We start from the raw sequence: 51,497 nt of genomic DNA on the forward strand, positions 1-51,497 counted from the left end.
TTCTCTCAATAACAGAGGGACAGAGGTGGTTAGCTGAACGTTGGGAAAAACTGATAGTTTTATCGACGTAAGAAGCAGAAAAATTAGCTAAATTAACAGGATGTACTCTCAGACAATTTCAAGAGAGATAGGCTTTTAGTGGCTTGGGAACAGGCTTTATCAATCTATTCATAATAAATATTGGCAGAAGATTAAAGATTAGTTATTGTCACTAACTCTTTTGATTAGAAAAAGATAAACTTGAGAATTTTCATTCAAATTTATTGACTCAAAATCCGCTGTACTTAATTTAAATGAATCAACCCTACCCCTAACCCCCCTTCAAAAGGTTTGATCCCCCCTAACCCTAGGGCTGATTCATTCTCTAGTTTGATTCCTTGTTTGTCTGTCTTCAATCGCTTACGGGGCAAGCAAAGCAAGGCATTTTAAAAATTTTTCAGATATTTGTTCTGAGAAATTGACTGAAAACCTTGCCAGATAAGGATTTGATTGAATGACATTTGCGAGAATGAAACGACCCTAGGGTTAGGGGGGATCAAACCCTCATTAGTAACAATAAACGCCATAATACTATCCCCTGCAATATACCATTCTAAGATGGCAGTATCTTGATCAATTAAGGATTGAATCTCACTTAGAGGAATGCTTTCAAACTTTTGAGTTAAGCTAAAAGTGGGGTCTATGGGAGTTATTTCACGGTCAATGAGTTGATTTAATTCTTGTTTTAAATAATTGAGGTGAGTATAGTCATTTAAGATGGGTTGTTTTTGTTCATCTGGGGTTAAAATTTCTCCCCGATTGCGGGTTTGTTCTTGGATGGCTAACTGTTGTTCTTCCCCAATAATGGCACGACGGAGGCGATCTAATTCCGTAATAATAGTTTGGGGGATATCACCTTTAGGATAGATATCTCGTTCGGTAAACAATTGGACTAGATAGCGGGTTTTGCTACGTTCAATGTATTCTAAAGCGCGATCTTTTTGATTGAGGTTGAGATAGGATTGAACTATGCCATGATAAACATCCATTGCCTCTGAGAGGATTTCTTGTTGTCGTTGGGGGTTTAAGGCTTCGAGTCGGGTATTTTCTACGGCTTCGATGGCTAAGTTGTAGCCTTTGATGGCGGTTTCCCAGTCTTCTTTAAAGTTAGCAGCATTCCCTAAGTTTCGTCCTGTTCCTAAACAGTCTATAGGAAAAGCCGTCGGGGTATATACTTCTAGTGACAGGTTATAAGCTGTGATCGCTTTCTCTAGATTATCTGGCTTTTCCCCTCTGATGCGAATTGAATAAGCAGCACCTAGATTATTTTGTGTCGTTGCCCATTTTTCAGGAAAGGCTTCACGGGTATATACTTCTAATGACTGCTTATAAGCTGCAATAGCTAACTCCAGATTATCTGCCCTTTCCCCTCTGATGCGATTTCTATAAGCATTCCCCAGATTATTTTGTATCATTGCCCATTTTTCAGGAAAGGCTTTACGGGTATATACTTCTAATGACTGCTTATAAGCCTCAATAGCAAACTCCAGATTATCTGCCCTTTCCCCTCTGATTCTCTCACTATAAGCAGTTCCCAGATTATTTTGTGACCTTGCCCAATCTTCAGGAAAATCTTCACGGGTATATACTTCTAATAACTGCTTATAAGCCTTAATAGCTAACTCTAGATTATCAGCCCTTTCTCCTCTGATGCGATTTCTATAAACAGCCCCCAGATTATTTTGTGACCCTGCCCAATCTTCAGGAAACGCTTCACGGGTATATACTTCTAAAGACTGGTTATAAGCTTTGATCGCTAACTCTAGATTATCAGCCCTGTCCCCTCTGATGCGAATTGAATAAACAGCACCCAGATTATTTTGTGTGTTTGCCCATTCATAAGAAAAGTCACGGGTTCTTACTTCTAAAGACTGGTTATAAGCTTTGATCGCCGACTCTAGATTATCAGCCCTTTTCTCTCTGATTCTCTCACTATAAGCTATCCCCAGATTATTTTGTGTCCTTGCCCAATCTTCAGGAAAAGCTTCACGGGTTCTTACTTCTAAAGACTGGTTATAGGCCGTGATAGCTAACTCTAGATTATCTGCCCTTTTCCCAAGAATGCGACTTTGATAAGCACCCCCCAAATTATTTTGTGTCATTGCCCATTGTTCAGGAAAAGCTTCACGGGTATGGACTTCTAAAGACTGGTTTAAAGCTGTGATCGCTAACTCTAGATTATCTGCCCTTTTCCCTCTAATGCGATCACTATAAGCATTCCCCAAATTATTTTGTGTCCTTGCCCAATCTTCAGGAAAGGCATCACGGGTATATACCTCTAAAGACAGGTTATAGGCTGCGATCGCTAACTCTAGATTATCTGCCCTTTCCCCAAGGATGCGATTATTATAAGCAGTCCCCAGATTATTTTGTGTTTGTCCCCATTCATCAGGAAAAGCTTCACGGGTATGGACTTCTAAGACAGTGTGATAGCCTGTAATAGCAATTTCTAGATTATTAGCCCGACTTCCCAAAGGAAACTGTGAAATATCAATACATAAATTTTGAATCACCCCGGCAATAACTGCCACTTCTTCTGGTTTCCCTTGAGAAAACACCTTCCTAGCCCATTGTTGCAACACTTGGGCAAAAGTATCATCTAACAGATGTTGACGGCGTTGTAGGATAGGATAAACCATCGCAGGATCATTACTCTCTGCTTCTGCTTGTAAGACTTCTAATGGGACTTAGACAAAAAACAAATCGATAAAAGCCTCAACTCCAATCCCCGCTTGGGATTTACTTCGAGAAGCCCAAAATCGCTGAAACCCAGATAGATCAAGGAAAATCATAAATTGAGGTTAACCCTTTGTCCCGTAATGGTTTGAGCCTTTTTTGCTGCCCGAAAATGCCTAAGTCCCACTAATAAAAACTCCTGATATTCCTCTATACTTCCCGCTTGAGGGTTGAGAAACTGCCCCAACCATTGCGCTATATCGCGTAACAAAGCAGCAGGATTATTATTTCCTTGTTGTTCTAACCATGTTGCATAGTTTTCCATCACCTGCAAGAATTCGGGATCAATCAATTCCTGATTTGCTTGCAGAATATTATTGATTTCCTCACCATTAGTACAAGTGAGCAACTGTTCAATTAAATTAACATAAGCTTGGGCGCGTTGTTCATTCATTGTCTGTACTGTGATTGATGTGATTATGTGATGAACTGTGATTTTTTTTGAGAGAGACCAACCTTATGATTTAACGTGATACAATAAATATTCGTGATTGTCAAGGGGGGTCGCTGCCAAATTTGTTTGATATATTCCAAGTTTCTGCCTTAGAACATATCAAACAAATTACTTTTCTGCACAAATAACTGTCATTACAGCAACTTCTTTGGCCAATTGATCTCCTATTTCATCTTCAACAACGTCCAGATCGTAATCCATTTGTAATCCCAGCCAAAATCGCGGTGACATATCAAAATAACGAGCTAACCGAAGAGCTATATCCGCCGTGATACACCGCTTTCCGTGAACGATTTCGTTAATACATTGTTCGGGAACTCCAAGAGCCAGAGCTATTTGATTCTGACTAAGGTTCATTGGCTTGATAAATTCCTCTAAAAGAACCTCTCCGGGATGAATTGGCATTAGTTTATCTTCATTCATTATTTTACCTCAATGATAATCAACGATTTCTCCGTCTAGAGCATCACCGTTTTGCCAGACAAAGCAAATTCGCCATTGATCGTTAACCCGAATGCTATATTGACCTTCCCTGTCACCAACCAGACGTTCCAATCGATTTGCTGGTGGGACACGAAGATCTTGCAGGGTTTCCGCACGATTAAGCATCCGCAATTTTCGCAATGCCACTTGTTGGATATCTAATGGCAATTTACGCGAATGTTTACGTTCAAAAACTTTTTGAGCTTCTTTATCTTTAAAGTTTTGGATCACTCTCTAAACAATTTCTTATCCTACTTTTAAGTATATGACGTAAGGATGCTCCAATGGCAGAACTGGTTGGGGAACAGGCCAGACAGTGACTTCTGCGAATGCGTCTGGGGCCAAGATGACGCGACGACAAATGATCGCGGTAGCCTTCATGTTGGACATACTAACAACACCTTAGCCTGTTGTCAATGTCCCCAACAGTTAAAAACACCTCCTATTCTTCTATATTTCTCGCTTGAGGGTTGAGATATTGCCCAAAGTTTTGTGTTAAATCAATCTGCATGGTTATTATTGTATCCTTATTATTTTCACCCCGTTGCATAGGTTTCCATCACCGGCAACAATTCGGGATCAATCAATTCCTGATTAGCTTGTAGAATATTATTGAGTTCCTCATCATTAGTACAAGCGAGCAACTGTTCAATTAAATTAACATAAGCTTGGGCGCGTTGTTCATTCATTATTTTGATTGTGATTGATGTGATTATGTGATGGATTGTGATTTTTTTTTGAGAGAGAGCGACCTTATGATATAGTGTGATACAATAAATATTCGTGATTGTCAAGGACAAAGGATAACCTAGTCATAGTCGATTATTCAATCATTCTAATCATAGTTTAGACATTATTAAGGAGAAGGACTATGGACATCACCATTCATCTTAGCCAAGAACAAAGGGAAAAACTCGCCTACATCCAACAACATAGCGATCAGGATATCACTACCCTGCTCAATCAAGTTATTGAGCAACAATATACCAAACTACACCCGCGCAACTCAGATTCCCTTAAAGTGCTGAAAGAAAGCGGTTTTATTGGGTGTGGACAAGGTTCGCCCGATCTTTCTACTAATTATAAAACCATCCTGAAGGAAGAATGGTCAGCCAAACATGATTATAGTTGATACAGGCTTCTGGTTGGCCCTCGCCAATGAGCAAGATCATCATCATCAACAAGCACAGCTTGTAATTCAAAGATTGCGAGAACCCCTAATAACAACCTGGTGTGTTGTCACCGAAACTTGTTACCTTTTGCTAACTCGTCTCGGTAATCATGCTCAACTGCTATTTATTCAAAATTTCTTAGCAGGTGGTTTTGAAGTATTTGAATTACAATCAAATCATGTTAGACGAATGGAACAACTCATGGACCGTTATGAAGATATACCAATGGATCTAGCTGATGCTTCATTAGTAGTATTAGCTGAAAACTTAGGACACGGGAGAATTTTAACGTCAGATCGCCGCGATTTTTCAATCTATCGCTGGCAGGATAACCATACTTTTCAAAATTTATTCTTAGAATATCCTTAGTACTTGGGAATCAAATGAATAGGATTTTTGTGATTGTGTGATTGTCTAAAAACAATCTAATCATAGTCCATCATTCAATCACTCTCAATCATAGTTTAGACGGTATTGTAATTAAGGATTACCGGAAATAACAAACCTACCCACTGCCACTAAAAACCCTCCTACCGCCGTAATTAAAATACCAATTAATGTCCAAATTTGAGCCTGTTGTGAACCTTTAATTGCCTTAACATCTTGCTTCAGGTTATCGATTTCCACCTTTAATACCTGTCTTTCCCCCTTAGCTTCTGTTAACTCAATTTTGATGTCTGTAACATCTTTTTGTAAATTCTCTAATTTGTGATTAATTTGAGCTAAAATTTCCCCTAGGTTTTGTTCAATTATTACTGACATTTATATTTTTCCTCATAATCAAAAAGCTCCCCCCATCATTCACCCTAAAACTCAAAATTGTTGAGCCAGTTCTTGGATAGCAAAAAATAATAAATTTTATCCTTTTCACAAAGCATTTTTGGGGCGACGGTTCCAGAATTCGGGCTAGTCAAAGACTAAACCCGAACTTGACCGAGTTTTTTAATCCTCTAAACTAATCTTGACCGGATTAACTTTCCAAATCTCTTGACAATATTCCCAGATTGTGCGATCGCTAGAGAATTTAGCCATGCGAACCGAGTTAAGAATCGACATCCGCGTCCACTTGTCCCGATCGCGATAAGCTTCACTTACCTGTTCCTGACAATCAGCGTAGGATTGATAATCAGCTAAAAGCATATACTGGTCATCGTAGAGGAGAGAATCAACGATCGGTCTGAATAATTCCGGGTCACCATGGCTAAAATAACCACTCTTAATTCGATCGATCACTCCCTTCAATTCGCGATTATTTTTGTAATAGCTCATCGGTTCATAACCGTGTGCTTTCTTAGCATAAACTTCTTCTGCTGTCAAGCCAAAAAGGAAGAAATTTTCTGCCCCTGCTTCCTCGCGAATTTCGATATTAGCACCGTCCAGAGTCCCGATGGTGAGGGAGCCATTCATGGCAAACTTCATATTACCGGTTCCGGAAGCTTCCTTACCCGCCGTAGAAATCTGTTCGGAAAGATCCGCCGAAGGATAGATGCGTTGACCCAAAGAAACGTTAAAGTTAGGCAGGAAAACCACTTTTAAACGACCTCGGACATCAGGATCCTTATTCACAATTTCAGCCACAGCATTAGTTAACTTAATAATTAACTTCGCCATAAAGTAACCGGGGGCTGCCTTACCACCAAAGATAAAAGTGCGCGGCACAATATCGATCTGGGGGTTCTGTTTAATGCGATTGTAAAGGGCGATAATGTGCAGAACTGCCAGATGTTGGCGTTTGTATTCGTGAATCCGTTTTACCTGCACATCGAAAATCGAATTAACATCCACCTCGATATTGCGGGTTTTCAGCATATAAGCCGCTAAATCGGCCTTATTCGCCTGTTTAATTTCATACCAACGCTGACGAAATTCGGGATCATCAAGGTATTGTTCCAGTTTTCGCAATTCCTTCAGGTCTTTTAACCAATTATCGCCGATTTTTTCGGTAAATAGTGCCGATAATTGGGGATTGCTCAATAAAATCCACCGGCGCGGGGTGACACCATTGGTTTTATTGTAGAATTTTTCCGGCCAGAGCATGGCAAACTCTTTCAGGGTGTCTTTTTGCAGTAACTCGGTGTGTAAGGCAGCGACTCCGTTAATCGAGTGACTACCCACACAGGCTAAATTAGCCATGCGAATTTGTTTATTACCCCAACCAGCTTCTTCAACTATCGACAATTTGCCCAATAATTCCTCGTTATCGGGAAACCAAGTCCGCACATCGTCGAGGAAAAAGTGATTGATCAGGTAGATAATTTCTAGATGTCGGGGTAGCAATTTCCCCAGCAGATCCGCCGACCAACGTTCTAGGGCTTCCGGCAATAGGGTATGATTGGTATAAGCGAAGGTTTTTTGGGTAATTGTCCAAGCTTTTGACCATTCTAAGCCGTTTTCATCCACTAACAAACGCATTAACTCAGCGATCGCAATGGCGGGGTGAGTATCGTTCAGTTGAATAGCGGCGGTTTCGTGGAAATTTTGCAGATTTTTGTGGCTTTTTAGGTGAATGCGAATTAAATCTTGCAGGGAAGCGGCCACAAAAAAGTATTGTTGGGCGAGACGTAATTCGCGACCGGCGGGGGTGTTATCGTTGGGATAAAGGACTTTAGAAATGGTTTCCGCGTCCATTTTTTCAGCCACGGATTGATCGTATAACCCGGCGTTAAAAGCCTCAAAATTAAACGATTCACTCGCTTCTGCTTTCCAGAGACGCAAAGCGTTCACCGTGTTGGTTTTATAACCCGGGACGGGGGTATCGTGGGGAATGGCTAAAACCCGACGTTCCGGCAGCCATTGTACCCGTTCCTGTCCCTTATCATCGTGATAGATTTCCGTCCGGCCCCCCAGTTTTACTTCCACACTTTCATCGGGACGGGGTAATTCCCAAGGATTGCCGAAGCGTAGCCAGTTATCGGGGATTTCCACCTGCCAACCGTTTTGGATCATTTGATGGAAAATGCCAAATTCGTAGCGGATACCGTAACCGATGGCGGGAATTTCTAGGGAAGCGAGAGAATCAAGGAAACAAGCCGCTAAACGCCCTAAACCGCCGTTGCCGAGGCCGGGATCCGGTTCCTGTTCGATAATTTCCTCAAAATCAAGACCTAATTCCTCGATCGTCTCTTTGATTAGGTCATAAATACCCAAATTGGCGAGATTATTACCTAAATACCGCCCCATGAGAAATTCGGCCGAGAAATAGCAGACGAGCTTAACTTTTTCCTGTTTGTAGGTGTCGGTGGATTTCAGAAAACGACGCAGCAGGCGATCGCGAACAGTGTAGGCAAGGGCGACATAGTAATTGTAGGGACTAGCATTAGTGCGGTTAACCCCTTGCAAATAAAACAGATTGTCCAGAAAAGCCCGTTTTAGGGTTTCGGGACTCATGCCCGTGCGATCGTCTTCAACTAAAGTGGGGCATTGAAGCACTTCACGCCCATCAGCTATATAGGTTGTCTCCATGGGTTTTTGTTGTCCATATATTCGGGAGTTGATCGCCGATCATACCTGATAACGATATCCTTTATAGTTTACTTGTTACCTTTTAGAGAGACTCAGACATTTAGATTTCTATTGGTTTTGAGCGAAACGGCGATCGTAATTGCCGACAAAAAAAGGGTGAACCCTGTCCACCCTCCCACAATTATTCACAAAAAAAGCTTAATAGCGTTTTTTTCTGTCACCACCACCACCATTGAAGGGTGCGCGCTCTTCACGCTCGCGGGCTTCGTTAACTTTAATTGATCGCCCCATCCAGTCAGCACCATCTAGTGCCTCAATTGCGGCGGTTTCCTGGGCTTTACTTTCCATTTCCACGAAGGCGAAACCGCGTTTGCGCTGTGTCTCTTTGTCCACGGGAATATGAACCCTTTTAACTTTGCCGTACTCTGCAAAGACATCGACCAGATCTTCTTGGGAAATCTCGTAAGAGAGATTACCAACAAAAATAGACATAATACTTGAATCCTCGAACAATACTCGAAACGGTGTGGAGACACAAAATTCAGGGAGAAGCCGAACAATACTAAAGTAAAAGACTTACCGAATTAATACTGAAAACGAACTTGAACACCAATCTTGACTCTCCCCCCGATCATAACACGAAAAGACTGGAGTTAATGTTAACTTTTATTCTGCGGGGCAAGAGACTGTTTTGTCCATCGGTGGCTACTCCCTCAACCGCCAGCCTTTTTTTCCCGACGAAATAACCAAATCATCAGGGCCACCACACCAGTTTGTAGGGCAAAATTGGGTAAGGCGGTGGCGACGTCCCTGGCTGCCGCTAATTGGGCCAGAAACACCACCGCACCGATGAAACCAGAAGCACCTAAACCGAGATAGAGAAACTGCCGCAGACCTCGGTAGGGATTGGCGGCTTCCTCTTGCAAGCGCGCGTATTTTTGGGGATCGAGTCGAGGGGATTTGCTCATAAAAAAATCTTTCTAGCTTTGTATCTATTGTCCGTGATATAATCGGAAATTGGCAATGTGCCGATGTAGCTCAGTGGTAGAGTAGTTGATTCGTAATCAATTGGTCGTGGGTTCAAATCCCATCATCGGCTTGGGTTTTCCTCCTAAAAGTTGACTCAGAAATACCGAAGTCCGCCTGAATAAATCTAAAAACCTTGTTGGATAACACTTTTAGACTTTTTTAGACTTTTTGACCATCCAAAAGTGTCGGACCCCGGAGTGAGCGGAATGGGTAAAACCCCACACCCCCCCCTGCCCCTAGGGTCGTTTCATTCTCGCAAATGTCATTCAATCAAATCCTTATCTGGCAAGGTTTTCAGTCAATTTCTCAGAACAAATATCTGAAAAATTTTTAAAATGCCTTGCTTTGCTTGCCCCGTAAGCGATTGAAGACAGACAAACAAGGAATCAAACTAGAGAATGAATCAGCCCTAGGGGCAGGGGGGGTGGGGGCAGGGGGGGCCACACCCTACACCCTGCTCCCACCAAGAAACTTTTTCAGCAAACCCTAGTTACTGAAGAAAAGGTTGAATGATTTCTGCGATCGCTTGACGTTGGCAATCGTCATATCCCCAGCGTTCTAGAAAGGCTTGATATTCTCCTTGTCCTGTGTTTAAACTGGTGGCTAATTGTTGTAATTTTTCCCCTAAGGACGGCGACAATAACTCCTTAATTAGTTGACTGGTTTTTTCTTGGACTTTCTCAGAACCTTGGGCGTTTTCTTCGTCCCCTTGACTGCGATGATAGATAACCATTGCCGTGGACATAGCCAGATTTTTGACTAATAATTCATTCACCAGTATTGGGGAAGTTTTTAAAGCAGTGATGACTTCTAAACTAGGATATTCCGTAGGGGATAAATCGCTAGTTAAGTAAGTAACAAAAAATCCCCTAGCTCCATTTTCTGTCGAGACTAACTCAGTAAATTTCTGAGTGATTGTCTCGGTATCTAAAAACTCAATTTGACTTAGTAAATCTTGAGTTTGTTGGATAGCATTTTCAAAAGTTATACTCATATCCATACCTAGCCTTCTGTGAAGTTTAAGAGAAAAATACTAAGCATCTAAAGTATTTAACCAATTAGTTAAATCCTCCACTGTCGAAAAATCCAATAAAGCTTCCCCCACTCGTTCCAGAGCATCAATATTCAAGGTTATAATCCGACTCTCTAGAGCCACATCAATAGCTCCTAACTTACGTTTAATCAGACGAATAATTAGATTTCTTTCTCTTGCTAAACCCTGTTCTAAACCCTGTTCTAAACCCTGTTCTAAACCGCGGCGCATCCAACTGGTGGTAATCTGCATAACTCCCTCCTGTTCGGGTTGAATAAATGTGCTAATCTCCTGTTGAAATTCTATCTCCTCGGACGAGTTGAGATTGAGATAGGTATCGACAAAGCCTGAAATCAATTGCATTCTAGCGGCATCTAATCTTAATGTTACCAATAATCTTAGACATTGTGCCTTAACTTTTGCTCTATCGCGAGGGGCAATTTTCATCTTGGCCATCAAAGCGGCTGCGACGGGATTAGATTGATTGAGAAAATCCCGCCAATTCAAGCGATTTAACTGGACAACTTGATAGTTAAATTCTAACACTTTTAAGTCAGGAAACTCAATTTTGTATTGACGAATTGCTTCTTTTTGCGGACGATCATAGGAGAATATGACAATCGGATAAACTGGTAAGGCAAATTTTTGATGCAGACGAGCAAAATAAGTAAACATTCGCCGATTAAATTCCGGTTGAGAGCTAGACTGTGCTTCTAGATGAATTAAGAAAAATGATGATTGTCCTCGAAATTGAACTTGGGCGACTAAATCACTTTCATACTTTTCTCCTTCCGTGACATCGGTAAAGACTTCTTTGTCTAAAAATGTGATCTGATTAGGCTCTAAATAATTGATAATCTCAGGAAAAAACAGCTGAATAAATTCAACAAAAAAAGTTGCAATTAATTCCTTAAATAAACGATCATGGTCAATAACATCATTCATACCTAATAATTATCAACGAGGAATCCTTCAGCTTATCTTCATAACTTTTTGTAGTAATTATCAAAGATTTTCCAATGACTAGCACTAGGAGACAAAGAAATTAAATCCTCGATATTCCCTTCCATAGTAGCACAAATTTGAGCGCGGGGTAATAGCAAATCCTCTAGTAAGACGAGTAAGGACGAGGAGATAAAATGCCCAAGAAAGCGTACTCATCCGAACATCTAAGTTCAGAGGAACCGAAAGATAAATACAGAACCAGTCAAGACTCAGTGGCAACAAGAAGATGGCACTGGTTAGGTAAAATATCTTTAGGATAGACAATCAAAAAGGCGACAGTAGCTGTCGGATTAGATTATCAATATAGTTTTAAAAATTCTCAAAATATCTAATCAATTAGGAGAAGAAGGAGTTAAAAATATCAAGAAAAAGGGTCAGGAACATCCGAGAGGAAAAGAACCTTTATTGAAGAAAGAACAATTCCAAAAATTAAAATTGAATAAATTCAGGGAAATTTACGGTAATTTTGCCGGTTAAATCAATTCCCTGCTATCTCCACCAAAGCTCTTGCTAGTACAAGGGTTCTATCTAATTCTAAATTATCGATTGAGAATAGAAATAATTCGATGATTTTGAGGAGTTTTTTCCTGAATTATAGGACGTAGTTGTTGCACCAGTTCCTTAGAGCGTCTTATTCTTGCTTCTGGTAATAAATGCTCATGGGTATCGGCAAATAAACTAGAATCTGTTTGCAGATTAAGAGTTTTTGGATTGTAGATTAAAGGTACTATATTAGACAATTCTTCAATAGTTTTTTTAACATTTTTTACAGTAGTTTCATCGGTCTTAGCATAAACCCAAGAGAGAGAAACTACTAAATCAGCACCTTTAGCTTTTAACTCCTCTTGAAATTGAGCGATGCGTTTGAGGGAGTGTTGCGAAACAGGTCGATCAAATGTTCTAGCCCACCATTTACCTGTACGATGTTTGACTACGGTAGGATCTCCTTTTTCTGTGATTGGATCTGATAAATAACCCCTAGCTTTTCCTGTTTGTATAACATCAACAGCAGTTTTTACCATAGCGCGTAAACTAGGAACTCCCATTAACCAAGTCTCGGAAACTAATTGTTCTAAGGGTATATTTCCTAAACCAGGTTTTCCAATAGCAACACCAAAGGGAACCGAACCAAATAAACCATCACCATAACCAATACCATCATCATCCAGTAACATCAAATATTCAGGACTGAGAACCACTATATCCCCCGGACGTACCTGTTCTAAAATAATTGGGCAAATAACATTTAATCCCAAATCTCCCTGTAAACCAAAGTTAAAAACTGGGATTTTTAGCTCTTGTTCTAGGAATTGAGAGTTAATACTATATTGTACTCCCGACCCCCCCGCAAAAATTATTCGTCTCGGTGCTTGTATCTGCTTGGCAAAAGAGACTTTTTGTTCGTACATTTGTAGGAGCCACTTTAATTCACCACCGTAGTGTACGTTATAAAAAAAACCCAAAGACCAGGCCACCCCAACGGTAGCTAACCAAGGCCAAAAAGTAAACATTTTCTTCATAAGTTTAGCTCCTAAAGTTGAAGAACCAGGGGATAACTAGAGAATCAGTAATTTTAGTTCAAAAAAGAGATAATTGTCTTATCTTTCTTGCCACAATTGCCAAATAGTCGCCACATATTTCCGTCCTTTTGACAAATAATCCCAGAGATTAATTCCGGTTTTACTCTCACCATAAATGCGGGGAACGCAAAGATAAGGAACTTCCACTAACTTATAACCTAAACGATTGGCACGGGTTAATAAATCAATGCAGTATTCTCCATAATCTCCCTTGAAGCGAATTTTTTCTAAAACCTGAGAACGAACGGCAATAAAACCACTGGTATAGTCGTGAACTTGATTGCCTAGCATCACGATGGCCATGCGATTAATAATCCAGCTTAACATCCGGGCCATCACTCCGTGGGCAACATCATCACCCCCCGGAATCCAACGAGAACCTACGGCCATATCAGCTTTTTTAGCTCGAATCGGTGTGATTAATTGCGGCACATCTTCTGGAGGCATAGATAAATCACAATCCATCCAAGTAATAATTTTAGCCCCATACAGGTTAATTGCGTCGTCAATACCTCTTTGTAGAGCCGAAGTTAACCCTTTCTCGTTGATTCTGCGACACAAAATTACCCCCGATTGGAATTGCGAATCTTGGGGAGGAGTGGGGTATTGTTGGGCTAAATCTTCTACTATCTGCCAAGTTTCATCGGGAGAATTATCATCCACCACTAGCACTAAATAAGGACTAGGAACACTAGCTAGTAAACGTTCAATTAATTGACTAATATTATCTCGCTCGTTATAAGTGGGTAAAATCGTACAGACTAAATCATTAGCTGCTGGGGTAATTGTGGGCTTATCCTCGGATTTTTTGGCTAGTAAACCTGTCTCAGAAGCAGATATAACTATTTCATAGAAAGGATACTTACCAATGATTCCAGAGCGATTTATGCCAATTTGAAACTTTTGTCCATCTTGGCTAAATTCCAGTTCTTCCGGTGGGGATTCTAAGAGTTGACAAGGGCGATAGGGATAGCAAACGTAGGGAAAACTAAACAATCCTTGACTGAGTAATTCTTGGCATAGTTTAACCATGGCTTGACTATTTTCCACACGGAAGAAAGTTTTTTGTTTCTCCAAACCAAAACCCAAAACTTGTGCCGCATATTGATGAGAAAAGGCAACAATAGAATTAGTATCCTCTTCTATGCTTTTGATGGCTGGCGCTATCCCCTGATGGGTTTTATAGAAAAATTCTCCACCTTGATAAATGTTTTTATAGACACCTATTGCCATTAAGATTAAAAGTAAAACCCAACTTCCCTTGGCTAGTAAAACTTCTTGGTTCGCCCCGACAATTTTTACTTGTTCCACCGTTAATAAGGTAACAAAGGGGATAAGAGGCAATAAATATCTCGGTCCCCATTGTTTACCTCCCACCATGACTTCTCCCGGGGCAATATCGACTAAACAAGATACCCCTACTGTGTAGATAAAATAGAGAGCATAGACAAAAAGCATTTGTTTATCTAGAGATATATTGGCGATGTCAAATAGATAACAACTAGCTAAAAGTATCAGAAAGTAAATGATATTGTCCTTGACTAACGCCTTGGTTTTGACCATTCCTTGCTGGCGAAGATTGACGAGAACAGCCAAGATGATAATCGCCATTATACTAATTAAAGTTACGGGAATATCCTTGGCAACATTCAATTGTTGACCGCTCCAAGTGAGCAAGTAAGCTAAGGGAATTATACAGATAGGAAAATGCAGCAAAAAAGAGCTATTTAACTGATAAAAACTGGTCAGGGCTTCTTGAATACGTTTTTTCCAAGAAAACTCCTCAAGGACTAACAGAGCGTGAACTCCTAGAAAACGATTATAAATTAACTTATTGCAAAACCACAGTACAAACACACTAACAATCATACCTAGCACAAAAACAAAAGCTATTCGATTGGTTAGCAGAAATTCAGAAAAATTAAGATTTTGCTCGGTTGAATACCAAGCAAAAATTGAGGTTTGTTCTGGAGTTAACCCCAAGAAAACTAATAAAGTTAAAGTTGCCACTAGGGCCAGACATTCGGAGCGGAACCATACCGATAAACCCACTAGAAATCCGCCTAATAAATTGGGCAGCCAGCCACTATTAGCTGTATCGGGTAGAAAAAAAGCGATAACAATTCCCAAAAATCCTAAAGTAACAGCGAGGGTATGTTCACAATATATGGCACTGTATAGAGTTAAGGGAGAAGCAAAAATCAAAATAACTAATCCCAAAAGCCCCCCCCAACTGTCTAGGGAAAAAGCGGGAATTGCTCTTGAAAAACTGAGCCACAATACCCAAATTGATAGGAGGGGAATCAAGTAAAACCCCCGATAACCCCAAAGTTTATAAAAAAGGGAAGTTAGCCAAGAGAATGGAAAAGGAAAGGAGATATAATAACGTTGATTTAAGTAGTAAACAAAAGGGGGGCGATAACTGTATAAACCCTCTTGCCAAAGACGAGTAACCCAAGCTTCTGCGCGCTCAACTAAGTCAAATCGCCATGGACCATTACTTAGCTGACGAGCTAGTAAAGCTTTCAGCGCTCCATCGCCATTAAAAAAAACATCCTTGGGAACTGAAATACATAGATATAGGGAATAAAAGCAACCGGCGGCAATTACTACCCAAGATAAAAACTCCGTGCCAATTATCATAAAAGTCGGTTTTTATTCAAAAAATTTTCATCAATTTTTCATCCCTACTCAGCCTCAGCAAAAACTTGCTGAACTGCTTGGGCCACTCGCTCAATTTGCTCGTCCGTGAGAGCTAAACCGCTAGGCAGATAAAAACCTCTGCGTGCCAGTCTTTCAGCCACGGGACAGGAAACATTTTGCAATAATCCCATTTTGTGAAATACCGGTTGTTCGTGCATACACCAGAAAAAAGGACGCGTACCAATCTGATGTTCTTTGAGGCGTTTCATCGCTTCCATAGCATCAAAGTTAACCTCATCTTTGAGAACAACACCATAAACCCAATAAATATTTTCGGCATAATCAGTTTGAGGTAGGGGCAATTCTAGACAGGGGATATTTTGCAATAATTCCCTGTAGCGTCTGCCCATTTTTCTCTTGCGCTGGACAAAAGTTTCTAGCTGTTCTAATTGTGCTAAACCCACTGCCGCTTGCAGATTAGTCATCCTCAGATTCCAGCCCAGTTCTTCGTGAATAAAACGTCGTTGGGGCTGAAAATATAAATTTCTCAGGGAACGACAACGCTCAAAAATATCCTCTTGGTTGGTGACAATCATGCCCCCTTCCCCAGTGGTAATATGTTTGTTGGAATAGAAACTAAAGATACTGATATCACCGAAACTACCACAGGGTTTACCTTGATAGGTTTGACCGTGCATTTCCGCCGCATCTTCAATAATTTTTAAACCGTATTTTTGAGCTAATTCTAAAACTGGAGTCATTGCCACTGGTAATCCGTAGATATGAACCACCATTATCGCTTTAGTGCGGGGCGTGATTTTTGCCTCTATCTGCCCGATATCCATGTTCCAAGTCTGCGCTTCGCAGTCCACGACCACGGGAATCGCCCCGGCTTTGACAATGGCGGCCCCGCAGGAAATGATGGTAAAAGTGGGGAGAATCACTTCATCCCCCGAACCAATTCCTAACGCGACGATGGCCGCTTCTAAGGCCATAGAACCATTGCACACGGAAACGGCATACTTTCGCCCAACAGTGAGGGCAAAATTTTCTTCAAATCTCTGAACAAAGGGACCTTCGGAAGAAATCCAACCGCTATCAATACATTCGTTCAGATACTGTTTTTCCTTGCCCGCAAGTAGTGGCTCGTTGACGGGAATAAAGCTACTCATGCCATCTCTGCTCCCGCCATTTTAACCACGGTTTCCTCAATTCCTGTAAAGCGAGTTTTATCCTGATTACCAACGTAAGGACCTTGTTTGACTTCAATCATTTCTACTTCTTCTAAGACTTGGAAACCATGGCCACCTTGTATCAATAAAACCACATCTCCATCTCTCAAGATATGACTTTCTAGATATTGTTGGTCGTCATCATAGAAATCTACCCGCAGTTTTCCTCTTTTGATAATTAAGACTTCCTGGGTAAAAAATACTTCCCGTTGTACTTTGTTATGAACGTGGGGCATAATACTTTTTCCCGTCGGGTGTCTCATATAGGCCAACTGTTGGGAAAAATCATCGGGAGTTAGGAAATGAATCCCCTCTTGGTTAAACTCTCGTCGGAGAATTATCGCTAAAACTTTACCCTCTTTCGTGATTTGAGAAATTGGCAAAGAGTTAAATTGACTTTCTGGCTTATTTTTCTGATTTTGTTGGCGGAGAAAATCTAAAGATAAAAAGTCTGAAGCTAGTTTAAACATGAATTTAACCCCCCTAGGGAATGGTTGTGAGAAAGGCTGAAATTAATTGACGGTATAGAAGCTGTGAACCAGTGACTAACTTTTGTCACTCCCGGTAGGCTAACTTAATTAGCTAAAGCTTAATCTAATTAACACGATGTTAATTTAGTTAACAGAAGGTTAATTGCGACTAATGCGAGACTATTATACCATACATTTGAGAAAATACAAACGTAAATTTGTTTTTTTAAAATCTTTTTATAGACGAGCTTGGCTTATCTTAAAATGTAGTACAGCTTACCTACCATGGTTATTTGACTGACGGCTAACTGCTATATTTTGTGATGACGATATAAATAGCAAAAACTATAGACGAATAGCTATGAGCTTTGGTGAAGAATTTGAATTACTGCTGCGGGCGCGCTATCCTCTCATCTATATTACCACCCTAGAAGAGGAACGTCTCGAAAAAGCGATCGCCGATATTGCCAAACAGAGCCATAACCGTGCTGTCTATGTTTGGGATTTCGTGGATGGTTATCAAGATAATCCCAATAATGAGAACTTGGCTCGGCGTAATCCCCTCCAAGCTCTTGAATTCGTCGAAAAGCTGCCGACTAACATCGCCGCGATCATAATTTTACGCGATTTCCAGCGCTTTTTAGAAGATATTGCCATCGCCAGAAAATTGCGAAATCTAGCCCGTTCTCTGAAATCTCAGCCCAAAAACCTAATTATCGTCGCTCCCGAACTGTCTATCCCCTCGGATCTAACCGAAGTAATCACCGTCGTCGATTTTCCCCTCCCCAGTGGCGAAGAAATTAAACAGGAAATCCAGCGATTAATCGCCGCCACCGGACAACCCGTCAAAGAACCCCTCCTGGATGAATTAGTGCTTTCTGCCCAAGGATTATCTCTAGAGAGAATTCGTCGGGTTTTAGCCAAATGTTTAGCCAGTCACGGCAAAATTGAGCCAGAGGACGTGGAATTAATTTTGGCAGAAAAACGCCAATCGATTCGTCAAACCCAGATATTGGACTTTTATCCCGCCACAGAGCAGATTTCTGACATCGGCGGTCTAGATAATCTCAAAGATTGGCTGATTCGTCGCGGTGGTGCCTTTAGTGAACGCGCCCGCGCCTACGGTTTACCCAATCCCCGGGGTTTACTCTTGGTGGGAATTCAAGGGACGGGTAAATCCCTGACAGCGAAAGCTATTTCCCATCATTGGCACTTACCGCTGCTGCGTCTAGACGTGGGGCGTTTATTTGGCGGATTGGTGGGAGAATCGGAATCGCGTACCCGTCAGATGATTAATCTCGCCGAAGCTTTAGCTCCCTGTGTGCTGTGGATAGACGAAATCGATAAAGCTTTCGCCGGAGTGGATGGGAAAGGCGACGGAGGAACCACCGGGCGGGTTTTCGGGACTTTTATCACTTGGTTAGCCGAGAAACAATCGCCCGTTTTTGTCGTCGCTACAGCTAATAACATCCAATCTCTGCCCCCGGAAATGTTGCGAAAAGGACGCTTCGATGAGATATTTTTTGTCGGACTACCTAGCCAAAAGTCCCGCGAGGAGATTTTTAGCGTTCATTTAGGGAAAGTTCGGCCCCATAATCTAAAAAGTTATGATATAAAGCGACTAGCCTACGAAACTCCTGATTTTTCGGGGGCAGAAATCGAACAAACCATCGTGGAAGCGATGCACATCGGGTTTAGTCAAAATCGCGACTTTAGCACCGATGATGTGCTTGAGGCCGCTAGTCAGATTATACCCCTGGCTCGCACTGCTCAAGAACAGATCCAATTTCTACAGGATTGGGCTAAGTCTGGTAAAGCTCGTTTAGCCTCTCGCGATGATCGTTTTAATGTTAATCCTAACAGTTAATTTAGCACCAATATGAAGCGTTTATCTGGTTTATTGCAATTTATGGTCGGTTTTGTCATGGGAGTGGCGATTTTGGTCGGTGGGGCCACTGCTGTCGCCTATATGCTTCTCTCCGGTATGAATTCTAATCCTCCTAAACCCATCTTTACCGAGGAGAAAAAAGAGGAAACTAAGGAGGAAAAAGCCGCCGTCAAACCTTCTCCCGTCCCTACTACTCCGGTCCAAGAACAACCCCAAGCTGAGGTGAAAGAGTCTCCCACAGCTGCACCAGCAGCAAAAGCTGCCCCGAAACCCAGTCCCGAAGCAAGAAAAAAAGAAACCACCTCCGAGGGTTATCAAGCGCGGGTGACATGGCAAAGCGGTTTAAGTCTAAGGGCTGAACCTACCAGTCAATCGACTCGTCTCGGCGGTCTGGATTATAATACTAAAGTCAGCGTGGTGGGAACCAGCAGCGATGGCCAGTGGCAGCGCGTGCGTCTGTCCGATGGTCGCGAAGGTTGGATTAAAGCGGGTAATATTTCCAGAGTCCAGTAAATATTTAGCTACACTTCGCTTCTCATCAGGATTTTAGGCTTCTTTGTCACCCCGTCAGAGCAAGAGCAAAGCACAGACAGAAGCGAAGCATAAACATCTTCAAGCTGCTTTTGAGAAGGAGACGGGTTGCTAAAGCCTCTATAATAAGTAGCCATAGAGATGCCGACAACTTCCCCTGTCGATAGCGAATAAGGAGAAAAAAACCCAGTGTTTGTCCTCAAAGGTTACGAGTATTTTCTAGGATTTCTGCTCGCTTGCAGTTTAGTACCAATCCTATCCCTAACTGCCTCCCAAGTCCTGCGGCCTAGTGGTGGCGGTCCGGAAAGACGCACCACCTATGAATCGGGGATGGAACCGATCGGCGGTGCTTGGATTCAGTTTAACATTCGTTATTATATGTTTGCCCTTGTTTTCGTGGTTTTTGACGTGGAAACCGTCTTTCTCTACCCTTGGGCGGTAGCTTTCAATCAATTGGGCCTATTAGCTTTTGTAGAAGCATTGATCTTTATTGCTATTCTTGTGGTTGCTCTCGTCTATGCTTGGCGGAAAGGAGCCTTAGAATGGTCATAACGGCCATAATTTTCCTTATTTTTGACTTTTCATGAGAGGATAACCGGATGAGTCCCCACCCTACCAGCGAATTTAAGCAAATTATCGAACAACAAAGCGAAAAAATCCTTAATCCCATCGAACGCACCAAAGTTACCCAGGATTTATCGGAAAATGTCATCCTCACTACCGTTGATGACCTGTATAACTGGGCGCGTTTGTCAAGTCTTTGGCCGATGCTATACGGTACAGCCTGCTGTTTTATCGAGTTCGCAGCCTTGATTGGTTCCCGTTTTGATTTCGATCGCTTTGGTTTAGTTCCCCGTTCTAGTCCCCGGCAAGCTGATTTAATCATCACTGCCGGTACAGTTACCATGAAAATGGCCCCCGCTTTGGTGCGTCTGTACGAAGAAATGCCGGAACCTAAATATGTGATCGCCATGGGGGCCTGTACGATTACGGGGGGAATGTTCAGCAGTGACTCCACCACCGCAGTTAGAGGGGTAGATAAGCTTATCCCCGTGGATGTCTATATACCCGGTTGTCCCCCCCGTCCGGAAGCGATTATCGACGCGATTATTAAACTGCGGAAAAAAGTCGCTAACGAATCTATTCAAGAACGCGGGACTGTCCTCCAGCAAACCAATCGTTATTACAGCACCACCCACAAAATGCAGCCCACGGAACCGATTCTTACAGGTAAATATCTACAATCGGCCACCCGTCAAGCACCTCCGAAAGAGTTACTAGAAGCCACTGGTATGCCTGTTCCCCCCGCTCTTTTGACCACGAAACAAAAGGAAGAAATCTAAATGACTGAAGAAACGACAGCTATTGTGCAAGCTGGCCCCACTTCGATTTGGTTAAGCGAAAATGGTTTTGAGCATCAAGCTTTAGAAGCTGACCATAGTGGTGTGGAATTGATTCAAGTCGAAGCAGACTTTTTAATTCCTCTGGCCACTGCTTTATACGCTTATGGTTTTAATTATCTCCAATGTCAGGGCGCTTACGATTTGGGACCGGGGAAAGAATTGGTTAGTTTCTATCATCTGGTCAAAGTAACCGATAATGTCGATAGTCCCGTGGAAGTGCGCTTAAAAGTCTTTCTTCCTCGAGATAATCCCCGGGTTGCTTCGGTTTACTGGATTTGGAAAGCCGCTGACTGGCAAGAACGAGAAAGTTATGATATGTTCGGCATTATTTATGAAGGACATCCCCACCTGAAACGGATTTTAATGCCGGAAGATTGGGTCGGTTGGCCTCTACGCAAAGATTACGTTTCTCCCGAATTCTACGAACTACAGGACGCTTACTAAGTCGAGAAACTAATCACTAAGTAGGGAGGCAAAATTATTTGTAGGATGAGTTAGCGGTAGCGTAACCCATGCAGGCGTTGGGTTTCATGCTTCAACCCAACCTACGTTCATCTTATATTTAATTCCACCCACCTACTTAAATCTACATTTCGTAGCCAAACTTATTGGCATCCACTTCTTGTAAATTAATATCGATTAAACCGTATTCTGACCAGCGTTGGGAAACCTTGACCGCCATGGCCGGATCCGACTCCAAAGGTTCCCCCCATTCGTGGTCAGTTTCGGGATACATTTTAGTGGTGGCATCAATTCCCATTCTCCCCCCCAAACCGACCTTTTCGCTGGCAAAATCGAGGCTATCAAAGGGGGTTTCCGGGAGAATAAACACATCGCGAACCGGATCCACTTTAGAACTAATTGCCCAAACCACTTGCCGGGGGTCGCGAATATTAATCTCCTTATCGACGACGATGACAAATTTAGTATAGGTGAACTGGGGTAAGGCACTCCAAAAAGCTAAGGCCGCTCGCCGCGCTTGCCCTGGATAGGACTTATCAATGGAGATAATCGCCGCTTTATAGCTTAAAGCTTCCATCGGCAGGAAAAAATCCCTGATTTCCGACACCTGTTGCCGTAAAATTGGCGTATAAATACGATTAAGAGCGATGGCCATCATCGCCTCTTCCTTGGGAGGACGACCGCTAAAAGTGGTTAAATAAATGGGGTCGCGACGATGGGTCATGCAGTGGAAATGAATCAGAGGTGAATCTTCCACACCGCCATAGTAACCCATGTGATCACCAAAGGGTCCATCTGGCAATACCTCTCCGGGGGTAATTGTTCCTTCGAGGACGATTTCTGAGTCGGCCGGCACTTGCAAATCGAGGGTTTTACACTTGGCTAACTGTACCCCAGAACCGCCGTACAATCCCGCAAACAGCCATTCTGAGAGATCTACGGGGATAGGAGTGGCGGCGGCCATGATAATCAGAGGATCGACCCCTAAAGCAATGGCTATTTCTAATTTTTTGCCCATCTGTGCCGCTTTTCGCAGGTGACGCGCCCCACCGCGCACGGATAACCAGTGGACGGTCATGGTATTGTGAGACTGTAGCTGTAAGCGATAGACACCGACGTTAGGGGTTCCCGTTTCGCAATCTTTAGTAATTACTAGCCCTAGGGTGATAATCTGGCCTGCATCCCCCGGATAGGGACGAATCATCGGAATTTTCTTTAAATCTACTTCATCCCCTTCTAAAATCACCTGTTGACAGGCAGGAAAAAAGTTACGGTTGGGTTTGGCTTTCAGGACATCAAATAAAACTTTACCAAAATCGATCGCTTGGGAGAGTTTTTTCGGCGGTTTCGGTTGTTGCAACAGGGCGAGTTTTTTGCCTAAATCTTCCAATTCTTCGGGTTTATTCAGGTTCATCGCCCAACAGATGCGTTCTACCGTTCCCATTAGGTTAATAGCGACGGGAAACTCGGCCCCTTGCACGTTTTCAAACAGTAGGGCCGGTCCCCCCACCTGTAGCATCCGATTAGCGATCTCGGCAATTTCTAAATCGGCAGAGACCGATGCACTAATGCGGCGTAATTGGCCACGATCTTCTAAAAGCTTAATAAATCCTCGTAAGTCTCTAGCCATGATGAAGAAATGTAAATAAATCCCTGTCTCTATTATCTCTTAGGGCGGCAGTTTCTGTCGGGGGTAGTCACCGTTTTGAGAGTTTGAGGCGATTCTCGTCTAGAATTAAGTAAAAAAATCCCCATCTTGCCAGGGTCATTCCTAACCCTAAATTTATGCTTATTCAGCCCGGAGGTCAACATGATTAAGGATATTGAAATTAGTAATTTTAGATGTTTTGAGCATACCAAAATTGAAGGTTTTGAGCGAGTTAATTTAATTGGTGGTAAAAACAATTCAGGGAAAACTGCCTTGTTAGAGGCAATATTTTTGTATAGTTATCCCTATCCAAATACTATTTATCAAGTCAGAGAAGCTATTCGCAAGGAATCTTTAGCAGTTGTTCAGACTGTTCCCAAAAATGCCTGGGATAATTTATTATTCAATCTTGATAGAAAAAATATTATTGAGTTAAAAGGCTCCCAATCTAACCAAGGAGATAAATTGGTAAAAATATCGATTTCTGGTTCTCTTAAAGATAGTGTTCTAGGCATCTCTGAAGACTGGCAAAAATTATACGATTTTATCGCTAAAGATAAATCAGTTATTTCTATCTTAAATATTCACACAAGTTTTGACCATGATCAGGACTCAAATGATGAGCAAATGAACTATTTTTTAATTGCTAGTTCTAAGGAGATACTAGCTTTACCTAATGGGGGTGATGAGGAACCAGTAATCATTGCCGCATCTGTCAATAAACCTTTGAAAGACTTGAGCGAGTCCTATACTAAAATAGTTTTTAATGAACAGGAAGAAGAAGTGCTAAAAGCTCTACAAATTCTCGATCCTTCCATTGAGAAAATAGAAAGTTTTTTTCTGGGCGAACCAAATTTATATCTGAAAAGAAAAGAGAGAAAACGCCTACCCATATCTCTGTTTGGTGAAGCTATTAATCGTCTGATAGAGATGATTTTTGCTCTACTCATCAATCCTAAAAAAATTATTTTTATCGATGAAATAGAAAATGGTATTCACTATACTGCTTACCCAGATATTTGGAAAACTTTATTCCGATTAGCTATCGAACTAGATAGCCAAATTTTTGCCACAACCCACAGTTTAGAGATGATCCAAGCTTTTGCCGATGTGGGGTTAGAATATTATCCAGAACAGGGGGCCTATTTTGAACTAGCAAGGAGTCCCAGAACTGATAAAATTATTGGTATTAAAAGACAATTAAGCACTTTAGAGTACGCCTTAAAACATGGCAATGAGGTGAGAGGTGAGTAACTTATTAATCGTCGAGAGCAAGAATGATAAAATTTTTATCGAAGCCCTAGTAAAATACTTAAATATTAACAAAATTCAGTTAGATAAACCGATTTGCTTTGAGGAAGATGACTATAAATGTTTACAGGGTTTAGATCAAGCTAAATTAACCAGCACTTTCGATGAAATTAAGGCGACTATTCGTAAAAAAGCTATCCCTAAAGTTGGTATTATTATCGATCAAGATTCTGATACTAAGACAGAGCGACTAAATTGGCTTAACGATTGTCTAAAAAAGGTGTATCCAGAAGCGGAAGATATTAGGGAAACCAGTCAGCTTTATAGATTGACAACAATAGAAGATCAAATCACAGAATTTGCTTGTTATTTTACCAATGTGGACGGACAAGGAGAACTAGAAACAGTTCTCAAGAAGATTAAAAGTCAAGATTCCACCTATGCGGATTGTTTAGAAGACTGGAGAAATTGTTTAAACAAGCAAAAAAAATTGATTAAAGACAAAGATTTTGATAAGTTTTGGATTAGTAACTATTTACGATTTGATACCTGTTCCACAGAAGACAAAAAACAAGCTGGCAGGAAATGCAGTATGAATGGATTTGATTATGTTATGAAAAACAAACGTCATATTTGGAACTTTGAGCATGAGGTATTAAATGAACTCAAAGAATTTTTACAACTATTTGCTGTTTAATCAAAAATCCCCCTAGAAATCTAGAGGGATCGAGGGATATATGGAGGGCAATTTAGAAGTAAATTGTACCACCCCAGCGCTCGTCTAGACGGGGAGCAACCAACAGATAAGCGGCGACGTTATACACATCATCTTCGGTCAGATTGCGTAATTCTGGGAAGATATCGGGACGGCTAACATTGGGATGAAATTCGCTTAGATCATCTTCACCATCGTAACTGGTGGGATGTTCTAGATAATCAATCAATGCTAACAGATTATCTCTGGGAGGTTCCGCTTTTGCCAGATCGGCCAGACCCAAACTGACGTTATTATTAGTTTTGGTTTTACCTTGCAGGTGGCACTTAGTACAATTGGCGACAAAAAGTTTCTGTCCTTCCGTCGCTTGTTCAGAAGTCAAAGTCACCGATTCCCCTGCGTCATTGAGGGTGATGGTGAGGGTTTTTTCATTGAGTTCTAAGGCACTAGCGCCGTTAAGATTGAATTGTAATACAAAAAAGACTACAGCGATCGCTGCCACAATCAAACGTTTGATCATTGTTCTCCTACTCGCAATTGTTCCAAGAAAGGGAATTTTAAGGTGACTAAAAAATTTTCTCCTCTGGGAGGGTGTCGATCGATTCTAAGTGATCACGGACACCGAGAAGATCGCAGTGGGGAATAAAGTCAAGGGGACGTTTCCGTTTTCGAGGCGGTTACTCCTGAGCGTTGGGATAAAATCAGTGAGATAATTGCTTTAGCATCTTCTAGGGCGAGATTAGTCTGCCGATCTTTATAGGAGATGCCTAATTGGTCGCAAAGTGACAACACAGATTCATCGGCCAGATCGTACTCTGCCGCAATATCAGCGATCGATAGATCAGCAAAACCCATAGTCTAACGCACCCACCAAGGATAGAGAATACTTATTAGTTACCATAATTATCATGCCATTGCTGGGGACATTCTTAACAGTGATCAGTGATCAGTGATCAGTTATCAGTGATCAGTTATCAGTTATCAGTGATCAGATGTGAGTTTTCAGTTCACTGATTACTGTTTACTGTTTACTGGACGGCTACGCCGTGCCTTTGGCAACACTGAAAAAAGCTCCCATCGCACCACACCCTACACCCATCACCCCATCACCCCACACCCCACACCCCCAAAATTCCCTAATTTTCCCGACTTTTGGACTATTTACTCCTCAAGATAGAGACTCGTGTCAACAAATTTAATTAAAATCGCAAAAAACCTGAAAAAATACTAAAATGTGATTAAGAATGTTATTTTTAGCGTTGTAAGGCTAAATCTTTCTCGATAACATTGTAATCATACCTCAACACTCTTTTGTACAAAGGGCTGCACCTTTGTTAACTTATGGATATACAACTGATCAACATCGGCTTCGGTAATATTGTTTCCGCTAATCGGGTTATCGCCATCGTTAGCCCAGAATCGGCTCCTATCAAACGCATCATCAGTGATGCTCGGGATAAAGGCTGTTTAATCGATGCTACCTACGGAAGACGGACTCGTGCGGTGATCATCACCGATTCTAGTCATGTGGTGCTGTCGGCCATTCAACCGGAAACCGTGGCTCACCGTTTCGTGGTCAACAAGGAAGCCCCTGTTAATAGTAGCAACTAAGTTATTAACCCCATGCAACCCGGTCAATTAATCGTCATTACTGGCCCTAGCGGTGTGGGCAAGGGTACGCTAGTCCGGCATTTACTAACTCGTTTCCCTAACCTCTACCTGTCCGTATCCGCCACTACGCGCCCACCTCGACCGGGTGAAATTGAGGGGGAAGATTACTACTTTCTCGACCGTCCCAGTTTCGAGGAGAAAATGGCAGCCGGAGAATTTCTCGAATCGGCCGAATACGCGGGCAACTACTATGGAACACCCCAATCAGCGATCGCTGCTCAATTAGCGGCAGGCCAGACCGTAATTCTAGAAATCGAACTAGAGGGGGCAAGACAGGTCTGTGAAAGCTTCCCCGAAGCGAGGAGAATCTTTATCCTACCCCCCAGTTTCGAGGAATTAGAACGTCGTTTGCGCGACCGGGGCAAAGATGCCGAAACAGCGATCGCCCGTCGTTTAGAGCGCGCCCGAGAAGAATTGGCCGCCAGCGGGGAGTTCCCCGCTCAAGTCGTCAACGATGACCTAGAAACCGCCCTAGATGCCATCGAGAAGATTATTTTTAGCCGTTAGGTGTTAGGTGTTAGGGTGTTGGGGTTTTAGGGGTTTTAGGGTTTTAAGGTTTTAGTTGAAATTCCCCACTTCCCCACTTCCCCACCCCCCAATTCATAATTCATAATTCATAATTTCCCTAATCCTTATCCCCCATTCCCTAAGTTACAATCAAAAAACTAACCGCAGCAGCAAGACAAGAAAGCGCAATGATTCCTACCGTTATTGAAACCACAGGCCGGGGCGAACGCGCCTTCGATATCTACTCCCGACTACTCCGGGAAAGAATCGTCTTTTTGGGACAAGAAGTAACCAGCGACCTGGCTAACCTAATTGTCGCCCAATTACTCTTTCTAGAAGCAGAAGACCCCGAAAAAGATATTTACTTGTATATCAACTCCCCTGGGGGTTCCGTTTCGGCCGGATTAGGGATTTTTGACACCATGAATCAAATCCGTCCCGATGTCAGCACCATTTGTATTGGTTTAGCTGCCAGTATGGGGGCTTTTCTCCTCAGTGCCGGCAAACCGGGCAAAAGAATGAGCCTACCCAACTCGCGGATCATGATTCACCAACCCCTCGGCGGCGCCCAAGGTCAGGCCACAGATATCGAAATTCAGGCCAAAGAAATTCTCTATCTCAAACAATTACTCAATCAACACCTAGCTAGTCATACAGGTAAACCTCTCGACCTCATCGCCGAGGATACGGAAAGGGATTTCTTTATGTCCGCCGAAGAGGCTCTAGACTATGGTTTAATCGATCAGGTGATCGATCGCAGTCCTTCCGCTTCCAACCCTCCCCAGTAAATAATGATGATCGGGTAGGCCCTGTCTACCCAAATTTTTGTAAATATTTAGTAAGCAGAAGTTAATCATCGATCATCGTTATTAATCTTAAGTAACAGTGAAAAGTTCTAGCGGATTGGGTTAAGATCGAGACGTAACCCGAAAAAAATTGCAACAGGAATCGGTAGAAACACCCGGTGGGTTATTAACGGAAATTTTTTTACTGGCAATCCCTATGAACTATCATCCGCCCTCACAGCCCCTGCCCGCCCCCTGTATTATTGACTCTGGCGTGGTCATCGCTAAAGAAGATATGCGTCGTCTCCTCGATGATATCGGACGAGTTCGCTACATCCATAGTCTCGAAGGGGTGATTCAGAGTGAAGGGGAGGGATGGATAGTGGAAGTTTTCGCCGATTATCAGCAAAGCACCCTAGTCGCTAACTACAGTCTTTATCTGAATACCTATAGCTTCGATTATCTGCGTTTAACCCGCTCTCCCGACGGTGAAACCTATTTTGATCTGGTCCAAGACAATCGGCAATTACGGCTGATTCCCCTGAGTAATCCACTGCAAGACCCCGATATGAAAGCCCGTCTCAATGCCGATACCCTGGAAGCCATGGTTACTCAGGTACTTTCTGCTAAGTGGGATGTGCAGTTTGAAGACGAAGACGACAACGATTGCCCCTTTTAGGCAGCGAGCAAAAATACTGATAACTGATAACTGATAACAAGGGCCGAATCTAAGACCTAATTGGTTAAGCTAAAAGCTTTGATGTGCTTAGTTTCTAACCTTCTTTTTAGGTAGGAGAATTGCCAGATTCTGTCTTTTACCTCTTGCCTTCAGAAGCTGATAACTGATAACTGATAACTGATAACTGATAACTGATAACTGATAACTGAAAAAGTGGGATTTTCCTTTGAATTAATCGCCCAGTGTCCCCAAACTGGTGCGCGGGTTGGGGTTTGGCATACTCCCCACGGACCGGTAGAAACACCCCGTTTTATGCCCGTGGGAACTTTGGCCACGGTGAAAGGTTTGACCCCCGCTCAAATCGCCAGCACGGGGGCGCAAATGATTCTCGCTAATACCTATCACCTGCATCTGCAGCCCGGAGAAAGTATTATCGAGAAAGCGGGAGGTTTACACGAGTTTATGGCGTGGAATCAGCCAATATTAACAGATTCGGGTGGATTTCAGGTATTTAGCCTCAGTCAACTGCGGCAAATTAAAGAATCGGGAGTCACCTTTCGATCGCCTCGGGACGGTAGAATAATCGAAATTACGCCAGAAAAATCGATTCAGATTCAAAATGCCCTCGGTGCTGATGTGATTATGGCCTTCGATGAATGTCCCCCCACGGGAGTCAGTCATGAGACCATGAAAGCATCCATAGAACGCACCTATCGCTGGTTAGAGCGCTGTCTGACAGCCCATCAACGACCTCAAGAACAGGCTTTATTCGCCATAGTACAAGGGGGAATTTATGAGGATTTACGGGCAGCGGCGGCGCAATCTTTAGTAAAACTCGATTTACCCGGTTATGCTATCGGTGGCGTGAGTGTGGGGGAAGAAACGAGCCTAATTCATCGCATTGTCCAGATAACTGCCCCTTTACTCCCCGAAAATAAACCCCGTTACCTGATGGGAGTGGGAACCTATCGAGAAATGGCCAAGGCGATCGCTAGTGGCATAGATCTGTTTGATTGCGTCATTCCCACCCGTTTTGGTCGCCATGGCACTGCTTTGGTGCGGGGAGAGCGTTGGAACCTAAAAAATGCCCGTTTTAAGGAGGATTTCGCCCCTTTAGACGAGACTTGTCCCTGTTACACCTGTCAACACTTTAGCCGTGCCTATCTAAATCATTTAATTAAATCGGGGGAAATGTTGGGTTATATTCTCTTATCTCTGCACAATATCGCCGAATTAATCAGATTTACCTGCGAAATTCGTCAATCTATCCTGGGGGGGACTTTTGCCCAAGATTTTGCCCCTTGGCTTGAGGATGCCGCAGATGTTACCCCAACGTGATAAAATTTCAGGAAACGTTGAAAAATTTTCTTGTCAAGGTAGATAGAGAGATGGAAACTGCACTTTTGTTCGCCAAATTGCCAGAAGCATACCAAATTTTCGACCCCCTAGTCGATGTCTTGCCCCTGATTCCCCTATTTTTCCTCTTGCTGGCCTTTGTTTGGCAAGCATCCGTCGGTTTTAAATAAATCGACTCTCAATTATCTGATTAAAAAGAGACGTTTTTTAGAGCGTCTCTTTTTCAATTGCAACTGCCCTCAATAGGAATTTATGAAGAAGTTGCTGAAAAGATAGCACTTAATATCTCCTCAAGTTTTTGATCTATATCTACTGTAAAGTCTGTGTAAGGTATATCTAATAGTTGTAGTATATCTCTAAACTTTCTGTAACCCATTTCACCACGAAGCTCAACCCATTGAATGCTGTTATCATCTAATTGTTGTTTATTTAAGTCCGATAACTTATCAGCAATAAAAACCTGAGCATTTCTTGCATAAACTGCATCAGCACTTTCAGGGTTTCCCTGACCCATTAATTTTACTTCACATTGATAGGGTTGATTGTTTTTATCAATCAAATAAAAATCCACCTCTCTTTTTGATTCAGTTAAACCAGTTAAATCAAAGTTACTATTAGGAACATCATAGAGTAAACACAAACTTCTCATTAATATTTTTTCCACTTGTTTCCCAACACTACTCCAAGCACCACCTCTTAATTCTGCTCGTTTAACTGCTAGTGTATTAATGACGATAAGACTTTCGTTAATGTTAAGGTCAACGCTAACATTATTAAATTTTATAGTTAATATAATGTCTATTGCACTGTCTTGCTCTACAAGAGAGCTAATCATTTCATAAAGTTCATTGTAATGTTCGGTGGTAGCCTGTAAAACGATATTACGTCGAGCAGAGTTGTACATATTTGTAATTGTCTTTTTATTCAGACCAGAGTGAATTATCAAATCATCGGATGGAAGATTCTGATTTAAAAACTCTGTTCTATACCAATCAGAGGTTAGACTCTGATTTCTAAGTTTAGCTTCAACTACTTTTTGAAAAAAACTGATGACATACTGTAGAAATTCAGCATCAATTATAGTTACTATTTCTATAGGATAATCATCACCACGAAAGAGCCTACGGATAATTCGCTGAATTATACTATCAGTGATTGTTATCATCTTCTTGTTCCTGACTCAATTGGAATAATTCTGCTAAAGATAAAAATTTGGTTAGTTTGGGTTCAAAAAGCATCGGCTGCCCCAAATCTATCTTCATTCTATCCACATAGGTAGATTCCTGTTCTGTTAAGAAAAAATATCTACCTAAATTTCTAGCAGCCCTTCCCACAGTGCCGCTACCACCAAAGGGATCGAAGACTAAATCGCCTTTATAAGAATAGAATTTAATCACCCGATTACACAATTCTATGGGAAATACTGCTGTATGAATTTTATCAAAAGTCGGATCAATTCGCCAAACGTTAGAACTTTCATAATCTCCACAAACCTTGCTTTCCTCTATAATATCTTGATCGTATTGTTTCATATTCCAATCAAGCAGTTTATCGGTTTCTTTTCGATAAACCATTAAATATTCGGTGACAGCATTAGGTTTATAAGCTAATGGTTTACGGTGTTGTAAAAAGCCTCCATTGCGGTTTTTGACACTACTTTCTGGCTTTAACCAGATAATATCATCGATAAATTCCCAACCATGATTAACTAAATAATAGTGTAGATCAAAAGATATTGGATACCGTTTACTAGCATGGGCGCGACTGGTACGAGGGATAATAATCGGGGAAGTATTGACAACTAAAAAGCGACCTTCTTTAGTAATTCGATGGGTTTCTTGGAAGACTTGACAGAGAAAATCTAGGTAAGCTTGATAACTGGTATAAATGGAGTAGTCGCGAGCGTTGTAGTAGGGTGGGGAAGTAAAAGTTAGATGAATAGATTGATCAGGAATATAGGGAAATACTTCTCGCACATCGCTATTAACCACGACATTTTTCATAAATTCTGGGGATAAGGGATGGGGTAGTTGATCGGGAGAAGATTTTTTATTGGTGAAAGCTTTTCTGATAACTGATTGAATAATTTCATTGGGATGATCTGCTAATTTAATTAGAGATTGTTTGACTATATCATTGTTTTTAAAAACCAATAAACCTCGAATTGCCTGTAAGATAATTTTCGGGTCTTTGTCCGTTAAAAATTGAAATAAAAAGGGAATAGTTTCCCCATTCCTCAGACGACCGATTGCCGATACCGCTTCTCTTCTTACTAAAGATTCTCGATCATTAACCGCAAGCTCAAAGAAAAAATTAAGTAAATTTATATCCGCTAGTTTAGCCAGATTTTTAATTGCCAAAAATCTGAGCTGCTCTTGGGAGTGTTGAGCGAGATTAATGAGGATATTTTGATTAAAATTATCGGGGATTTGTCCGAGATTTTCTAAGATAAATACCAGATTTTTACTATCCTCCGTTTGGGATAATATTTCGCCGAGAAAGTCGGGATTAGTTGTTTTTAATTCCTGGATACTTTCTTTGGTGAGCATTTTTGTTTAATCTTTGGTGACAGTCTAGAGTTTTCCGTTCAGATCAGTCAAATTCTCGATTCTGAAAAGCCCACTAGCAAAGGTTTAATTGTGCCTGACAGAGGCGAGAATCAGTATAATTGAATTATAGCACCATTTAATTTACAGCCAAAAACTCCGGCTGATTGAGTTGTCAAACCCAACCAGCAAGTTTTTGGGAATAATTGAATCTCCGATCGATTAAGATATTTTCCTGAGGTGGAAAATGAGAACTTTTTCCCCGTTGTTCATTGCCTAAGTTAAAACAAAGTCCCAGTTAAATCCGCATCAGTCAGGTCCACATCTTCTAAAATTGCCCCGCGCAAATCGGCATAACTGAGATCCGCACCCCGGAAACTGGCCCCGGTGAGATCGGTGATAAATCCGTCTCTTTCGGGACTAGCACGAAAATTAACCCGACAAAGTCGGCAATCGGCCAAATTAGCTCGATATAACAGGGAGCCGCTCAGATTAGCATAGTTGAGATCGGCTCCGCAAAAGTTAGTTTTGCCTAAGTCCGTGCGTTGGTCGGAAGTGGAGCGAAAATCCGTATCGATTAATATGGCCTGCTGGAGATTAGCACTGTTGAGATTAACACCGTTTAAGACGGCTTTGGTTAAATAAGCGGCTTCTAAATTGGCTTCGAGCAGATTAGCTCCGCTTAAGTCCGCATCGCGTAAACAAGCTCGATAAAAGTCCACTTGACTTAAATCTGCTCCCCAAAGAATCGCCTCACTTAAATCCGCTTCTCTCAGCAGCGATCGCGCAAGGCGTATTTTTCCCAACCGGGCCTGTCGCAGATCGGCACGGCAAAAATTGACTCCTGGGAGGACCATATTAGTTAAGTCGCCTTCCCGCAAATTAATCCCCCGAAAATCTCTTTCTCCCTCCCGATAGCGTTGACAAAGTTCTTCTAGGAGCTTGGAAATTTTTTCCATATCATAATTGAGGCAAAATGTCAAGGGTTTGGTAATTTTTATTTAGGGAGATGAAAAGCCGGCAGACTCTCGAATTCCCGGGCCCGTTGACGCATTTGCTGACTAATGCGATCGCAAACTACCTGACAGAGATCATAGATCACGGGGTCGGTAATTTGATAGTAAACGCTGACCCCTTGGGGTTGCCGCGAGATAATTCCCGCTTGGGTTAAAGCTTTCAGGTGTTTGGAGAGATTGGCCTGGCCTAGTCCGGTAGCTTCAGCGATTTCTTTACCATTCATCGCACCTAATTGCAAGCAACTGAGAATCTGTAGGCGACTGACTTCCGACAGGACTTTGAAATAGTCCGCCACCGAAGCGAGGACGACGCTAGAGGTTTGGGGGGAGAAACTGTCTAACATAGGTGGGTAATAAAGTGACCAGTTAAAAAGGCTGACAATAGGTGATCGTTTAAAACTTTATAACTATTGACTACTATAGTTTAACTGGAGAGGTAACTAGGGTTTGCGGCAAAAAGTTTTTCCTAGGGGTAGGGTGTGACCCCCCCAACCCCCCCCGACATCGGGGGGGCAGGTGGGGTGTGGGGTGTGGGGTTTTACCAGTTTTGAGGTGGCCAATTACCTAATTTTCAGGGAAAAAGTGCCTAAATTTCCCCCCGATCACTCCCATATCCAGCACTTTTTGATTGACAAAAGGTCTAAAAGTGTTACCCAACAAGGTTTTTAGCTTTATTCAGCAAAGTGTAACTAGAGTCTAGTCGGCACGAGCGATCGAGATTGGGTCATTCAGGAATCCACTGCTGCAAGAGTGCCTCCTAACTCCACCAACAGACTTTTTGCCGCAAACCCTAATTATCACCGAGCATGGTACTGATTAACTGCCGGACCGTAGTGCTAGGATGGTTCTCCAAACTGCTTGGTAAAGCCCATTCTGAGTCAAGATAGGACATCTTCAGTAAATCTCTCACTTGTTTTGATTTAGCTTGTCCTGTACTTTGAGCAACCCCAAAAGCCTGATAAAGTTCTGTGGCCGAAATGTGGGGATTTTGGCTAGGATCGAAGAGAAAATTGACCATTCCTAGGGCGTGAGTAATGCCGGCAGCCCAGGAATTAGCCTTACCTTTTTCTAGGGGAGAGGGACGCTTACGAGCTAAAGTTGCGGTTAATTGGCGAATAAGTTGGGCGTATTCTTTATTAAGATATTGAGCGGCAAATTTATCGGTAATAGCGGTAATTTCTTGATATTTGGCCTGCATTACCTTGGGAACATTTTCCGATTTAGGAACAGCTGGGGGCGTTTTTTTCGATTTTGCTGCCGCTTGCTGTTTGGCCTGTTGTTCAGCATTATATTTTTCTTGAAAAGCTGTTAAACCCTCCTGACTGGTGATATCAAAACCCTGCTGATGCGCTTGTAACAAGAGATTTTTCATAAAACCGCCACTGTTGGGATCGTTCATCAGTTGACTAAAGCGATCGCCTAATTGCTCTAAATATTTAATAATAGCCTTAGCCTGAGTTAATTTATATTCTCGTCCCAAAAATTGCCAAAAACTAATTAATTCAGGGATAGCATCTTCGGTTTCCGTCGGATCGAGGATAGTAATTTTGCGTGGTAAGATCTTCTCCATTAAGATCTGCACATCTGCCTTAGTCATGGTAGCAAGGGTATAACCTTTATAGAGATAGGCCAACTCGACAAAGGTAGCAATCCAACCACAACCTTCTTGTTTTTCTTGATAATAGGCTTCTCCCTCGGGCGAATTGATATATTCTTCGATCGCTCCATTAATATAATCTTCTAGTAAGGGTTCGGCTTCATCGTAGTCTAAATTATCTAATTGTCGGATATTAAAAGTCATAACTGTGGGTTTTCCTTCGAGGCTTTCCTTTAATTTTAGGGGATTAGCTGACCGACAGCCAAACTGACGCTAAAATAGTTTTTGCTGTCTGGGGTTGTTGCTTGCTCCTGACGGTGGTTTTGACATACCCCACGCCGTAAACGGACGTGGATTCTTCTAGCATCACTGCTGAGAATTTCTGGCTCAACGAGTCCACTTGAATTAGATTCCTGGCGAAATCCCACCCAGAGGTGGTTCTCTCCTCAGACTTTCGCTCCCTTACAGAAGCCTGTTCTCGGAGGCCCCTACGATACAGTTCAAAACCTCTAAAATCATTGGTTTCTCTGGTAGTTGACGCTTAGAGCTTTTACCTATAGGAGCATTCCCCTATAGAACCCCATAACTCTAGTTTTCAAGGTGCGTTCATCGGTTGATGACTGGGTTTTTTAAGCGGTTGCTTACCCTGCCCGCTATTCTTAATATCATAGATCATATAAAGTCACCCTAAAAGGGCGAGGCTTTAAACCCAATTTTTCGGTAACCGGTAACTGAACATGACTTCGATTCGTCAACTGCATCAACAACTCGTTAATAAAGAAAAAACAGCCGTCGAAATCGCCACAGAATTTATCGCTCGTATTCAAGCGATCGAACCACAAGTAAAAAGCTTTCTCCATTTAACCCTGGATTTAGCCCTCGCACAAGCCCAAAAAGTGGACGAGAAAATCGCCAGAGGTGAATCTCTGCATCCCTTGGCAGGTATTCCCATCGCCTTAAAAGATAATCTCTGCACCAAGGGTATCCCCACCACCTGTGCTTCTCGGATTTTAGAAAATTTTGTCCCCCCCTACGAGTCCACCGTTACCCAAAAATTACGGGATTTAGGGGCAGTTATCGTCGGTAAAACCAATTTAGACGAGTTTGCCATGGGTAGTTCCACGGAAAACTCCGGTTATCACGTTACTGCTAATCCTTGGGACTTATCCCGGGTGCCAGGAGGCTCTTCCGGGGGTTCGGCTGCGGCTGTGGCCGCTCAAGAATGCGTGATTGCCCTAGGATCGGATACGGGGGGATCAATTCGTCAACCGGCTTCGTTTTGTGGCGTTGTCGGGCTAAAACCGACCTATGGCTTAGTCTCTCGCTTTGGTTTGGTGGCTTACGCTTCTTCTCTCGATCAGATTGGTCCCTTTGGTCGTACCGTAGAAGATGCGGCGACTTTATTACAAGCGATCGCAGGTTACGATCCCCAAGATTCTACCAGTCTCAATCTGCCGATTCCCGACTATAGCCAATTCCTGAAAACCAGTTTAAAAGGGCTAAAAATTGGCGTAATTAAGGAAACTTTCGGGGAAGGTTTGGATCAGGTGGTTGCCGAGGCAGTTAACCAAGCTTTAGAGCAGTTAAAGGCCCTCGGTGCCACGATTAAAGAGATTTCCTGTCCCCGTTTCCGTTACGGATTGCCCACCTACTACATTATCGCCCCCTCGGAAGCATCAGCGAATTTAGCCCGTTATGATGGGGTTAAATACGGTATTCGGGAAGATGCCGATAGTTTGATTGATATGTACACCAAGACTCGCGCTCAGGGTTTTGGTGCGGAAGTTAAGCGCCGGATTATGTTGGGAACCTATACCCTCTCGGCGGGTTATTATGATGCTTATTACCTGAAAGCACAAAAGGTGAGGACTTTGATCAAAGAGGATTTCGATCGAGCTTTTCAATCGGTAGATGTGTTAGTTTCTCCCACTTCACCGACCACAGCTTTTAAAGCTGGGGAAAAAACGGCGGACCCTCTGAGTATGTATTTATCGGATTTAATGACTATTCCCGTCAATTTAGCCGGTTTACCCGGGTTAAGTCTTCCCTGCGGTTTTGATGGGCAAGGTTTGCCGATTGGTTTACAATTAGTCGGTAATGTGCTGCGCGAAGATCAATTATTTCACGTCGCCCACGCCTACGAACAGGCCACCGATTGGCACAAACGTCAACCATCTTTTACAAATTGATACAATTGCCGGTGGCTATCTTTTGCCGGTAGCCAAATAGTAGGGTGGGTTAGGCGATGACAAATGAGACAGTTAAGTAACTAATAAGGTATTCGCCATAACCCACCAATCTGTTGATTTTGAGCCTAATGCTGAATTGCTAAGTAGTCGGACATAAATTCTGTTGTCTATCTTAAGAAATGTAAATTGCCGCAATTCTTACTGACGACCGACGACCGGCTACTGATACTAAATCCGGTTATTAAAAACTGATTATTTATTCTCCCCTTTGCCTTTTGCCTCTTGCATGAGTGCCTCTCCTCATAACTGGCCTGTACTCAACGGATTTAGTATGACTCCTTACCCCACAGTTAACTTTACTTTTGTCCAACTACTTAGAATTTGGTATTGTATGTATCGGTGATTTCTCCGAAAGTTGATGTGTCTCTATGAATATATCTCTAGATTTATTAAAGAGTGAGTTTCGACAATTTTGCTTAGAATATAAATATTATATTGATCAAATAGATAGTTGGTTTACGGATGCGGGATTTGATAAATACGAGCCTCGTGCATCTACGCGCCTAGATCAAGTGAATGGATACAAGTTATATGCGGTTCATGGCGAAGTCTTAAGGAAGGCGAAAAGGACAAGCAAAACTCTAACAGAAGCTGAACTACCAGTTCTCTGGATTTTAACGCCTACTTTTTCAGCGAGAATGATTGAAGAAGTCGTGGGAATCCCCCCTTCATTCCTACCAGAAGAGGGGATGAAAGAGGAGTGGGGAAAAGGAGTTTATTTTTCCCCTAGCCTGTTCAAAACAGGAATCGTCGCCATCCATCAATTACCAGTCAATGAGGAGACTTTATGGTTGAGGGTGCTAGGAAAAGGAGGGACACAGAAACGAGCAGTAGAAGAATTAGTGCAATTGCCTGAAGGTAATCCTTTCCAAGAGAATTTACTGGAAATTCTGGCCAACTGGCGCAAGAGTTTGGAATTAAGAGATAATTTAAGTGCCGAAGAACAGGAGGAGATTATGAACCTATCACCAGCTTATTTACAACAACGAGAAGAGTGGAAACAAGAGGGGATACAAGAAGGGATACAACGAGGGATACAAGAAGGGATGCAAGAAGGGATACAACGAGGCAGTTTAGAAGAACGGTATTCCCTGATAACCAGTCTTCTGGAAGGACGGTTTGGCAGCCTAGATGCAGAATTATCTGGTCTGGTGGGACAGATTGCCCAACTTCCCATCTCCGAACGCACCGGGTTACTTCTTTCTCTGGCTAATTTATCTCGCTCAGAACTGTTAGAAAGATTCAGGGAAAATTAAACTTTCAATCCCAATCTCAACAACAGACAATTAAAATTCCCTTCGATAAATTCTCAAAACTTGCTATGATCTAACAAGATTGTTAATGCACTTTCTCGGATTAATTATCCCCTGCAATGACTCGCCAAATTCACGACCAATTTGCCAAGGAATATTTAGAAGAACTCTTAGCGTCTCTAGGGACGATTAAAAAGAGCAAGAAAGTCAAGAGTGAAGTCCAAGAAATCGATGTCTGGTTTGAACCAGCCAGTTCAGCATCAAGGACTGAATTACCCTTGGGCATACTCGGTAAAATGGCGGCGACTTGCTGCTTATTTGAACCCTTCCGTAATCCTCCCTCCGAGGTAGAGATTCGCAGCTGCATCTCAAAGTTATATGCGGTTCATGGCGAAGTCTTAAGGAAGGCGAAAAGGACAAGCAAAACTCTAACTGAAGCTGAACTACCAGTTCTCTGGATTTTAACGCCTACTTTTTCAGCGAGAATGATTGAAGAAGTCGTGGGAATCCCCCCTTCATTCCTACCAGAAGAGGGGATGAAAGAGGAGTGGGGAAAAGGAGTTTATTTTTCCCCTAGCCTGTTCAAAACAGGAATCGTCGCCATCCATCAATTACCAGTCAATGAGGAGACTTTATGGTTGAGGGTGCTAGGAAAAGGAGGGACACAGAAACGAGCAGTAGAAGAATTAGTGCAATTGCCTGAAGGTAATCCTTTCCAAGAGAATTTACTGGAAATTCTGGCCAACTGGCGCAAGAGTTTGGAATTAAGAGATAATTTAAGTGCCGAAGAACAGGAGGAGATTATGAACCTATCACCAGCTTATTTACAACAACGAGAAGAGTGGAAACAAGAAGGGATACAAGAAGGGATACAAGAAGGGATACAACGAGGCAGTTTAGAAGAACGGTATTCCCTGATAACCAGTCTTCTGGAAGGACGTTTTGGCAGCCTAGATGCAGAATTATCTGGTCTGGTGGAACAGATTGCCCAACTTCCCATCTCGGAACGCACCGGGTTACTTCTTTCTCTGGCTAATTTATCTCGCTCAGAACTGTTAGAAAGATTCAGGGAAAATTAAACTTTCAATCCCAATCTCAAAAACAGACAATTAAAATTCCCGATGAACAATCATTTCCAAATCCTGAAGAACCTTAAATGTCCTGCTTATTTTGCTAGACTAAAGAAGTCCCAATTCTTGATTAGCCTGAGATAGGAAGGATTATGGTCAATCAAATCAGCATTGTCATCTCCAAGAATCCCGACGGATATTCACTCAAATCTCCTGAATTAGCAGCAATTGATTACCAGGATAGCTCTCTAGAAGGCGTTTTAAATCGACTGAAAGATGCTCTGGAAACTCATCTGATGGCTTCTGATATATCTCAAGAGGAGACTGGAGAATCAATTTTAAAGATAGTTGATAGGTTGAATCTGAACTTCCCTGAAGAAAAACTTGATCCGCTTCCATCTGACGGTGCAGAAGAGCATGACCATTATCTTTATGGGAGTCCCAAGAAAAGGCAATGAAACAAATTTTTGCCGACACTTTCTACTGGGTTGCTTTAATCAATCCCCAAGATAATTGGCATCAACGAGCCAGAGAAGTTACGTCCAGTCTCAAAAACGTTAAACTTGTGACGACGGATGAAGTTTTGGTAGAGCTACTGAATTTTATGTCAGTCCGGGGAGCAAATCGGAAGCGGCGTACTGTCGAATTTATCGATGATCTGTTCCAGAATCCCCGCCTTCAAGTCATTCCGCAAAACCGAGAATCATTCCTGCAAGGATTCGAGTTATACCGCCGCCGTCCAGACAAAGAATATAGCCTGACAGATTGTATTTCAATGACGGTCATGCAGCGCTTAAAAATCAGTCAAGTGTTAACTCACGACAATCATTTTCAGCAAGAGGGTTTCATAATTCTATTGGAATAACAGAGGGAAAATTAAACTTTCAATCCCCCTAAGCTAGGAAAAACTATCCCCAAGCATTAATGGTAGTATATCTGCTGAATTATGGGCAAATCTCGCTCGCAGAACACATGAGTAGAAAACGGGTTTCTCGGAGAAACCCGTTTTCTGTGCGTTACTCAACGGATTTAGTATGACAACTGATAAAAACCCCTCCAATTAATGAAGGGGAATTGTCGGATTTTATTGATGGTATTAGGAGGCTTTTGTGGTTTCTTTTTCTGAAAAGACGGACAATAAAAGGAAAATACACACTTTTGTCTTTATAACTGTATTTTAAGCTACATTTTTATAAATATTTACATTCCTCTCCGTCAGGCTTCTTTGGCAACTTTAAGAGCGATCGCCTTCTATCTTTTAGTAGTCAATAATGCCGATGACAAGAGCTAAGTTAAGATTGAAGGGCATTCAGTTGTTAACTCATGTAATTCTTGAGTAGGGCGAAAATATGACGACACTACTTGTACAAGCGACCTCGGCTCCTTTGATGATTGATCTTCCTTGGATTATGCCGATGACGGAGGAGCAATTTTATGAATTTTGTTTAGCCAATCGAGATTTACGCATTGAACGCAGCGCTAGTGGAGAAGTGATCGTTATGCCTCCTGCTTTTTCAGATACGGGTAATCGCAATTTTAATATAGCTCTGCAACTGGGGAGTTGGTCAGAACTAGATGGGACGGGGCTTGGGTTTGATTCCAGTGCGGGTTTTACGCTGCCCAATGGTGCGACTCGTTCACCGGATGCTGCTTGGATTAAATTAGAACGCTGGAATGCTTTAACAGAAAAACAAAAAGCCTCTTTTGCCCCCATCTGTCCCGATTTTGTCATTGAATTGCGTTCTGCTAGTGATACAGTATCCAGTTTGCAGAAAAAGATGGAAGAATATATTGCCAATGGTACTTTATTGGGTTGGTTAATCGATCGCCAAAATCGCCAAGTCTATATTTATCGTCCCTATCGAGAACCGGAGATTTTAAATGCTCCTGAAACCATTAGTGGTGATCCAGAATTGCCGGGGTTTGTATTAGTAATGGCTAAGATTTGGTAAATGCGATCGCTGATGAAAGGTTCCGTCAATATAGAACAACTAAGCACGATTAACGCTGTTCTATCGGTGTTGCTCACGGGAATTCTCAACACTGATAGAACAGCGATAACTAATCATCCTGTTAAGATTGGGTCAGGGTAGCCAATTCTAAGGCTAAAGGATCAACCCGGCGTAAATTTGCCCCTAATGCTCTTAATTTACCCTCTAAATTATCGTAACCTCGATCGAGGTGATGGAGTCCCTGCACAATAGTAGTCCCCTGGGCTGCCAATCCTGCCACCACCAAAGCTGCCGAAGCGCGTAGATCCGTGGCCATCACCGGAGCCCCAGATAGGAAAGGCACACCGCGCACTAAAGCCACATTTCCTTTGACCTTGATATCTGCTCCCAGACGCTTTAATTCGGCCACATGACGCAGACGGTTTTCAAAAACCGTCTCATTAACCACGCTACTGCCCTCGGCTAAAGTTAATAGAGCCATAAATTGGGCCTGCATATCCGTGGGAAAACCGGGATAGGGCAGGGTTTCCATATCGGTGGCTTTTAAGTCCCTAGGGATAATCCGGAGACGATTAGGGCCATCTTCCACTACTTCCGGACCGATTTCGTGCAGTTTGGCAATTACCGAAGCTAAATGGCTGGGAATCACGGGATAAAGACTAATTTCTGAGCGGGTAATCGCCCCGGCTATCAGTAAAGTCCCAGCTTCAATGCGATCGGGAATGATATTATAATCGGTACTGTGCAGACGGGAAACTCCCTCAATAACAATTGTATTGGTTCCGGCACCGCGAATTTTTGCCCCCATGGAAACACAAAAATCGGCTAAATCAATCACCTCTGGCTCCTGGGCCGCATTACCGAGAATGGTTTCCCCTTGCGCTAAAGTCGCCGCCATCATTAGGGTTTCCGTCGCTCCCACACTGGGATAATCCAGATAAATATTCGCCCCTTTCAGACGACCATTACCCTTAACGCGGGCGTGTACCATGCCCCGATCAATTAATACATCTGCACCCATTGACTGTAGGCCTCTAACGTGCAGATCCACTGGTCTGGCCCCAATGGCGCAGCCGCCGGGGAGGGGAACTTTTGCTTCTCCTAAACGGGCTAAAATCGGTCCAATGGCAAAAAAACTGGCCCGCAACTGGGAGACGAGATCGTAGGGTGCTTGAGCTTGTTTGAGGTCTCTGCCATCAATCTCTAGTCTATCTCCGGTGCGACTGACTTGCACGCCCAAAGCCGAGAGAATTTGACTCATCCGCTCGATATCGGCTAGGGCAGGTACATTACTAATCTGGCACTCGTCGGAGCAGAGTAAAGCTCCGGCCATAATCACTAGAGCGGCATTTTTGGCACCACTGATCTTGACTTCACCCTTGAGAGAGTGACGACCTTGAATTTCTAAATAGGGATGCTCGGTATCGATAGTCATAGGATGATTCATTTATCTTAGTTGGGAGTCTTGGCTAAGGAAAGCTTCAGCAAAATGAGACTGCACTGTATCAGATTTTTGAGGAAATTATTGGTGATTCTACCCCGAAAAGCGATTTTTGTCTTAATTATCTCAACTATCTTGACTTATGGATTGTCCGATAGTATAATAAAAGATTGTGAAAGAAAAACGCGGAACTGGCGGAATTGGTAGACGCGCTAGATTCAGGTTCTAGTGTCTGCAAAGACTTTCGGGTTCAAGTCCCGAGTTCCGCATTATCTCCCTCAAGACGCAGTTGTTTAGGGCAGCCCTAGCGGGGTTAAAAATCCGATTGGCTATGATTAGCAGTGTTCAAAACCCTTTAATCAAGCAAATTCGCAAGCTACACCGCACTAGAGAGCGACAGGAGCAGAATTTGTCCTTAATTGAGGGAACGCACTTACTAGAGACGGCTTTAGCGGTGAATTGTTCCCTAGAGACGGTTTGTTATACTGAAAAGTGGCAGCAAAGACAGGGAGAATTAGCAGAGAAACTTCAAAATCAGGCGAAACGAGTCGAGATAGTTTCCCCGGAAGTCCTCGCTTCCCTAGCAACAACGGTTAATCCCGATGGTGTGATTGCCACTATTTCCCGTCATCACCTTCATCCAGTACCCCCAAATCCGCTACAATTGGGCTTAGTTTTGGAAAGATTGCAGGATCCGGGTAATCTCGGCACTATTATTCGCACTGCTGTGGCTACGGAAGTACAGGGTATCTGGTTAAGTCTCGATAGCGTCGAAATCGATAACCCCAAAGTGATCCGCAGTTCGGCTGGGGAATGGTTTCGATCGCCCCTAGTGGTAGAATCGGATTTATCCGCTTTAGTGAAAAAATATCAAGCACAGGGGGTAAAAGCGATCGCTACTTTACCCACAGCCCAAAAAAACCATTGGGAGATTGATTTTACCCGTCCGACTTTAATCTTGTTAGGCAATGAAGGAGCCGGTTTATCGCCCCAATTAGCGGCTTTAGCCGATGAAACGGTGAAAATTCACCTCTTTGGTGGTGTGGAATCTTTAAATGTTGCGATCGCTACTGCCGTCATCCTCTACGAAGCTAGAAGACAATTATCGGTAAACATTTAGCGGGATAACACTACTCTAGTATCTATCGACGTAACCATGTTTGCGCTGGATCTCCATTGCATGTCCAGAGTTGCAATGGATTGCCCAATTGACTTTGCCCGTAATCTTTAGCGTCTAAGCAAAGCCCACCTGAACTAACGATTTGACCGCTTGGTTTAAATTTCCACGTTTGCGCTGGATCTCCATTGCATGTCCAGAGTTGCAATGGATTGCCCAATCGACTTTGCCCGTAATCTTTAGCGTCTAAGCAAAGCCCACCTGAACTAACGATCACAGACGGAGCCTGTGTAGATTGTTTTGCATTTGCTTGAGCTTTGCGGTAAGATTCCCAACCCTTTTCTAAAACAGCTGTGTAGTAAGTGTCAGCCAAACCGTTACAAGTTGCCCTTTGCCCACTGATTTTCTGAAATACGCTAGGAAACTCTCTGCTACAAGCGGCTAACATCTCATTATGAAATTGCTTATCACAGTCATTCTTTGATTTTCCAAATGTGTCGTAACACTTATCATGGTTGTTACAGGCTTCTTTAAACCATAGATTTGGAGTTAGATACCAACTCCACCCGCTTCCGCATCCTGAACTCTGTGCTTTTACAGGCTTAATATCAACCAATAGACTTGTTGAGAATAATAAAGAGCATATAAGCGGAGTGTATACAGAAACTTGGAGAGGAAAAGAAAAAGAATTGGCTTTCATTTCTAAGTCATATTCATAGCTAAAGGAACGATGGCAAGACCCCTGGTGAAAAAAACAACTGCGCTCTAATAAATAACCTTAATGGGAAGACAAGAAATTGAATAATTTTCAAATTATTTGGCTAATGTCGCCGCTTCCACTCAAAATTAGATTTTAATTTCTATTGTATTTTCTCAGGATACCAACCTAATGTCAAGACTACTATTCATTGTTTTTTTTGGCAAACAAAACGGTTTATTTTTAACAAAAATAAACAAATATTTTGAGCGTAGCCGCCAAAACGGAAAACTGCTCGGTGTCTGACAGGGGGACAAGAAGGCTGAAATCCATATATCGTAAGCTTTTCATGGTTTTAGCTCGAAAAAGTTTGCCGCACCATCTCTCACTTATTAATAATAATTCCTAGTAAGCTCGCTCCTATCCCTAGTTCTTTCGTTAGCTTTTTGCCTAGAATCGCTAGATCTATTTCTAGTGAGAGAAGCCAGAAGCCTTTGTTGGCAAGTTTTCTAGCTCGCTTGTCCCCCTGTCAGGCTCGGTGTCCAATTCGGATTACCCAAGGCTGTGCATCGGGTAAACGTTCCTAAAGACGATCAACTTCTACCATCGGTGTAACTGTAGCGAGGTTGTCGTACTGTCATTGGCTAGACTCTGTTTCAAAGTTTTTCTCTTTATTTTAACCTAGACCTTAAGTCCGATTTTGGCAGAATTTGATCGGCTGTTAAAGTGACAATTTGGCCGTCTTTGAAAATGCTGATAGATTCTCCTAAGAGGCGGTGTCTCTCAATCGCTTCTGCGATTGCGACTCTAACACCTGTATCGATTCGCTCCGATAATTTATCAGGAATTGGTTCAGTCATGGGCTACCTCGGTTATTTGTTGCCAGATAGAGGGGTCATCGATTTCTGGGGTTGCTGATTGGCGATGGGAATCTTCTTGTGTGGGGTTTTTAAAACCTAGAGCCAAACTAACTTTTGGATAGGATGCACGGTTTTGTGACTTTCTCTCACTTATGATGAGCAGCAGAAGTTATTCAAAGAGGGCGAATGCAATTCGCCCCTACAATAAACAATATTATTGCGCCAATGGTAGGGGTGCATCGTGGTCAGTGAGTTGATCGAACTGCGTGCGCCCAAAATGTAATAGATAGATATTTCTCCAAAGCAGAAAAATTAATTTTGACTCAAGAATAAACTGGGCAATCCGATCAGATTATCCTGCTTAAAGAAGATCGAATTTTGTTGTCGCAATTTACCGATTAATCTTGTTACTGTTACTCTGGTAGTGCCGATGGCGCTGGCAATTTGAGCGTGAGTTAGGGGATAGGGGAGATAATAGCCTTCTACACAGGGTTGACCGTATTCTTCCAATAATAGAACCAAGAATCCCATTAATCGATCGAGGGAGCGTTTTTGACCGAGAATACTCAACCAAAATAATTTACGCTGGTATTGATGGCGAAAAGTTTCCATAACAGCCGATCGCAATTGCGGCCAGCGTTCTAGGTCTTCCCAGTATAACCAGACTAACTCGGTTCCGTCTAGATGAGCTTGGGCTTGTAATTGAAAGGGAAATTGAGAAACAATCTCAAAAGGTTGACCTGCACCCACAAAACCGAGAAATACTTCCTCACTATCGGCAATAGGTGGTTGACGGGGGAATTTTTGGTCGATAACGTTAACTTGTGCCTTACCAACAATACGAATCGCCCCAGATTCAACAAAGTATAACAGTCCGGGGCGCGTGGCTACTTTTTCATCTTTGGCAAAGGTATGGTTACGATAATGGGATTTTGCCCAGTTAAAGATTTCTGTTTCTTGACCGATTAAGGGTATAAAATCCGACGAAGGAACCGAAGAAGACATTAAAATTAATAACCCACTGGGGCGTTGAGGGAACTGTAAACTAATGTAACAAAAAATTTCTGTGATTGGGGGGGGCTTGTAGCCGCTCGATGCTTATTGGTCAATAATCCCTAAAAGTTGCGGGGATTGAGCAGATAGGAGAATTATTAAGTATTCTTAACAGAATACCCGCCTCAATGTTACAAAAGCGAGATAATCACCTTATCTATTCTTAACTTTTTCTCGCTTTTCTGGGGACTATGGCATAAGATAGGATGCGTGACTATTAGTTTTCTATCTATGATATAGCGTTTCTCTTAAAGATGAAGTATAAAGAAATTTGGCATTATCTCTTGGCGACCGGCTACTGTTAACCGTTCCCTGTTCCCTAAAACCAGATACTTCGTACCTCACTATTAAGATAACTGCTAGAGATGATAGTTGATAGATAATTTAAATTTATACTTTTCCTTAAAAACTTCGGTCAAACTTGTATGAATAGCATTAGACAAAAAGTGGAATCCCTCTTGAATCAATTACCGGATGATTGTTCAATTGAAGATATTCAGTATCATTTATACGTTCTGGAGAAGGTGCGTCAAAGTTTGAGCGCGGCTTCTCTAGAGAATACAATCCCCCAAGAAGAAGTTGAGGGTCTTTTAAACAAATGGCTGATCGAGTGAATTATCGCCTTGTCTGGTCGCCCAAAGCAATTGAAGACGTGGATGCGATCGCATCTTATATTAGTCGAGATTCCCCGTCCTACGCGGCGGCCGTCGTGCGTCGAATTCTTGATATAAGCTATTCTTTAGAAAATTGTCCCCTAGAAGCGAAAAAATGCGCCGAATTTAGCGATGATACCATCCGAGAAAAGTCTGCATATGCTTACCGTCTGATCTATCAAATTCAAGGGGTGGTAGTTATTATAGCGGCGATCGTCCATAGTAAGCATTTCTTGGATTGATCGAGTCAGTGGTCAGTTATCAGTTATCAGTTATCAGTTATCAGTGGTCAGATTTGAGTTTTCAGTTCACAAGGGCCGAATCTAAAACCCAATTTGTGGCTCTTCTGGTTTATGTGTGGAAACGAAGCCTATACTGATAGTTTCTTCGGCAAAATAGTCGTAAAAGTCCTTCTCAGTCAACATTTCACGATTCCATAAGCAAAAATTATCACACAAAGTCGAGAAGAGCCAATTTGTTAAGCTAAAAACTTTAATCTACTCAGTTTCTAACCTTCTTTTTAGGTAGGAGAATTGCCAGATTCTTTCTGGGAGCCTATTGCCTGTTGCCTCTTGCCTCTTGCCTTCAGTTCACTGATTACTGATTACTGTTTACTGGACGGCTACGCCGTGCCTTTGGCAACACTGAAAAGTCCCCCACCCCCAATTTTGAGCCTAATTCCCGCTTAATCCGGTTGAGAATCGAGGTTTCATCGAGGGAATCGAGAATACTGGCCACCACTGCCTTCGGGCCATCGGGTCCCCAGGTGGCCCCATTAGCGAGATAGGTTTTCGTCACTTGGCCGATCGCGTAACAGGATACACCGGCAACCCCCGCTTGAGTCAGGGCGATCGAAGTATAGGGAAGGATAGAAATGCCGCCAGTGGCAGGAATCGAGAGGCCAAGCAGTCCTTTGAGGGAACTTAAGCCCAAAACCGCTAAAAATTCGCTGGCACTAATACCCCCCATATTGAGGGCAATTTTTTGTAAAAGAGCGATCGCCCCCCGACGAGTTAAATCGATGCCGTATAAGCGAGAAAGAGCGAGAATCATGGCTAGATCGATAACTGCCCCCGTAAACAGATCCAACACCGTCACTGGATTGAGAGCGATCGCCGATGCTTTGATCATCACTGCTTTTTGAATCAATTGATTAGCGCCGCGATCACGGATAGCCATTTTGCGGGCGACAATTTGCTCGTTTACCTCGTCCGCATACAGCATAGAATTGAGTGCTACCAGCGATTTACCCTCTCGCTCTAGAATTTCCAAAATTTTGAGTTTCAGAGCTTCTATCTGGGGTTTTCCCCGAAATCGTTGCGTTTTTAGCCGTCCATCCTGCCCTTTAACCGTCTCCGCTAGGAGGGGAGAGGCCGCCACCATAACAATCTCATCGGGGGAGAGTAATTCTTTCACCCGTTCTGAGGCGATTTTCTCATAGATGGCGAGGCGATCGACTTCCGGATACTGATCAATTTTATTAAAGACCAAAATCATCGGTTTTCCTGCTTCCCGCAACTTGGCCAGGGCGGAAAATTCCACTTTGGTCATATCACCGGAAATGATAAAAAGGATTAAATCCACCTGCTGCGCCACCTGACAGGCGAGAATTTCCCTCGTTTGCCCATCTACCTCATCAATACCGGGAGTATCAAGCAATTGCACCTGAGCATTACCCTGGCCGTTCAGGGTCAGACGCGCTAGATTAGGGAAAGTATCATCGCTGCTTAACTGCCAATTTACCCCTTTAATGGTGCGGGTAACTCCGTGTAGAGGACCGGTTGTAAAGATTTCTTGACCGACCAGAGCATTTAAAATCGAGGATTTTCCCCGGCCCACCAGGCCAAAAGCGGCAATTTGAATCAGGGATCGATCGAGTTTTTCTAGCAGGGCCACTAGGCGATCGATCTCCGCTTCTAGACCAATTTTCTCGATCGAGGTAAGATCCAGACGCTCGACAAGTTTGCCCAGAGAATTGCGTGCCTGATTATAGTTGAGTTCTTCTTGAATAGTGCCGACACCTCGAAGCGCTTGTTCTAGGTCTTCGGTATTCCAAGCTCGATCGAGGAACGGGTCAGAGGTCATTTCAGTTATCAGTTATCAGTTATCAGTTATCAGTTATCAGTTATCGGTTATCAGTTGTCAGTGATTAAGTGGGTGGGTGTTAAAAATTGTCATACTTCCCCCCTTATCAAGGGGGGATTAAGGGGGGATCAAGGGGGGATCAAGGGGGGATTTATCTTCAATTATAACCAGCTTATTATTAAGGATAATCAGGATGAGTGTCATCTACGACTTGGAACACATTACCAGCTATCATTATCGTAAACCGGTAACTTTTGGGGAACATCGGGCGATTTTTTTGCCTAGCGCTGGTCACGGTGAAAGAATTATCAGTTATTCTGTGGAGGCGAATATTGCCGCCAAAACGCGCTGGACTATGGATACGCTATCTAACAATGTGGTAGGAATTGAATTTGCTGAACCAGCGTCAGAATTAATCGTTACCTGTCGATTACGGGCGGAACATTTTGGCTTAAAAGCGATCGCTGATTTTCCCCTCGCTCAACGGGCGATCGAAATTCCCGTCCAATATACCCCCGATGAATGGTTAGATCTAGTGGTGTTTATGCGTCCCCACGCCGAGGATGCCGACGGCAGCCTGGCAGCTTGGGCCAAAAGTTTTGTAGCGGGGGACCAAGATGATACCCTCGATGTCATGGCAAGAATGATGGCGGCTATCAAAGATAATTTTACCTACCAATCCAGGGAGAGTGAAGGAACTCAATCCCCCGGAGAAACCCTGCGGCTAAAGTCGGGAACTTGTCGCGATTATGCTTGGTTGATGATCGAAGCTTTGCGAAGATTGGGTTTAGCCTGTCGTTTTGTCAGTGGCTATCTCTACGATGCTGCCCTCGACGGTGGTGAAGTGGGGATGACTGGCTCTGGTGCTACCCATGCTTGGTTACAGGTTTATCTACCGGGGGCCGGTTGGCGTAATTATGATCCGACTAATCAAATTACCGCCGGCTTTGATTTAATTCGAGTGGCGATCGCTCGTCATCCCAGCCAAATTATACCTCTTTCCGGTTCTTGGTTTGGTGATGCCGATGACTATTTGTCTATGGATGTTAAAGTGACCATTCGCAAGCTGGGGACGCTGCCAGATTTTGATCCCAGGGAATAGGTTGAATTATCGGGTTTTTCCTTGACCGGCGATGGATAGAGGAACCGCCGTAAGTGGGTAGGTGTTAAAAATTGTCAGATACCCCCTTATTAAGGGGAAATTAAGAGGGGATACCCCCTTAATCCCCCCTTGATAAGCTATCCATTAGTCAGATCTTTCTTAACAAAAAGAGAAGAAACTTAAAAAAAGGGGAAACGATTGATAGGTATAGTTTTGAAAGAAGGAATTAAGGTGGAGGTAAGCAAAAAAATGGAGAAATGGGCAGCCCAAGAACTAAAGTATGCAGACCTAGGGGACACCAGAAGAAAGAAAAGGTTAATCAGTATCGTGGAAAACTTGGCTGGGCAACCTAGTACAAGTGTGCCACAAGCTTCGGGAAATCTAGCGGCAGCGAGTGCCACCTACGACTTTTGGAATTCCCCCTATTTTCACCCCTCAGCTCTAATTGCCGCCCAAGCTAAAAGTACAGTAGAAAGAATCAAAGAACATCCAATAGTTTTGGCAGTTCAAGACACAACAAGTTTAGACTTTACGACCCAAAAAGCCAAAAAAGGAATGGGTTATCTAGATTA

Annotated in this window: 54 protein-coding genes, 2 tRNA genes and 2 pseudogenes; 29 read left to right on the forward strand and 29 right to left on the reverse strand. The window is 42.7% G+C overall.

Features of this window, described 5'->3' with window-relative positions:
* Positions 1-425 precede the first annotated feature (425 nt).
* From H6F92_RS17010 to H6F92_RS17030, 5 genes and pseudogenes are all read right to left on the reverse strand, one after another.
* Positions 426-2,678 carry a tetratricopeptide repeat protein gene (locus H6F92_RS17010; protein WP_190358822.1) on the reverse strand — a complete coding sequence of 751 codons (2,253 nt, stop codon included), beginning with the start codon at positions 2,676-2,678 and terminating at the stop codon, positions 426-428.
* Between the two features lie 227 nt (positions 2,679-2,905).
* Positions 2,906-3,169 (reverse strand): annotated as a pseudogene (locus H6F92_RS17015) (hypothetical protein); the annotation flags it as partial.
* A gap of 168 nt (positions 3,170-3,337) precedes the next feature.
* The gene (locus tag H6F92_RS17020) at positions 3,338-3,652 is read right to left on the reverse strand and encodes a HigA family addiction module antitoxin (RefSeq protein WP_190358823.1); all 315 of its coding nucleotides are present in this window, start codon (positions 3,650-3,652) and stop codon (positions 3,338-3,340) included.
* A gap of 9 nt (positions 3,653-3,661) precedes the next feature.
* Positions 3,662-3,943, reverse strand: a complete 282-nt coding sequence (locus tag H6F92_RS17025) for a type II toxin-antitoxin system RelE/ParE family toxin (protein WP_190358824.1) — start codon at positions 3,941-3,943, stop codon at positions 3,662-3,664.
* Between the two features lie 305 nt (positions 3,944-4,248).
* Positions 4,249-4,401: a hypothetical protein gene (locus H6F92_RS17030; protein WP_190358825.1), complete on the reverse strand. Its 153-nt coding sequence runs from the start codon at positions 4,399-4,401 to the stop codon at positions 4,249-4,251.
* Positions 4,402-4,583: 182 nt separating this feature from the next.
* On the opposite strand from H6F92_RS17030, the gene H6F92_RS17035 reads away from it, so the two are divergent.
* Positions 4,584-4,844 (forward strand): hypothetical protein, encoded by a 261-nt coding sequence (locus H6F92_RS17035; RefSeq protein WP_002740817.1) that lies wholly within the window; start codon positions 4,584-4,586, stop codon positions 4,842-4,844.
* On the forward strand, positions 4,831-5,253 hold the full coding sequence (locus tag H6F92_RS17040) for a type II toxin-antitoxin system VapC family toxin (protein ID WP_190358826.1): 423 nt from the start codon (positions 4,831-4,833) through the stop codon (positions 5,251-5,253). Before H6F92_RS17035 ends, H6F92_RS17040 begins: the two co-directional genes overlap by 14 nt.
* Before the next feature lie 111 nt (positions 5,254-5,364).
* Here H6F92_RS17040 and H6F92_RS17045 read toward each other — a convergent pair whose 3' ends face one another.
* The 4 genes from H6F92_RS17045 to H6F92_RS17060 form a co-directional block, all read right to left on the reverse strand.
* Positions 5,365-5,646 carry a hemolysin XhlA family protein gene (locus tag H6F92_RS17045; RefSeq protein WP_002736843.1) on the reverse strand — a complete coding sequence of 94 codons (282 nt, stop codon included), beginning with the start codon at positions 5,644-5,646 and terminating at the stop codon, positions 5,365-5,367.
* A gap of 180 nt (positions 5,647-5,826) precedes the next feature.
* The gene (locus H6F92_RS17050; RefSeq protein ID WP_190358827.1) at positions 5,827-8,346 is read right to left on the reverse strand and encodes a glycogen/starch/alpha-glucan phosphorylase; all 2,520 of its coding nucleotides are present in this window, start codon (positions 8,344-8,346) and stop codon (positions 5,827-5,829) included.
* Between the two features lie 198 nt (positions 8,347-8,544).
* Entirely contained in the window at positions 8,545-8,838 is a 294-nt protein-coding gene (locus tag H6F92_RS17055) for an RNA recognition motif domain-containing protein (protein ID WP_190358828.1), read from the reverse strand.
* A 221-nt stretch (positions 8,839-9,059) separates the two neighbouring features.
* Positions 9,060-9,314, reverse strand: coding sequence for a DUF3493 domain-containing protein (locus H6F92_RS17060; protein WP_190358829.1), 255 nt, complete (start codon positions 9,312-9,314; stop codon positions 9,060-9,062).
* 59 nt (positions 9,315-9,373) lie between these two features.
* Between H6F92_RS17060 and H6F92_RS17065 the strand changes: the two genes are divergently transcribed.
* Positions 9,374-9,445 (forward strand) — tRNA-Thr (locus H6F92_RS17065).
* Positions 9,446-9,865: 420 nt separating this feature from the next.
* Here H6F92_RS17065 and H6F92_RS17070 read toward each other — a convergent pair.
* Both H6F92_RS17070 and H6F92_RS17075 read right to left on the reverse strand, forming a co-directional pair.
* Positions 9,866-10,369 (reverse strand): hypothetical protein, encoded by a 504-nt coding sequence (locus H6F92_RS17070; RefSeq protein ID WP_190358830.1) that lies wholly within the window; start codon positions 10,367-10,369, stop codon positions 9,866-9,868.
* A 39-nt stretch (positions 10,370-10,408) separates the two neighbouring features.
* The gene (locus H6F92_RS17075; RefSeq protein ID WP_190358831.1) at positions 10,409-11,353 is read right to left on the reverse strand and encodes a DUF4351 domain-containing protein; all 945 of its coding nucleotides are present in this window, start codon (positions 11,351-11,353) and stop codon (positions 10,409-10,411) included.
* A 194-nt stretch (positions 11,354-11,547) separates the two neighbouring features.
* Between H6F92_RS17075 and H6F92_RS26585 the strand changes: the two genes are divergently transcribed.
* Complete coding sequence (locus H6F92_RS26585) at positions 11,548-11,673, forward strand: hypothetical protein (protein ID WP_265795761.1); 126 nt, start codon at positions 11,548-11,550, stop codon at positions 11,671-11,673.
* Positions 11,674-11,952: 279 nt separating this feature from the next.
* On the opposite strand, the gene H6F92_RS17085 is transcribed toward H6F92_RS26585, so the two are convergent.
* From H6F92_RS17085 to H6F92_RS17100, 4 genes are all read right to left on the reverse strand, one after another.
* On the reverse strand, positions 11,953-12,933 hold the full coding sequence (locus tag H6F92_RS17085) for a hypothetical protein (protein WP_190358832.1): 981 nt from the start codon (positions 12,931-12,933) through the stop codon (positions 11,953-11,955).
* Between the two features lie 78 nt (positions 12,934-13,011).
* Positions 13,012-15,636, reverse strand: coding sequence for a polyprenol monophosphomannose synthase (locus tag H6F92_RS17090; RefSeq protein ID WP_190358833.1), 2,625 nt, complete (start codon positions 15,634-15,636; stop codon positions 13,012-13,014).
* Between the two features lie 44 nt (positions 15,637-15,680).
* Positions 15,681-16,808 carry a DegT/DnrJ/EryC1/StrS family aminotransferase gene (locus H6F92_RS17095; RefSeq protein WP_190358834.1) on the reverse strand — a complete coding sequence of 376 codons (1,128 nt, stop codon included), beginning with the start codon at positions 16,806-16,808 and terminating at the stop codon, positions 15,681-15,683.
* Positions 16,805-17,338: a cupin domain-containing protein gene (locus H6F92_RS17100; protein ID WP_190358835.1), complete on the reverse strand. Its 534-nt coding sequence runs from the start codon at positions 17,336-17,338 to the stop codon at positions 16,805-16,807. Before H6F92_RS17100 ends, H6F92_RS17095 begins: the two co-directional genes overlap by 4 nt.
* A gap of 361 nt (positions 17,339-17,699) precedes the next feature.
* Here H6F92_RS17100 and H6F92_RS17105 point away from each other — a divergent pair, with 361 nt between their 5' ends.
* The 5 genes from H6F92_RS17105 to H6F92_RS17125 all read left to right on the forward strand — a co-directional run bounded on the left by H6F92_RS17105 (position 17,700) and on the right by H6F92_RS17125 (position 21,604).
* Complete coding sequence (locus H6F92_RS17105) at positions 17,700-19,205, forward strand: AAA family ATPase (protein WP_190358836.1); 1,506 nt, start codon at positions 17,700-17,702, stop codon at positions 19,203-19,205.
* 12 nt (positions 19,206-19,217) lie between these two features.
* A complete protein-coding gene (locus H6F92_RS17110) occupies positions 19,218-19,739 on the forward strand; it encodes an SH3 domain-containing protein (protein ID WP_190358837.1) in 522 nt (173 codons plus the stop codon).
* A gap of 207 nt (positions 19,740-19,946) precedes the next feature.
* Positions 19,947-20,309 (forward strand): photosynthetic/respiratory NAD(P)H-quinone oxidoreductase subunit C, encoded by a 363-nt coding sequence (ndhC, locus tag H6F92_RS17115; RefSeq protein ID WP_190358838.1) that lies wholly within the window; start codon positions 19,947-19,949, stop codon positions 20,307-20,309.
* A gap of 47 nt (positions 20,310-20,356) precedes the next feature.
* Positions 20,357-21,100: a photosynthetic/respiratory NAD(P)H-quinone oxidoreductase subunit K gene (ndhK, locus tag H6F92_RS17120; protein WP_190358839.1), complete on the forward strand. Its 744-nt coding sequence runs from the start codon at positions 20,357-20,359 to the stop codon at positions 21,098-21,100.
* Positions 21,101-21,604, forward strand: a complete 504-nt coding sequence (locus H6F92_RS17125) for an NAD(P)H-quinone oxidoreductase subunit J (protein ID WP_190358840.1) — start codon at positions 21,101-21,103, stop codon at positions 21,602-21,604. It begins immediately after the preceding gene.
* A 142-nt stretch (positions 21,605-21,746) separates the two neighbouring features.
* Here the strand turns inward: H6F92_RS17125 and H6F92_RS17130 are convergent, their stop codons facing one another.
* Positions 21,747-23,252 carry a UbiD family decarboxylase gene (locus H6F92_RS17130; RefSeq protein ID WP_190358841.1) on the reverse strand — a complete coding sequence of 502 codons (1,506 nt, stop codon included), beginning with the start codon at positions 23,250-23,252 and terminating at the stop codon, positions 21,747-21,749.
* A 180-nt stretch (positions 23,253-23,432) separates the two neighbouring features.
* On the opposite strand from H6F92_RS17130, the gene H6F92_RS17135 reads away from it, so the two are divergent.
* Together H6F92_RS17135 and H6F92_RS17140 are read left to right on the forward strand one after the other, a co-directional pair.
* Complete coding sequence (locus tag H6F92_RS17135) at positions 23,433-24,524, forward strand: AAA family ATPase (RefSeq protein WP_190358842.1); 1,092 nt, start codon at positions 23,433-23,435, stop codon at positions 24,522-24,524.
* Complete coding sequence (locus tag H6F92_RS17140) at positions 24,517-25,218, forward strand: DUF3226 domain-containing protein (RefSeq protein ID WP_190358843.1); 702 nt, start codon at positions 24,517-24,519, stop codon at positions 25,216-25,218. The genes H6F92_RS17135 and H6F92_RS17140 overlap by 8 nt, the downstream gene beginning before the upstream one ends.
* Positions 25,219-25,270: 52 nt before the next feature.
* Here the strand turns inward: H6F92_RS17140 and psbV are convergent, their stop codons facing one another.
* Complete coding sequence (gene psbV / locus H6F92_RS17145; RefSeq protein WP_002754644.1) at positions 25,271-25,756, reverse strand: photosystem II cytochrome c-550; 486 nt, start codon at positions 25,754-25,756, stop codon at positions 25,271-25,273.
* A gap of 128 nt (positions 25,757-25,884) precedes the next feature.
* Positions 25,885-26,091, reverse strand: coding sequence for a hypothetical protein (locus H6F92_RS17150; protein WP_002735525.1), 207 nt, complete (start codon positions 26,089-26,091; stop codon positions 25,885-25,887).
* A gap of 486 nt (positions 26,092-26,577) precedes the next feature.
* Between H6F92_RS17150 and remA the strand changes: the two genes are divergently transcribed.
* The 6 genes from remA to H6F92_RS17180 all read left to right on the forward strand — a co-directional run bounded on the left by remA (position 26,578) and on the right by H6F92_RS17180 (position 30,404).
* On the forward strand, positions 26,578-26,847 hold the full coding sequence (gene remA / locus H6F92_RS17155) for an extracellular matrix/biofilm regulator RemA (RefSeq protein WP_002737924.1): 270 nt from the start codon (positions 26,578-26,580) through the stop codon (positions 26,845-26,847).
* Between the two features lie 12 nt (positions 26,848-26,859).
* Positions 26,860-27,414 (forward strand): guanylate kinase, encoded by a 555-nt coding sequence (gene gmk, locus H6F92_RS17160; RefSeq protein WP_190358844.1) that lies wholly within the window; start codon positions 26,860-26,862, stop codon positions 27,412-27,414.
* A gap of 149 nt (positions 27,415-27,563) precedes the next feature.
* On the forward strand, positions 27,564-28,202 hold the full coding sequence (gene clpP / locus H6F92_RS17165) for an ATP-dependent Clp endopeptidase proteolytic subunit ClpP (protein ID WP_223210071.1): 639 nt from the start codon (positions 27,564-27,566) through the stop codon (positions 28,200-28,202).
* Between the two features lie 214 nt (positions 28,203-28,416).
* Positions 28,417-28,878: a hypothetical protein gene (locus H6F92_RS17170; protein ID WP_002738355.1), complete on the forward strand. Its 462-nt coding sequence runs from the start codon at positions 28,417-28,419 to the stop codon at positions 28,876-28,878.
* 213 nt (positions 28,879-29,091) lie between these two features.
* The gene (gene tgt / locus H6F92_RS17175; RefSeq protein WP_190358845.1) at positions 29,092-30,216 is read left to right on the forward strand and encodes a tRNA guanosine(34) transglycosylase Tgt; all 1,125 of its coding nucleotides are present in this window, start codon (positions 29,092-29,094) and stop codon (positions 30,214-30,216) included.
* A 50-nt stretch (positions 30,217-30,266) separates the two neighbouring features.
* Positions 30,267-30,404, forward strand: coding sequence for a photosystem II reaction center protein K (locus tag H6F92_RS17180; RefSeq protein WP_002739211.1), 138 nt, complete (start codon positions 30,267-30,269; stop codon positions 30,402-30,404).
* A gap of 80 nt (positions 30,405-30,484) precedes the next feature.
* Here H6F92_RS17180 and H6F92_RS17185 read toward each other — a convergent pair whose 3' ends face one another.
* From H6F92_RS17185 to H6F92_RS26170, 6 genes are all read right to left on the reverse strand, one after another.
* Positions 30,485-31,399 carry a CfrBI family restriction endonuclease gene (locus H6F92_RS17185; RefSeq protein ID WP_199308254.1) on the reverse strand — a complete coding sequence of 305 codons (915 nt, stop codon included), beginning with the start codon at positions 31,397-31,399 and terminating at the stop codon, positions 30,485-30,487.
* Positions 31,383-32,783, reverse strand: coding sequence for a DNA methyltransferase (locus tag H6F92_RS17190; RefSeq protein WP_190358846.1), 1,401 nt, complete (start codon positions 32,781-32,783; stop codon positions 31,383-31,385). The genes H6F92_RS17185 and H6F92_RS17190 overlap by 17 nt, the downstream gene beginning before the upstream one ends.
* 278 nt (positions 32,784-33,061) lie before the next feature.
* Positions 33,062-33,739, reverse strand: a complete 678-nt coding sequence (gene hetL, locus H6F92_RS17195) for a heterocyst differentiation pentapeptide repeat protein HetL (protein WP_190358847.1) — start codon at positions 33,737-33,739, stop codon at positions 33,062-33,064.
* Positions 33,740-33,777: 38 nt separating this feature from the next.
* Positions 33,778-34,140 carry an ArsR/SmtB family transcription factor gene (locus tag H6F92_RS17200; RefSeq protein WP_002738764.1) on the reverse strand — a complete coding sequence of 121 codons (363 nt, stop codon included), beginning with the start codon at positions 34,138-34,140 and terminating at the stop codon, positions 33,778-33,780.
* 446 nt (positions 34,141-34,586) lie between these two features.
* Complete coding sequence (locus tag H6F92_RS17205) at positions 34,587-35,597, reverse strand: DUF6398 domain-containing protein (RefSeq protein WP_190358848.1); 1,011 nt, start codon at positions 35,595-35,597, stop codon at positions 34,587-34,589.
* 35 nt (positions 35,598-35,632) lie between these two features.
* On the reverse strand, positions 35,633-35,821 hold the full coding sequence (locus H6F92_RS26170; protein WP_242030172.1) for a hypothetical protein: 189 nt from the start codon (positions 35,819-35,821) through the stop codon (positions 35,633-35,635).
* Between the two features lie 309 nt (positions 35,822-36,130).
* Here H6F92_RS26170 and gatA point away from each other — a divergent pair, with 309 nt between their 5' ends.
* The 6 genes and pseudogenes from gatA (at position 36,131) to H6F92_RS17240 (ending at position 41,917) form a co-directional block, all read left to right on the forward strand.
* The gene (gene gatA / locus H6F92_RS17215) at positions 36,131-37,582 is read left to right on the forward strand and encodes an Asp-tRNA(Asn)/Glu-tRNA(Gln) amidotransferase subunit GatA (RefSeq protein ID WP_190358849.1); all 1,452 of its coding nucleotides are present in this window, start codon (positions 36,131-36,133) and stop codon (positions 37,580-37,582) included.
* A gap of 584 nt (positions 37,583-38,166) precedes the next feature.
* A pseudogene (locus H6F92_RS17220) lies at positions 38,167-38,898 on the forward strand (RpnC/YadD family protein); the annotation flags it as partial.
* Between the two features lie 116 nt (positions 38,899-39,014).
* Positions 39,015-39,974: an RpnC/YadD family protein gene (locus H6F92_RS17225; protein WP_190358850.1), complete on the forward strand. Its 960-nt coding sequence runs from the start codon at positions 39,015-39,017 to the stop codon at positions 39,972-39,974.
* 143 nt (positions 39,975-40,117) lie between these two features.
* The gene (locus H6F92_RS17230; RefSeq protein WP_190358851.1) at positions 40,118-40,423 is read left to right on the forward strand and encodes a hypothetical protein; all 306 of its coding nucleotides are present in this window, start codon (positions 40,118-40,120) and stop codon (positions 40,421-40,423) included.
* The gene (locus H6F92_RS17235; RefSeq protein ID WP_190358852.1) at positions 40,420-40,830 is read left to right on the forward strand and encodes a type II toxin-antitoxin system VapC family toxin; all 411 of its coding nucleotides are present in this window, start codon (positions 40,420-40,422) and stop codon (positions 40,828-40,830) included. Before H6F92_RS17230 ends, H6F92_RS17235 begins: the two co-directional genes overlap by 4 nt.
* A gap of 484 nt (positions 40,831-41,314) precedes the next feature.
* Positions 41,315-41,917: a Uma2 family endonuclease gene (locus H6F92_RS17240; RefSeq protein WP_042790755.1), complete on the forward strand. Its 603-nt coding sequence runs from the start codon at positions 41,315-41,317 to the stop codon at positions 41,915-41,917.
* A 121-nt stretch (positions 41,918-42,038) separates the two neighbouring features.
* Here H6F92_RS17240 and murA read toward each other — a convergent pair whose 3' ends face one another.
* Positions 42,039-43,352 carry a UDP-N-acetylglucosamine 1-carboxyvinyltransferase gene (gene murA, locus H6F92_RS17245; RefSeq protein ID WP_190358853.1) on the reverse strand — a complete coding sequence of 438 codons (1,314 nt, stop codon included), beginning with the start codon at positions 43,350-43,352 and terminating at the stop codon, positions 42,039-42,041.
* 191 nt (positions 43,353-43,543) lie between these two features.
* On the opposite strand from murA, the gene H6F92_RS17250 reads away from it, so the two are divergent.
* Positions 43,544-43,627: transfer RNA gene (locus H6F92_RS17250), tRNA-Leu, on the forward strand.
* 62 nt (positions 43,628-43,689) lie between these two features.
* Positions 43,690-44,478 (forward strand): TrmH family RNA methyltransferase, encoded by a 789-nt coding sequence (locus H6F92_RS17255; protein ID WP_190358854.1) that lies wholly within the window; start codon positions 43,690-43,692, stop codon positions 44,476-44,478.
* 22 nt (positions 44,479-44,500) lie between these two features.
* Here H6F92_RS17255 and H6F92_RS17260 read toward each other — a convergent pair whose 3' ends face one another.
* The 3 genes from H6F92_RS17260 to H6F92_RS17270 all read right to left on the reverse strand — a co-directional run bounded on the left by H6F92_RS17260 (position 44,501) and on the right by H6F92_RS17270 (position 47,037).
* Positions 44,501-45,175: a ricin-type beta-trefoil lectin domain protein gene (locus H6F92_RS17260; protein WP_190358855.1), complete on the reverse strand. Its 675-nt coding sequence runs from the start codon at positions 45,173-45,175 to the stop codon at positions 44,501-44,503.
* Between the two features lie 668 nt (positions 45,176-45,843).
* On the reverse strand, positions 45,844-46,032 hold the full coding sequence (locus tag H6F92_RS17265; protein ID WP_190358856.1) for a hypothetical protein: 189 nt from the start codon (positions 46,030-46,032) through the stop codon (positions 45,844-45,846).
* Positions 46,033-46,344: 312 nt separating this feature from the next.
* Positions 46,345-47,037, reverse strand: coding sequence for a Crp/Fnr family transcriptional regulator (locus H6F92_RS17270; protein ID WP_190358857.1), 693 nt, complete (start codon positions 47,035-47,037; stop codon positions 46,345-46,347).
* Between the two features lie 473 nt (positions 47,038-47,510).
* Here H6F92_RS17270 and H6F92_RS17275 point away from each other — a divergent pair, with 473 nt between their 5' ends.
* Both H6F92_RS17275 and H6F92_RS17280 read left to right on the forward strand, forming a co-directional pair.
* On the forward strand, positions 47,511-47,699 hold the full coding sequence (locus H6F92_RS17275; protein ID WP_002752772.1) for a hypothetical protein: 189 nt from the start codon (positions 47,511-47,513) through the stop codon (positions 47,697-47,699).
* A complete protein-coding gene (locus H6F92_RS17280; RefSeq protein WP_110579784.1) occupies positions 47,684-47,980 on the forward strand; it encodes a type II toxin-antitoxin system RelE/ParE family toxin in 297 nt (98 codons plus the stop codon). The genes H6F92_RS17275 and H6F92_RS17280 overlap by 16 nt, the downstream gene beginning before the upstream one ends.
* 355 nt (positions 47,981-48,335) lie before the next feature.
* Here the strand turns inward: H6F92_RS17280 and H6F92_RS17285 are convergent, their stop codons facing one another.
* Positions 48,336-49,823: a GTP-binding protein gene (locus H6F92_RS17285; protein WP_190358858.1), complete on the reverse strand. Its 1,488-nt coding sequence runs from the start codon at positions 49,821-49,823 to the stop codon at positions 48,336-48,338.
* Between the two features lie 193 nt (positions 49,824-50,016).
* Here H6F92_RS17285 and H6F92_RS17290 point away from each other — a divergent pair, with 193 nt between their 5' ends.
* A complete protein-coding gene (locus H6F92_RS17290; protein ID WP_190358859.1) occupies positions 50,017-50,925 on the forward strand; it encodes a transglutaminase family protein in 909 nt (302 codons plus the stop codon).
* 249 nt (positions 50,926-51,174) lie between these two features.
* Positions 51,175-51,497, forward strand: a 323-nt coding sequence (locus H6F92_RS17295; RefSeq protein WP_190358861.1) for an IS4/Tn5 family transposase DNA-binding protein, incomplete at its 3' end; no start/stop codon positions are given.

Source organism: Microcystis wesenbergii FACHB-1317, assembly GCF_014696875.1.
GTDB lineage: Bacteria > Cyanobacteriota > Cyanobacteriia > Cyanobacteriales > Microcystaceae > Microcystis > Microcystis wesenbergii_A.

Bases quoted from the DNA above. Each gene is read 5' to 3' on its own strand.
- H6F92_RS17010 (WP_190358822.1), bottom strand. From the start codon at position 2,678: ATGGTTTATCCTATCCTACAACGCCGTCAACATCTGTTAGATGATACT.
- H6F92_RS17020 (WP_190358823.1), bottom strand. From the start codon at position 3,652: ATGAATGAAGATAAACTAATGCCAATTCATCCCGGAGAGGTTCTTTTA.
- H6F92_RS17030 (WP_190358825.1), bottom strand. From the start codon at position 4,401: ATGAATGAACAACGCGCCCAAGCTTATGTTAATTTAATTGAACAGTTG.
- H6F92_RS17035 (WP_002740817.1), top strand. From the start codon at position 4,584: ATGGACATCACCATTCATCTTAGCCAAGAACAAAGGGAAAAACTCGCC.
- H6F92_RS17040 (WP_190358826.1), top strand. From the start codon at position 4,831: ATGATTATAGTTGATACAGGCTTCTGGTTGGCCCTCGCCAATGAGCAA.
- H6F92_RS17045 (WP_002736843.1), bottom strand. From the start codon at position 5,646: ATGTCAGTAATAATTGAACAAAACCTAGGGGAAATTTTAGCTCAAATT.
- H6F92_RS17050 (WP_190358827.1), bottom strand. From the start codon at position 8,346: ATGGAGACAACCTATATAGCTGATGGGCGTGAAGTGCTTCAATGCCCC.
- H6F92_RS17055 (WP_190358828.1), bottom strand. From the start codon at position 8,838: ATGTCTATTTTTGTTGGTAATCTCTCTTACGAGATTTCCCAAGAAGAT.
- H6F92_RS17060 (WP_190358829.1), bottom strand. From the start codon at position 9,314: ATGAGCAAATCCCCTCGACTCGATCCCCAAAAATACGCGCGCTTGCAA.
- H6F92_RS17070 (WP_190358830.1), bottom strand. From the start codon at position 10,369: ATGAGTATAACTTTTGAAAATGCTATCCAACAAACTCAAGATTTACTA.
- H6F92_RS17075 (WP_190358831.1), bottom strand. From the start codon at position 11,353: ATGAATGATGTTATTGACCATGATCGTTTATTTAAGGAATTAATTGCA.
- H6F92_RS26585 (WP_265795761.1), top strand. From the start codon at position 11,548: ATGCCCAAGAAAGCGTACTCATCCGAACATCTAAGTTCAGAGGAACCG.
- H6F92_RS17085 (WP_190358832.1), bottom strand. From the start codon at position 12,933: ATGAAGAAAATGTTTACTTTTTGGCCTTGGTTAGCTACCGTTGGGGTG.
- H6F92_RS17090 (WP_190358833.1), bottom strand. From the start codon at position 15,636: ATGATAATTGGCACGGAGTTTTTATCTTGGGTAGTAATTGCCGCCGGT.
- H6F92_RS17095 (WP_190358834.1), bottom strand. From the start codon at position 16,808: ATGAGTAGCTTTATTCCCGTCAACGAGCCACTACTTGCGGGCAAGGAA.
- H6F92_RS17100 (WP_190358835.1), bottom strand. From the start codon at position 17,338: ATGTTTAAACTAGCTTCAGACTTTTTATCTTTAGATTTTCTCCGCCAA.
- H6F92_RS17105 (WP_190358836.1), top strand. From the start codon at position 17,700: ATGAGCTTTGGTGAAGAATTTGAATTACTGCTGCGGGCGCGCTATCCT.
- H6F92_RS17110 (WP_190358837.1), top strand. From the start codon at position 19,218: ATGAAGCGTTTATCTGGTTTATTGCAATTTATGGTCGGTTTTGTCATG.
- ndhK (WP_190358839.1), top strand. From the start codon at position 20,357: ATGAGTCCCCACCCTACCAGCGAATTTAAGCAAATTATCGAACAACAA.
- H6F92_RS17125 (WP_190358840.1), top strand. From the start codon at position 21,101: ATGACTGAAGAAACGACAGCTATTGTGCAAGCTGGCCCCACTTCGATT.
- H6F92_RS17130 (WP_190358841.1), bottom strand. From the start codon at position 23,252: ATGGCTAGAGACTTACGAGGATTTATTAAGCTTTTAGAAGATCGTGGC.
- H6F92_RS17135 (WP_190358842.1), top strand. From the start codon at position 23,433: ATGATTAAGGATATTGAAATTAGTAATTTTAGATGTTTTGAGCATACC.
- psbV (WP_002754644.1), bottom strand. From the start codon at position 25,756: ATGATCAAACGTTTGATTGTGGCAGCGATCGCTGTAGTCTTTTTTGTA.
- H6F92_RS17150 (WP_002735525.1), bottom strand. From the start codon at position 26,091: ATGGGTTTTGCTGATCTATCGATCGCTGATATTGCGGCAGAGTACGAT.
- remA (WP_002737924.1), top strand. From the start codon at position 26,578: ATGGATATACAACTGATCAACATCGGCTTCGGTAATATTGTTTCCGCT.
- gmk (WP_190358844.1), top strand. From the start codon at position 26,860: ATGCAACCCGGTCAATTAATCGTCATTACTGGCCCTAGCGGTGTGGGC.
- H6F92_RS17170 (WP_002738355.1), top strand. From the start codon at position 28,417: ATGAACTATCATCCGCCCTCACAGCCCCTGCCCGCCCCCTGTATTATT.
- H6F92_RS17180 (WP_002739211.1), top strand. From the start codon at position 30,267: ATGGAAACTGCACTTTTGTTCGCCAAATTGCCAGAAGCATACCAAATT.
- H6F92_RS17185 (WP_199308254.1), bottom strand. From the start codon at position 31,399: ATGATAACAATCACTGATAGTATAATTCAGCGAATTATCCGTAGGCTC.
- H6F92_RS17190 (WP_190358846.1), bottom strand. From the start codon at position 32,783: ATGCTCACCAAAGAAAGTATCCAGGAATTAAAAACAACTAATCCCGAC.
- hetL (WP_190358847.1), bottom strand. From the start codon at position 33,739: ATGGAAAAAATTTCCAAGCTCCTAGAAGAACTTTGTCAACGCTATCGG.
- H6F92_RS17200 (WP_002738764.1), bottom strand. From the start codon at position 34,140: ATGTTAGACAGTTTCTCCCCCCAAACCTCTAGCGTCGTCCTCGCTTCG.
- H6F92_RS17205 (WP_190358848.1), bottom strand. From the start codon at position 35,597: ATGACTTTTAATATCCGACAATTAGATAATTTAGACTACGATGAAGCC.
- gatA (WP_190358849.1), top strand. From the start codon at position 36,131: ATGACTTCGATTCGTCAACTGCATCAACAACTCGTTAATAAAGAAAAA.
- H6F92_RS17225 (WP_190358850.1), top strand. From the start codon at position 39,015: ATGACTCGCCAAATTCACGACCAATTTGCCAAGGAATATTTAGAAGAA.
- H6F92_RS17230 (WP_190358851.1), top strand. From the start codon at position 40,118: ATGGTCAATCAAATCAGCATTGTCATCTCCAAGAATCCCGACGGATAT.
- H6F92_RS17235 (WP_190358852.1), top strand. From the start codon at position 40,420: ATGAAACAAATTTTTGCCGACACTTTCTACTGGGTTGCTTTAATCAAT.
- H6F92_RS17240 (WP_042790755.1), top strand. From the start codon at position 41,315: ATGACGACACTACTTGTACAAGCGACCTCGGCTCCTTTGATGATTGAT.
- murA (WP_190358853.1), bottom strand. From the start codon at position 43,352: ATGACTATCGATACCGAGCATCCCTATTTAGAAATTCAAGGTCGTCAC.
- H6F92_RS17255 (WP_190358854.1), top strand. From the start codon at position 43,690: ATGATTAGCAGTGTTCAAAACCCTTTAATCAAGCAAATTCGCAAGCTA.
- H6F92_RS17260 (WP_190358855.1), bottom strand. From the start codon at position 45,175: ATGAAAGCCAATTCTTTTTCTTTTCCTCTCCAAGTTTCTGTATACACT.
- H6F92_RS17265 (WP_190358856.1), bottom strand. From the start codon at position 46,032: ATGACTGAACCAATTCCTGATAAATTATCGGAGCGAATCGATACAGGT.
- H6F92_RS17270 (WP_190358857.1), bottom strand. From the start codon at position 47,037: ATGTCTTCTTCGGTTCCTTCGTCGGATTTTATACCCTTAATCGGTCAA.
- H6F92_RS17275 (WP_002752772.1), top strand. From the start codon at position 47,511: ATGAATAGCATTAGACAAAAAGTGGAATCCCTCTTGAATCAATTACCG.
- H6F92_RS17280 (WP_110579784.1), top strand. From the start codon at position 47,684: ATGGCTGATCGAGTGAATTATCGCCTTGTCTGGTCGCCCAAAGCAATT.
- H6F92_RS17285 (WP_190358858.1), bottom strand. From the start codon at position 49,823: ATGACCTCTGACCCGTTCCTCGATCGAGCTTGGAATACCGAAGACCTA.
- H6F92_RS17290 (WP_190358859.1), top strand. From the start codon at position 50,017: ATGAGTGTCATCTACGACTTGGAACACATTACCAGCTATCATTATCGT.